This window comes from Allobosea sp. TWI1241 (assembly GCF_039673065.1).
GTDB lineage: Bacteria > Pseudomonadota > Alphaproteobacteria > Rhizobiales > Beijerinckiaceae > Allobosea.
Window position 1 is genome coordinate 502,133 of record NZ_JBDJKW010000001.1, and the last position, 55,691, is coordinate 557,823.

The window sequence follows — 55,691 nt, forward strand, 5'->3', positions numbered from 1 at the left end:
GCGAGAAATAATAGGCGATCGGTCGCGACATCTCGGCCTCCGGCGATAGGACGGCCGATCATGCGGCTCGCGGCGCACACCGCAAGCCTGAGCGACGCGCATCCCCGTCACGCGCAGGGCGGGACCGGGGGCCCGCCCCGAGCGCCCGGGCTCAGGCCGCCTTGTTCTTCACCAGTCCGATGATCGCGGTGAGGAGGGCGCCGCCGGCGCCGCCCGCGATCAGGTTGGTGACGATGCCGCCGATGCTGAGATTGCCGCTCTGCGCCGCGGCCGTGATCGCCGGCAGCACCAGCGGCACGATCTGCCCAAGCACCCCGCCGCCGACCAGCCCGGCGATGGTGTTGCCGAGCGTGCCGAGATCGAAGCTCGGCGAGGCCTTGCCGGCTGCATTGCCGCCGAGCGCCCCGGCGATGAGGTTGGCCAGTATCTGTTCCATGCGATCCCCCGTCCGATAGACGTCACTGGACGGCAGGCAGCATGCGCCTCCTGGCCGCCGGACACAATCGGGCCGCGGGAAGCGGCTCAGCCCAGCGCGATCGCCGAGATCAGCCGGCCGTAATCCGCCTCGCCGCGATGGGTGGTGCGGCGATAGCTGTAGAAGCGCCGCTCGTCGCCATAGGTGCACAAGCCCATGTCGACGAAGCGGCCGATACCCGCCTCCTGGGCGCGATGGGCGATGAAGGAAGGCAGGTCGAACATCCAGTGCGCCGGCCGTTCGGAGGCGGTGAAGAAGCGCGAGAAGGTCGGGTTCTCGGCCTTGAAGCGCTCGGCGAATTCCGGCCCGACCTCATAGGCGGCGGCGCTGATCGTCGGCCCGAGCACGGCGAGAATGCGCTCGCGGCGCGCGCCCAGCTTCTCCATCGCGATCACGGTCGCACCGATCACCCCGCCGAAGGCGCCCTTCCAGCCGGCATGGGCCGCGCCGACCACGCAGGCCTCGGCATCGGCGAACAGCAGCGGGCCGCAATCGGCCGTCGAGATGCCGAGCGCGACGCCGTGCGCCACGGTCACCATCGCGTCGGCCTGCGGCCGCTCGCCGAGCCAGGGCCCGGTCACCACGGCAACGTCCGGCGAATGGATCTGGTGCACGCTGACGAGGTTGCCCGCCTCGACGCCGAGCGCCTTCGCCATCCGCGCACGGTTCTCGCTCACCGCCGCCCGCTCATCGCGCGAACCCAGCCCGCCATTGAGCGAGGCGTAGATGCCGGTCGACACGCCGCCCTCGCGGGTGAAGAAGGCGTGGCGCAGGCCGGTTTCCCTGGCGAGGTCGGGAGAGCTGATCAGCATGGTCGGTCCATCCGCTCCTAAAAGGCTCGGCGCTGCTCTGGCAGGCGATGAAGGTCAAATCCGGGCAGGGCCGGCAGGCGCGGATCGGCGAGCGCCAGCACCTTGAACAGCTCGCCCATCGCGGTCGGCCCGGTCGCGACCAGGCGCTCGGCCCCCGCCGCGAGGGCGCGCCTCTGCTCCGGCGTGGCGCGTTGCGCCAGCGCCGCGACGCGCTGTTCGAGCCCGAGCGCCAGCAGCAGATCGCGCTGCGTCGCCGGCCCGGAGACCGCCGCACCGGCGGCGAGCGCGGCGCCCGCCATGCGCTCGAAATCGACATGCACGGTCAGATCGGCATCGCCGGGCTCGGCCAGCGGGTCGGCAAAGCCGTGCCGGCGCATCGCCTGCAGCGTGTCGCCGAAACCAGAGCGCGAGGAGCCGTAATCGAGGAAGAGCCCCGCCCCGCCCTGCGCCGCGAGATGGCGGCCGATCTGCGTCACGACCGCCAGCGCCGCGGCCGGCTGCTCCAGCACCGTGCCCTCGGGCGCGACGAGGCCGATATCGCGGTCCGGCTCGGCCGCCAGCCCGAAGACCAGCGCGCCCTCGGCGTCGAGCCCGACCAGCCGCTCGCGCCAACCTTCGCGTGTGCGCACAAACTGGTCGAGCGGCAGCGCATCGAGGAATTCGTTGGCGATGACGATCGCCGGCCCGTCGAGCACCGTCTCGAGCTCGTCATGCCACCGCGCCGCGACGCTCGAGGCGGCGAGGGTCGCACGCTGGCGCTCGCGCAGCACAGGGCTGGTCTCGACGAGATGCACCGAGAGCGCGGCGCGGAAGCCCGGCAGAACCTTCGCGGCCCGCAGCATGTCCTGCATCAGCGTGCCGCGGCCGGGGCCGAGCTCGACCAGGCGCAGCGCGGCCGGCTCCCCCATCATCCGCCACAGCGTCGCCGCCCAGAGGCCGAGCAGTTCGCCGAAGACCTGGCTGATCTCCGGCGCAGTGACGAAATCGCCGCCCGCGCCGAACGGATCCTGCTTCATGTAATAGCCATGGCGCGGATGGCCGAGGCACAGCGCCATGTAGCGCGAGACGGGGATCGGCCCCTCCTCGCGGATCAGCGCCGCCAGTTCGGCCGCCAGCGCGCTCACGACGCGGCCGGTTCCCGCCGCGTCCGCAGGGCCAGCACCAGGCCGGCGGCGAAGAGCGGCAGCGAAAGCAGCATGCCCATGGTCAGCCCGCCGCCGGTACCGCCCGCCGTCCCGAACAGGAAGCCGAGCTGCGGATCGGGCTCGCGGAAGAACTCGCAGACGATGCGGGCGATCGCATAGCCCATGCCGAACAGGCCGGCGACGAGGCCAGGCCGCTTCAGACCGCCGGCGCGGACGACGAGCCCGAGCAGGATGAAGAGCAGGATGCCTTCGCCGAAGGCCTCGTAGAGCTGGCTCGGATGGCGCGGCACCGGGCCGGCATTGGGAAACACCATCGCCCAGGGCACGTCGGGTGCCGCCCGCCCCCAGAGCTCGGCATTGACGAAATTGGCGATGCGCCCGAGGAACAGGCCGATCGGCACCACGGTGGCGGCGAGGTCGAACACGCTCATCGCGGGAATGCCGCGCCGGCGCGCGAACAGCCACAGCCCGAGCGTCGCGCCGACCAGCCCGCCATGGAACGACATGCCGCCCTGCCAGACCTGCACGATGTCCTGCGGCCGGGCGAGATAGCGTTCCAGATCGTAGAACAGCACGAAGCCGAGCCGCCCGCCCAGCACCACGCCGAGCGCCACGAAGAGCAGCATGTCGTCGAGCTGGTCGACGCCCGGGCGGGCGCGGCCGCCCCACAGCCGCTCGGCCGCGACGAGCTTGCGACAATACCACCAGCCGCCGAGCAGGCCGGCGACATAGGCCAGCCCGTACCATTTGATCGCGATCGGCCCGAAGGACAGCGCGACCGGGTCGATCACCGGGAAAGGCAGGGCGAAGACGGGCATGGTCCGATCCTGTTGCACGCATCCGGCGATGCGGCCGCACGCGGGCGGCGCCGGGCCGGCGCGCGGGGCGCGTTCCGGGAAGGCGCGAGACTTGGCCGCGCCCGCCCGGCGAGGTCAAGCGGAAAGCGGGCGCACTCCTGACATGACGAAGCCGCCGCGGCATCCTACATGCAGCCCATGACTCGCGAACGCCAGGACCTGCCCGACGAAGCGCTGCCCGAGCGGGAGGACGCCCCTTCCCCGCCCGAACCCGTCGTCACGATCGGCGAGACCGCCCCCGGCGCGCTCAGGGCCGGCATCGAGGTCATCGCCGAATTCGCCAAGCACCTGCCGAACCGGCCCGGCGTCTACCGCATGTTCGATCGCGCCGGAGAGGTGCTCTATGTCGGCAAGGCCAAGAGCCTGAAGAACCGCGTCTCGGCCTATGCGCGCGGCATGGCGCACACCAACGCCGTCGCCCGCATGATCGCCGAGACGGCGAATATGGAGTTCGTCACCACCGGCACCGAGACCGAGGCGCTGCTGCTGGAGTCGAACCTCATCAAGCAGCTGCGGCCGCGCTACAATGTGCTGCTGCGCGACGACAAGTCGTTCCCCTACATCTTCCTCTCGGGCGACCATCCGGCGCCGCAGATCGCCAAGCATCGCGGCGCACGGCAGCGCAAGGGCGACTATTTCGGCCCCTTCGCCTCGGTCTGGGCGGTGGAACGCACCATCGACGCGCTGCAGAAGGCCTTCCTGCTGCGCTCCTGCTCCGACAGCTATTACGAGAACCGCACCCGGCCCTGCCTGCTGTTCCAGATCAAGCGCTGCTCGGCGCCCTGCACCGGCGAGATCTCGCACGAGGACTATCAGGGGCTGGTGTCGCAGGCGCGCGACTTCCTGTCCGGCCGCTCCAGCACCGTGAAGGCGCTGCTGTCCGGCCGCATGCAGGAGGCGGCGGAGGCGCTCGAATTCGAGAAGGCGGCGCGCTACCGCGACCGGCTGGCGGCGCTGTCGGCGGTGCAGGCCGGGCAGGACATCAACACCCGCGACGTCGAGGAGGCCGACGTCTTCGCCATCGACGAACAGGCCGGGCAGTTCTGCGTCGAGATCTTCTTCTTCCGCAACCGGCAGAACTGGGGCAATCGCGCCCTCTTCCCGCGCGCCGACCGCAGCCTGACGCCGGAAGAGGTGCTGGCCTCCGTCGTGACCCAGTTCTACGACGACAAGCCGCCGGCCCGGCAGGTGCTGGTCTCGCACGAGCTCGCCGAGGCCGAGCTGATCCAGCAGGCGCTCACTGCCCGCGCTGGCCGCAAGGTCGAGCTGCTGGCGCCGAAGCGCGGCGAGCGGCGCGACCTCGTCGGCCTCGCCCTCAAGAACGCGCGCGAGGCGCTGTCGCGCAAGCTCGCCGACAATGCCGGCCAGCAGAGCCTGCTCGAGGCGCTCGGCCAGGCTTTCGGGCTGGCGAAGGCGCCGCGGCGTGTCGAGGTCTACGACAACTCCCACATCATGGGTACCAACGCCGTCGGCGGCATGATCGTCGCCGGCCGCGACGGCTTCATGAAGAGCCATTACCGCACCTTCAACATCTCGGCCGACACCGTCGCCGGCGACGATTTCGGCATGATGCGCGAGGTGCTGAAGCGCCGTTTCGCGCGGCTGGCGAAGGAAAGCGGCACAACCTCGACATCGCCGGACGAGGCGCAAGAGCCCTCTCCCGGAACGGGGGAGGGCTGGGAGGGGGCCCTTTCACCGAAGAGCCTGCCGGAGCCGGGCGACCGGACCGTCGCGGATGGCGCAGCCCCCTCTCCAGCTCTCCCCCGAACCGGGGGAGAGGGCTCCGTGGCGCCGACCACGGCCTCCCTGCCCGCCATGGACGACGACGGCACCTTCCCGGCGCGCCCCGACCTGGTCATCGTCGACGGCGGCAAGGGGCAGTTCGAGGCGGCGCGCACCATCATGGCCGAATGCGGCGCCACCGACATCGCGCTGGTCGCCATCGCCAAGGGCGCCGACCGCAACGCCATGCGCGAGACCTTCTTCATGGCCGGACGGGAGCCGTTCAAGCTGCCGCCCCGCGATCCGGCGCTCTACTTCATCCAGCGCCTGCGCGACGAGGCCCACCGCTTCGCCATCGGCACGCATCGCGCCAAGCGCAGGCGCGACATAAAGACCAATCCGCTCGACGAGATCGCCGGCATCGGCCCGGCCCGCAAGCGCGCGCTGCTGCTGCATTTCGGTACAGTGAAGGCGATCCAGCGCGCGAAACTCGAGGATCTGATGCGCACGCCGGGCGTCAACGCCGCCACGGCGAAGGCCGTGCACGATCACTTCAACGAGCGCTGAGCCGCCAGCCGACACGCAATCGCCGTCTTCCGTGTTGACGCTGTCATCGACGCGCTGCTTTGGTGCCCTTCGTGACGATTCTTCCCGATGCCATCCGCCGCCGCGGCCCGTGGTCGCTGCCCAATCTCCTGACCTATGGTCGGATCCTCGCGATTCCGGCCGTGGTGGCGCTGCTGTTCTGGCCCTGGGAGAACTGGGCCCGCTGGGCGGCGCTCTCGATCTACATCGCCGCCGCGATCACCGACTATCTCGACGGCTGGCTCGCCCGCGCCTGGAGCCAGCAATCGGCGATCGGCCGGATGCTCGATCCCATCGCCGACAAGCTGCTGGTCTGTGCGCTGCTGCTGATGCTCGTCCACACCGGCACGATCCGCGGCTGGGCGATCTGGGCGGCGATCGTGATCCTGTGCCGCGAGATCCTGGTCTCGGGCCTGCGCGAATTCCTCGCCGACCTGAAGGTCAGCGTCCCGGTGAGCAAGGTCGCAAAGTGGAAGACCACGGCGCAGCTCTTCGCGCTCGGCTTCCTCGTGGCCGGCCCGGCCGGCGACCAGGTCCTGCCCTACAACACCCAGATCGGCATCGGCATGCTCTGGGTCTCGGCCATCCTGACCATCTACACCGGCTGGGACTATCTCAACTCCGGCATCCGCCATCTGGTCGCCCTGGACGAGCATATGCCATGACCGCTGCCGCGCCGCTGAAGCTGGTCTATTTCGCCTGGGTTCGCGAGCGCGTCGGCCTCGCCGATGAGACCGTGCAGCCGCCGACCGGAATCGCCACGGTGGCCGAGCTGGTGCGCTGGCTGAAGGGCCGCGGCGAGGGCTACGAGCTCGCCTTCGCCAACGAGGCGATCGTGCGCTGCGCCATCGACCAGGTCCATGCCAAGCCGGCGAGCCCGATCGCCGGCGCCCGCGAGATCGCCTTCTTCCCGCCGATGACCGGCGGCTGAGCCGCCATGCAGCCGGTCATCCGCATCCAGCGCGAGGATTTCGACACAGCCGCCGAAATCGACGCGCTCACGGCGGGGCGCGGCGACATCGGCGCGGTGGTCAGCTTCTCCGGCTTCTGCCGCGACGAGGGCGGCCGCCTCTCGGCGCTGGAGCTGGAGCATTATCCCGGCATGGCCGAGGCCGAGATCGGCCGAGTCGCGCAGGACGCCATGGCGCGCTGGCCGCTGACCGGCCTCGTCGCGATCCATCGCCACGGGATGATCGCGCCGGGTGAGCGGATCGTGCTGGTGCTGGCGGCCTCGGCCCATCGCGCCGCCGCATTCGCCGCCGCCGAATTCGTGATGGACTATCTCAAGACGCGGGCCCCCTTCTGGAAGCGCGAGCACCTGGCCGACGGCACGACCGGCGCCTGGGTCGAGGCCCGCGCCGAGGACGACGCGGCCGCCGAACGCTGGACCTGACGCCATGATGCCGCGCCACCTCGCCCTGCCGCTCGCCGGCCCGGCGCTCGCCCTGATCACGCTCGCCGGCGCACAGGCGGCCGAGCCGGTCAGCAAGACCTTCCGCGACTGGTATGCCGGCTGCGACAATATCGGCGCCTGCACGGCCCTGTCGCTGCCGGCCGAGACGGCGGAGACCGCGGCGCTGCTGCGCCTGGAACGGCAAGCAAGGCCCGAGGCTCCCGCCAGGCTCGCCATCCGCATCCATGCCGAGAAGCTCGGCAAGGCTGCGACGGCGAGCATCATGCTCGACGGCGCCACCGTCCCGGCAACGGTCGCGCAATTGCCCGTCAGCCATCCCGATCCCGAGACGGCCGTGGTGACGATACCGGGCGCCGGCCTCGACGCCTTTCTCGCCGCCGCCCGCAAGGCGACGAAGCTCACCGCGACGCTGGGCGGGCGCCGCTTCGAGATCTCGCTGTCCGGCTCGGTCGCCGCCCTGCTCTGGATCGACGAGCAGCAGGGCCGCCTCGACACCGCGACCGCCCTGGTGCGCAAGGGCGACCGGCCGGCTTCGGCCGTGCCGGCGGCAAAGCGTCTCCCGGTGGTGACGGCGATCGCCACGGCGGGCCAGCCCGCCTTGCCCAAGCCCGAGACCGAGCGGCTGGTCGCCGGGCTGCGCAAGGCGGTGCAGCAGGCCGAGCCAGATCTCTGCGAGGCGCCGGAAGACGCCGCCAGCATCCCGGACCAGGTCTATCCGCTCGGCGATGGCCGGCAGCTCGTCGCGCTGTTCTGCGGGCTCGGGGCCTACAACGCCGTCACCGGCTTCTGGACCGTCCAGGGTAGCGACCCTGCGAAGGCGAGCAAGCTCGTGCTCCAGCGCCCCGGCGAGACGGCGGACAACATGCTGATCAACGCGGAATACGATCCCGCCACCGGCCGCCTCGCCTTCGAGGCCAAGGGGCGAGGCATCGGCGATTGCGGCAGCACCGGCACCTATGTCTGGGACGGCTCGCGCTTCATGCTGGGCGAGTTCTCGACCATGGATCCCTGCCGCGGTCTGCCGCAGGAGGACTGGCTCACCCTCGTCCGCCACGAGATCCGCCAGGCCAAATGAAAACGTCCCGGCCCGCCTGCGCTGACCGGGACGCCGGATCAAAGCCGGACTGCGTGGCGGCCGCTCAGGCCGCCTGCCGGTTCGGGCGCACCGCGTCCGAATAGTCTTCCATGATCACCTTGCCCATATTGCCGGTGACGAAGCTGTAGGGGCCGATCTCGGAGACCAGCGTCACCTCGGCGGCCGAGCCGGTGATGAAGCACTCTTGGAAGCCCGCGAGCTCCTCGGGACGGATGCGGCGCTCGACCACCTCGAAGCCGCGCTTGCGGCAGAGCGCGATCACCGACTGGCGGGTGAGCCCGTCGAGGAAGCGGTCGGCCAGCGGGGTGTGGATCACGCCGTCCTTGATGAAGAAGATGTTGGCACCGGTGCACTCGGCGACATTGCCTTCCCAGTCCAGCATCATCGCGTCGGCATAGCCGGCGCGCTCCGCCTTGTGCTTGGAGAGCGTGCAGATCATGTACAGGCCCGCCGCCTTGGCGTGGACCGGCGCGCAGGCCGGGTCGGGGCGGCGATACTCGGCCACGTCGAGGCGCACGCCCTTCAGCTTCTGCGCCATGTCGTACATGCTCGGCCACTCCCACACCGCGATCGCGGTATGGATCGTGTTGCTGAGGCCGGACACCGCCATCATCTCCGAGCCGCGCCAGGCGACCGGACGGAGATAGGCCTCCTTCAGGCCGCTCTCCTTGAGGCAGAGATACTTCGCCTCGTCGAGCTCCGCGACCGAATAGGGAATGGTGAAGTCCATGATCTCGGCGGACTTGTGGAAGCGCTGCGAGTGCTCGGTGCACTTGTAGATCACGCCGTCATAGGCGCGCTCGCCCTCGAACACGCAGGAGCCGTAATGCAGCCCGTGGGTGAGTACGTGCACCTTGGCATCCTTCCACGGCACAAGCTTGCCGTCGAACCAGATGACACCGTCGCGCTGGTCGAAAGGAATGACTGCCATGATACACATCCTCCTGATGCATTGTTGCGGCCGGGCATTCGGGGCCGGCGGCACGCAAGACGGACCGTAAAACTGCGTGAGGCCCGGCGCTGGCGACATAATCGGTCGCAGCACACGCTTGACCGGTAATCTTCCGTCTGAGATATGTCAACAACGCTGACATAAAAAGAGGGAGCGTCAAGCGCCTATGTCCGCCCCGATCCCCTCCCAGATTCGCTCCCTGCCCGACGCGCCGTCCGACGCGTTGCCCTACGACCTGATCGAGCTGTTCTTCTTCGCCTATCGCGACTTCGTCGGCGACCCGGACCGCATCCTCGCAGATTACGGCTTCGGCCGCGCCCATCACCGGGTGCTTCACTTCGTCCAGCGCCGGCCGGGCATGACTATCGCCGAACTGCTGGATATCCTCCAGATTACCAAGCAGAGCCTGAATCGCGTGCTGAAGGAGCTGGTCGAGACCGGTTTCGTCGAGCAGCGCACCGGCACCCGCGACAAGCGCCAGCGCAAGCTCCACGCCACCGCGACGGGGCGCGACCTCGCCATACGGCTGGCCGAGCTGCAGTCCAAGCGAATCGCGCGGGCGCTCGACGCAGCCGGGCCAGGCGCCGCCGCCATCGTCGCGCGCTACCTCACCGGCATGATCGACCCGGCCGCCCAGCGCGGCGTCATGGCGCACCTGGCTGGGTCCGGCTGACGCATCGTGCTAATCCCGGCGGCAGCAGCATGTGACCCGATCGCCAGGGAGGAGCAGCGATGACGGCAGCCGGCGGCCCCCGCAAGGCGATCCCCGACGAGGCGCCCCATATCCTGGTGGTCGACGACGACCGGCGCCTGCGCGACCTGCTCGCCCGCTTCCTCGGCGACAACGGCTATCGGGTCACCACCGCCGCCAATGCGGCCGAAGCCGATTCGCGCCTGGCGAGCCTGGTCTTCGACGCCATCGTGCTCGACATCATGATGCCGGGCGAGAACGGCTTCGACTTCGCGCGGCGCCTGCGCAAGGGCATGCAGGTGCCGATCCTGATGCTCACCGCCCGCTCCGATTCCGGCGACCGCATCACCGGGCTGGAGATCGGTGTCGACGACTATCTCGCCAAGCCCTTCGAACCGCGCGAGCTGATCCTGCGGCTCGGCAACATCCTGCGGCGCAATCCGCAGCCGGAGGCGCCAGTGGCCGCCGCCCGGCCGGACCATGTCCGCTTCGGCCCCTTCGTCTTCGGGCTGGCCCGCGGCGAACTGCGCCAGGGCGAGGACTTCATCCGCCTGACTGAGCGCGAGCGCGAGATCCTGACCGCGCTGGCCGAGCGCGCCGGCGAGCACGTGCCGCGCGAGCAGCTCGCCGCGCAGGGCTCGGCCGCCAACGACCGCACCATCGATGTGCAGATCAACCGCCTGCGCCGCAAGATCGAGCGCGACCCGGCCGACCCGCTCTATCTCCAGACCGTGCGCGGCGTCGGCTACCGCCTCGTCACGGACAGGGCCTGAGGCGCGTGGCCTCGGCCTCGCCCTGGCGCATGATCGCCCCGCTCGCCGCCCGCACCGGGCGCGGGCTGATGGCGCTGCTCGCCCCGCTCGGCCGGCTCGTCGCCCATGTCTTCGCCTATCTCTTCGCCCCGGTGAAGCGGCTGTTCGACCCGCCGGCGCGCGCACTCGCCCGCATCATGCCCAAGGGGCTCTATCCGCGCGCGATGGTCATCGTCATCGCCCCCGTGGTGCTGCTGCAATCGGTGATCGCTTATGTCTTCATGGAGCGACACTGGCAGACGGTGACCCAGCGCCTCTCCTCCTCGGTCTCCTCCGAGATCGCTGTGCTGATCGACGTCTATGAGAGCTATCCGCAGGACAAGGAGGGCAACGTCCTCGGCCGCATCGCCGAGGAGCGGCTCGGCATGGATGTCGAGATTTTGCCCGATGCCGATCTGCCTCCGCCGGGCCCCCGCCCCTTCTTCTCGCTGCTCGACAACGCGCTTTCGACCGAGCTCAGCCAGCAGGTCAAGCGCCCGTTCTGGCTCGACACGGTCGGCCGCTCCAGCCTGATCGAGATCCGGGTCAAACTCGGCAAGGACGTGATGCGGATCCTGACCCGCCGCAACCAAGCCTATGCCTCGAACAGCCACATCTTCCTGCTCTGGATGATCGGCACTTCGCTGATCCTGCTCACCATCGCCGTGCTGTTCATGCGCAACCAGATCCGGCCGATCCTGCGGCTCGCCGATGCGGCGGAGGCCTTCGGCAAGGGCCGCGAGGCCGATTTCCGCCCGCGCGGCGCCCGCGAGGTCCGGCGCGCCGGCAACGCCTTCATCGAGATGAAGCGGCGCGTCGAGCGCTCCATGGGCGAGCGCACCATGATGCTCAACGGCGTCAGCCACGATCTGCGCACCATCCTCACCCGCTTCAAGCTCTCGCTGGCGCTGCTCGAGCGCTCGCCCGATCTCGAGGCGATCGAGAAGGACGTCGACGAGATGAGCCGCATGCTGGAGGCCTATCTCGCCTTCGCGCGCGGCGACGCCGGCGAGGCGGCGGTGGAGACCGATATCCGTGCCCTGCTCGAGGAGCTCAAGGCCGATGCCGAGCGCCAGGGCCACCAGACCACCCTCTCGGTGGTCGGCGACCCGCTGGTGGTGATCCGGCCCGACGCGGTGCGCCGCCTGCTCACCAATCTCGTCTCCAACGCTGCCCGCTTCGGCGACCGCATCGCCATCGGCGCCACCCATGACGCGCGCTACCTGATCGTCATGGTCGACGATGACGGGCCCGGCATCGCGCCCGAGCTGCGCGAGGACGTGTTCAAGCCGTTCTTCCGCCTCGACGAATCCCGCAATGTCGACGGCGGCGGCACCGGGCTCGGCCTCGCCATCGCCCGCGACATCGCCCGCGCCCATGGCGGCGACGTCATCCTGTCGGATTCTCCGCTCGGCGGCCTGCGCGCCACCGTCAGGTTGCCGGTCTAGCGAGCCGTCTCACCGGCCGCGCGCAGGCTGATGAAATATCGGCGTTCAGGCCCGTCGCACCCACTGGCGGACGCTCGCGATCGGCGCGATTGTCGCACGTTGCGGCCCCGGCCCGTGGCCGCCGTGCAGAGGACACGTCCATGCCGGCCTTCCCCAAAATGCTCGCAGTCCTGGCCCTGCTGCTCGCGCCCGTCGGCGCCCGTGCCGAGGAGGTCGTCGATCTCGGCGGCTTCTTCGGCGGCGGCAAGGCGCTTCTCAACAAGCCTGCCGGCAAGGCGCGTGCCGGCGTGATCCTGCTCACCGGCGGCGACGGCAATATCGGCATCGGCGCCGACGGCACCGTGCAGCGCAGCGGCAACTGGATCGTCCGGACCCGCGGCGACTATGCCCGCAGCGGCATCGCCAGCCTCGTCCTGGACGGCGGGGCCGACCCCAACAAGGCGATCGCGATGATGCGCGAGATCGCGCCGCGGGTGATCGTCGTGGCGATGAGCCGGGGTGCCCTCAAGGTCGCCTCCACCCTGCCTTCGCGGCCGGACGGCATCGTCTTCGCCTCGGCCATGCTGGAGGAGGCGCGCCCGGCGCTCGGTGACGCGGCTGCGCTGCCGCCCATGCTGATCATCCAGCACCGCAAGGACAGCTGCCGGGTGTCGCTTCCGGAAGGGGCGGAGGCGTTCAAGGCCTGGGCCGGCCCGCGGGCGCGGCTGGTCTGGGTCGACGGGGGCAGTTCGACCGGCAATCCCTGCCAGGCCCGGGCCTATCACGGCTTCGTCGGGCGCGAGGGCGCGGTCGTCTCGGCGATCACCGGCTTCGCCGGCTCGCTGCGCTGAGGCTCGCCGGACCACGCAGCGGCGGCAGGCCGCTCAGAACAGCCTGGCGCCCTGCGGCACGTCCTGGTCGGGCGCGATCAGCACGACCTCGCCCTCGGCATCCGGCACGCCGAGGGTCAGCACCTCGGACATGAACTTGCCGATCTGCCGCGGCGGGAAGTTGACCACCGCCAGCACCTGCCGGCCCGGGAGATCCTCGGGCCGGTAATGGCGGGTGATCTGGGCCGAGGAGCGCTTGCGGCCGATCGTGCCGCCGAAGTCGATCACGAGCTTGATCGCCGGCTTGCGCGCTTCGGGATAGGGCTCCGCCTCGACGATCGTGCCGACGCGGATGTCCACCTTGAGGAAATCATCGAATACGATCGGGGCGGCGAGCTCGTCGGACGCCATGCTCAGAACTCCTCCCAGCCGCTATCGGCTTCGTTGACCACCGATTTGCGGGCGGGTGCGGCCGGCGGTTTGGCCGGCGGCGCGACGCGCGCCATGCGGTTCGCCATCGCCTTGAGCGCCGCGACCTCGGCGGTCGCCGCCGCCGAGACCGGCGCGGAGATCGCAGGCGCAGCGGCAGGCTTGGCCACGGGGTTGGCCACCGGGTTGGCCACGGAAGCGGCGACCGTCTTGGCCGCGGGCGCGGAGGCAGCATGCGCCGCCGCATCGGCACCGAGGCGGAAATGTCCGAGCAGCCTGGCGAGCCTGTCGGCCTCCTGCAGCAGCGACTGCGAGGCGGCGGTCGACTGCTCGGCCATGGCGGCGTTCTGCTGCGTCGCCTGGTCCATGTCGTTGACGGCGCCGTTGACCTCCTGCAGGCCGGCGGCCTGCTCCTGCGCCGCCGAGGAGATCTCGGCGACCAGCGAGGCGACGCGGGTGATCTCGCCCGACATCCGGGTCAGGGCGCTGCCGGTCTGGCCGACCAGCGACACGCCCTTCTCGACCTCCTCGAACGAGGCCGCGATCAGCCCCTTGATCTCCTTGGCAGCCGCGGCGGAACGCTGCGCCAGGGCCCGAACCTCGGAGGCGACCACGGCGAAGCCCTTGCCGGCCTCGCCGGCGCGCGCCGCCTCGACGCTGGCGTTGAGCGCCAGCAGGTTGGTCTGGAAAGCGATCTCGTCGATGACGCCGACGATCTGCGAGATTTCCTGCGCCGAGCGCTCGATCCCGCCCATCGCGGCGACCGCGTCGCGCACGATCTGGCCGGACTGCTCGGCCTCGCTCTTGACCTGGATCGTCGCGCTGTTGGCCTGGCGCGCGCCCTCGGCGGTCTGGCGCACGGTGGCGGTCAGCTGATCGAGGGCAGACGCCGTCTCCTCGACCGAGGAGGCCTGCTGCTCGGTGCGGTTGGCGAGGTCGTCGGCCGCCTGGCGGATCTCGCCCGCGCCGGTCTTCATGCTGTCGGCGTTGCTGGCGATCTGGCGCATGGTGCGCTCGAGATGCGCCATGGCGGCGTTGAAATCGCCCTTGAGCTTGGCGTATTCGGCGCTGAACGACGCCTCGATGCGGTAGGTCAGCTCGCCGGCCGTCAGCCGGTCGAGCCCCTCGCCCAGCGCCTCGACCACCACGGCCTGCTTGCGGGCCTCCTCGCTGCGCTGCGCCTCGTTGAGGGTGCGTTCGGCGTCGGCGACGCGGCGGTGCTCGCCCGCCTCGCTCTCGGCCTGTGCCTTCTCGGCCTCGATGCGGCGCTTCTCGACGGCGGCGTCGCGGAAGACCTCGAGCGAACGGGCCATCTCGCCGATCGAATCATGGCGCTCGCGATGCGCGATCTCGACCGCGAGATCGCCGGCGGCGAGCCCGGTCGCGGCCTCCGACAGGCTGGAGAGCATGCCTGCCGCGCGGCGGCTGAGCAGGAAGACCACAGCGAACAGCAGCAGCGACAGCGGGACCAACACCATCGCCACCTTCAGCGTCGTGGTGATGAAGGCGCGGTTGACGTCGTGGATGTGCATGCCGGCGCCGACGGCCCACTGCCACTCAGGTACGCCGACGACATAGGAGATCTTCAGCGACGGGTCGCTGTCGCCCGGCTTGACCCATTGATATTCGATATAGCCGGAGCCATCGGCCTTGGCGATGTCGATCATCTTGCGGACGAACAGCAGCCCGGTCGGATCGGCGAGGGTCGACATGTCGGTGCCGACGAGCTTCGGGCTGGCATGGGCGATGTTGATGCCGTCATAGCGGATGACGAACACGTAGTTGCCGTTGTCGAAGCGGGCATTGGTCACCGCGTCGATGGCGAGCTTGCGCGCCGACGCCTCATCGAGCTCGCCCTTCTTCACCCGTGCGACATAGGCGGCGATGGTCGAGGCGGCGGCGTCGACCGAGCTGGTCACCTCGGCCCGCTTCAACGCGACCATGTCCTTGCGCGCCTCGTAGAGGGTCACGCCGCCGCAGGAGGCCGCCAGCATGGCACCGAGCACGGCCACCAGGGCGAAGGACTGACCGATCGACAAGGATCGGAGGGCTTTGAGCACAGGCATCGCAAGGTCCAGTCGGTACAGGCATCGCACCCTCCCCGACCGGACACTAACGTCAGCTTAATATCGCCATGCTCTCGCCACGAATCAGCCGCGCTCAGATCGCGACGGCGTAGTCGTCGGGCGCCTCGGGCTGCATGCGCTCGCGCCGGCGCCGCTCGCGCCGGCCGCCGCAGAGCGCCCGTGCCAGCCCGCGCAGCGGAGCGGTCAGCCGGTGCACGTCCTCGACGCGCGCCATCACGCGGGCCGCCGTCTTCAGTTCGGCGTCGAGCTTGGCCATGGTGCGCGACAGCTCCGGCTCGTCGTCGACCAGCCAGGTTTCCATCACCCGGCTCATCAGCAGGACGGCACCGCGCGCCCGCACCGAGCCGAGCGAATCCTCGGTCGGGATGCCGGCGGAAGCCAGCATGTAGCGCCAGGAATTGGTGGCGCTGCGGCCGAAGGCGGCCAGCGCCAGCGGGTCGCGCCGCAATGCGACGAGCGCCGAACGCAGGCCGGCCTTGTAGGGCGCCAGCGCATCGAGGCGGCGCATCACCAGATCGAACATGCGCTCGCGATAGCTTTCGTCGCGCAGATCGTCCGAATTGCCGGCGAGAACGGCCTCGTCGGCCATGCGCGTCAGCCCGCCGAGGATAGCGAGCTTGGAGGGGAAGAGATTGCGCATCTCGGCGAGGCCGATCCCGGCCTCCTGCGCGATGTCGGGCAGCTCGATCGTGTCCCAGTCGCGGCTGGCCGCGAGCCGGAACAGCGCCTCGACGACGGCGCGGCGCGGGTCCGGGCGGGCGGCCCCGCCGGTGGCTTCGGACGAAACGGGCTTGCTGGCCATGGCTCTCTCCTTCGCGAAGGGCTGCTGTCGGAAAGCTGGGCCTCGTCGCGGCCGGGCGCAAGCCGGCGCGCTGTCGCGGCGCGCGTGGCCGGAGCCGGGAGGCCCGTTCCCGAGCCTCCCTCTCTAGGCTGCCGATGCGGCAGCGCGATGGCGGCTCAGCCGGCCAGTTCCTCGGCGCGCTTCTTGGCGGCGGCGACGGCGCGGCGCAGCAGCGGCGGCATGCCGTCCTGCTCGGCCATCAGCACCGCGAGCGCCGCGGCGGTGGTGCCGCCCGGCGAGGTCACGTTCTGGCGCAGGGTGGCGGGGGAGAGATCCGACTGGAACAGCAATTCGCCGGCACCTTCGACCGTGGCGCGCGCCAGCCGCTCGGCGAGGTCCGCCGGCAGGCCGACCGCGGCACCGGCCGCCGCCATGCACTCGACCAGATGGAAGACATAGGCCGGGCCCGAGCCGGAGACCGCGGTCACCGCGTCGATCAGCCCCTCGCTCTCCAGCCATTCGACCTTGCCGACGCCGGCGAGCAGCTGGTCGGCCATGGCGCGCTGCGCCGCGCTGACGCCCGGGCCGGCCGCGGCGGCGGTGATACCGCGCCCGACCGAGGCCGGCAGGTTCGGCATGGCGCGCACCATCGCGCCGGCATTCGGCAGGCGCTGGCCGAGATCGCCCAGCGTCTTGCCGGCGAGCACCGAGATCAGCAGCGTGCCGGGGCCGATCAGCGCCTGCACCGAAGGCGCCGCGGTGTCGAGCATCTGCGGCTTGGTCGCCAGCACCACGACCTCGGCCGGGGCGGGCTTCGCCGGGTTGACGTTCATGCCCTTCTCGGCGGCCAGGGCCGACATCGCCTCGCCGATATGCGGATCGATCAGGGTGATGCGATGGCCTTCGAGGCCGAGCTTGACCCAGCCCTCGAGCATGGCGCCGCCCATCTTCCCGGCACCGACGAGGACGAGCGACTGCGGAAGCTGGCTGGACATGGCGAATTCCTGTTTCGGCTGGGCGTGTCTGGACGCGGCGCGGCGCGTGCCGCCCAGAAAGCCCCGCGCCGCGCCGGGGTCAAGCCCGCGCGACGACGCGCCCGGCTCAGGCCTCGCCCATCGTCTCCAGCATCGCGCCTTCGAGGCCTTCGCGGGCGGTCTTGCCGGCCCAGACCACGAACTGGAAGGCCTGGTAATAGCGCTCGCAGGCCTCGACGGCCGCCTTGATCAGCGCCGCCGCCTGTTCCGCGGTCGGCTCCGCCCCACCCGAGAGCAGCAGCGCGTGGCGGTAGACCGCGACGTTCTCCGAGCTCCACAGGTCGAAATGGCCGAGCCAGAGCTGCTCGTTGATCAGGCCGATCAGCGTCATCACCTCGGGGCGGCGACGCTCGGGGATCTTGAGGTCGAAACCGCAGGCGACATGGATCGCCTCGACATCCGACAGCCAGGTGATCGCGACGTGATACTCGGTCCAGCCGCCGGTCACCGAGACCGAGAGCTCGTCGTCGCCGTCGCGGTCGAAGCTCCAGCTGTTGATGGCCGCGAGATGCTCGATCAGGTCGAGAGGGTTGGAAGGGCGTTCGAAGTCGGTGTCCAGATCAAGATCCATCATGCCCAGGGTCCAACCGCCGGAGGCCTGTGGCGCTCCGGCACGTTCGAGAACGGGAACACGGCGACTGGAAAAGCTCGGAGAACGCAACCCGACCTGGCTGCCGCTGACGGCCCGCCATCCGCCGGAAGCGCCGTTTTGGGCGGCAGTCCCGACGAATCACCTCTCTTCATCGACGATAGCGCCGGATTCACGACGAACCCAACACGCGACGCAGGCTCTGCGGATTCGACCCTGCGCTCAATCCCCGAACCGGACTGTCCACAAGGCTGACGGACCTTGCGGCAACAACCGCCCCGGACCTTACGGTCCTGCTCCGGTCAGCCCTGGCCGGCCTTGGCCTCGAGCGCGGCGAGGCGCGCGGCGAGCCGGTCGTTCTCCTCGCGGGCGAGCAGCGCCATCTCGCGCACCGCCTCGAACTCCTCGCGGGTGACCACGTCCATGTCGCGCAGGAGACGCTCGATCTGCGTCTTCACCACGGTCTCGACCTCGCGGCGCACGCCCTGGGCGGCGCCGGCGGCGTCGGTGGCGAGACGGGCGATGTCGTCGAGGATGCGGTTGCTGGTACTGACCATCGGAATGACTCCTGCGCTGCGGCACCCTGCGCTTGCGCGCGCTCCGCGCCGTCCAGATGCGCAGCAGATATGGCGAAGCCACCGCCCCAGCGCAATCGTGCCCCGTCCACGGCGCCGGCGGGCTGCGAACTGGACCGGGCGGGAATCAGGGCCTAGAACGGGCGGCGCAGGAGAGTTTCCGTCAAACAAGGCCCGCGTCGCAGCGGGCGGGAGGCGACATGTCGATTCCTTCTCGTGGCCTCGTGCGCGGCGCCGTCCTGGGCCCTGCGCTCGCCCTGGCGCTGGCCGGCTGCCAGGAAACCACCACCGCGGCGCGTCCGCGCGTCGATGCGCCCGGCATTCCGGTCTCGGTGCACAGCATTTCCGGCGCGCCGACGCAGGTGACCACCGCCTTCGCCAGCCTGCTCGGCGAGGCCGCGGCCGAGCGCAAGATGGAGATCGTGCCCGGCGACAAGCCCGCGCGTTTCCGGGTGCGCGGCTACCTCACCGCCCAGCCGACCGAAGACGGCCAGACCGCCCTCGCCTTCGTCTGGGACGTCTATGACGAGAAGCGCAAGCGCGCCCAGCGCGTGCAGGGCGAGAGCATCGGCCGGCGCAGCGGCGGCGGCGATCCCTGGTCCGGCATCGACCAGACCATCGTCGCCAAGGCGGCCTCCGATTCGATGGACGCGATCGCCGGCTTCCTGACCACAAGCCCGTCCGGCCCAGCCGAAGGCACGCGCACCGCCAAGGCCACGGACTGACGAAGCCGCTGACCGACGCAGTCACGCACTGAACGCTTCGCGGCCGCCGAAAGGCGGCCGCTGCTGTTACCGCAGCGCAACATTTGCATGACGGCCATCGCGACGATCGGTCGACTCGGCGTCATCGCGCTGTTATGAGCCCTTCGAAACTGGGGTGCCCCCCGCGCCCCCCGAGCTCTTCAGCGTTTCTGGTGCGTCCCGGCATGCCCTCTCCGTTCAAAGTCGTCGCCGGCAACTCCAACCGCCCCCTCGCCGAAGCGATCTGCGCGCATCTGGAGGTCCCGCTGGCCCGGGCGCAGGTGAAGCGCTTCGCCGACATGGAGGTCTTCGTCGAGATCCAGGAGAACGTCCGCGGCCAGGACGTCTTCGTGATCCAGTCGACCTCCTTCCCGACGAACGACCATCTTATGGAGCTCCTGATCATCGTCGATGCGCTGCGCCGCTCCTCGGCCAAGCGCATCACGGCGGTGATCCCCTATTTCGGCTATGCCCGCCAGGACCGTCGCGCCTCGGGCCGCACGCCGATCTCGGCCAAGCTCGTCGCCAACCTGATCACCCATGCCGGAGTCGACCGCGTCCTGACGCTCGACCTGCATGCCGGGCAGATCCAGGGCTTCTTCGACATCCCCACCGACAACCTGTTCGGCGCGCCGCTGATGGCGCGCGACATCAAGGACCGGCTGGACTGGAAGAACGCCATGGTCGTCTCGCCGGATGTCGGCGGCGTGGTGCGCGCCCGCGCGCTGGCCAAGCGCATCGACGCGCCGCTCGCCATCGTCGACAAGCGCCGCGACCGGCCGGGCGAATCCGAGGTGATGAACATCATCGGCTCGGTCGAGGGCCGCTCCTGCATCCTGCTCGACGACATCGTCGATTCCGGCGGCACGCTGGTGAATGCGGCCGACGCCCTGCTCGAGCAGGGCGCCCGCGAGGTGTATGCCTACATCACCCATGGCGTGCTCTCCGGCGGCGCCGTCGCCCGCATCGCCAACTCCAAGCTCAAGGAGCTGGTGATCTCCGACTCGATCATGCCGACCGAGGCCGTGAAGGTCGCGCGCAACATCCGCGTCATCTCGATCGCCCAGCTGATGGGCGAGGCGATCCATCGCACCGCCGCCGAGACGAGCGTGTCCAGCCTGTTCGACTGATGGCGGCCGGGCGCGCCCTGGTCCTGTTCTCCGGCGGACAGGATTCCACCACGGCGCTCGCCTGGGCGCTCGCACGCTTCGATGCGGTCGAGACCGTCGGCTTCGACTACGGCCAGCGCCACCGCGTCGAGCTGGCCTGCCGCGAGACCATCCGCCGGGCGCTGCCGCATGTCGTGCCCGAGCTGGCGACGCGCCTCGGCCGGGACCACATGCTCGACCTCGCCTCGCTGGGCGCGATCTCCGAGACCGCCCTGACCCGCGAGGCCGAGATCGGCTTCGCCGAGACCGGCCTGCCCACCACCTTCGTGCCGGGCCGCAACCTGATCTTCCTGACCTTCGCGGCCGCCCTCGCCTATCGCCGCGACTGCCGCCACATCGTGCTCGGCGTCTGCGAGACCGACTATTCCGGCTATCCCGACTGCCGGGACGACACGGTCAAGGCGATGCAGGTGGCGCTCGGGCTCGGCCTCGACCGCCGGCTGGTGCTGCACACCCCGCTGATGTGGCGCGACAAGGCCCAGACCTTCGCGCTCGCCCGCCGGCTCGGCGGCGAGCCCCTGCTCGACCTCGTGGTCGAGGAGAGCCATAGCTGCTATCTCGGCGATCGCGAGACGCGGCACGCCTGGGGCTATGGCTGCGGCCATTGCCCGGCATGCGATTTGCGAGCAAAAGGTTTCGCCGCCTACGAACTGGCCCCCGACGACAGCGGACCGCACCATGACGATTGACCGGCAACGGCGCCTCGAGGGCCTGATCGCGCTCGTGCTCTTCGCGCTCACCATTCCGGCCGCCAACTGGCTGATCGCCAATGCCGGCACGGTCTGCGTGCCGCAGGGCCCCTGCCTCGTGCCCGTGGCGCCCGGCCTCAAGGCACCGAGCGGCGTGCTGATGATCGGCCTCGCTCTGGTGCTGCGCGACATCGTCCAGCGCCGGCTCGGCACCTATGTCGGCCTCGGCGCCATTGCGGTCGGCACGATCATCTCCGGCTTCCTCGCCCCGCCGGCGATCGTGGTCGCCTCGATGACCGCCTTCCTGCTCTCCGAGCTCGCCGACTTCGCGGTCTACACACCGCTGCAGCGGCGCAACCTCGTGCTCGCCGTCGCCGCCTCCGGGGTGATGGGGCTGGTGGTCGACAGCATCGTCTTCCTCCAGCTCGCCTTCGGCAGCCTCGACTTCCTCGCCGGGCAGATCGTCGGCAAGGCCTGGATGGTGCTGCTCGCCTTGCCGTTGGTGCACTGGCTGCGTCGGCGCGACGAGCGCCTGGGGCTGATGCCGGCGTGAATAAAGGCCGTCAGCAGGGCCCGGAGCCGGCTTAACGACCGCTTCACGCCTTGCGGCGATGCTCGACGGATTCCGACCGGCGAGCCCTCCCATGATGCGACTACCGGACTCCGTAGCGCGCCTGCAATCGCTCCAGAATGCGATCCTCGTCGCAATCACCCGCGGCGAGCCCCTCGCCACGGTCATGGACCATCTCTGTCGGCAGGTGGAGGCGATCGCGCCGGGCGTGACCTGCTCGGTCCTCGCCCGCACGCCGGACGAACGGCTTCTCACCCTCGCCGCCCCCAGCCTGCCCTCCTCCTATGCCGCCTTCGTCGACGGGTTGCCGATCGGCCCGCGGGTCGGCTCCTGTGGCACCGCGATCTTCCGCGGCGAGCAGGTCGAGGTCACCGACATCGCCACCGACCCTCTCTGGGACGGCTACCGCGACGGCGTCCTGGCGCTCGGTATGCAGGCCTGCTGGTCGAGCCCGATCGTGGCGCGCGACGCCCGCGTCGTCGGCAGCTTCGCCTTCTACTATCGCGAGAAGCGCGGGCCGACCGGCTTCGAGCGCCGCATCGTCTCGGCCTGCGTGCATCTCTGCGCCATCGCGATCGAGCATGACGAGGTCAATGCCCGCAACCATCGCCTCGCCTATTTCGACACGCTGACCGGCCTGCCCAACCGCGCGCGCTTCAACGAGGCGATCACGGCCCTCGGCGCGCGCGGCCCGAGCCGCTACGGGCTGATGATGATCGACATCGATCGCCTGAAGGCGGTCAACGACACGCTCGGCCACGCCATCGGCGACCGGCTGATCGAGGCGGTGGCGTCACGCATCGCCGGCGTCGTCGGCAAGGACAATGTCTTCCGCATCGGCGGCGACGAATTCGCAGCCCTGCTGCCCCATTGCAGCCGCGCCGCCGATCTGCGCTCCGCCGCCAGCGCCATCCTGCGCAGCATGCAGGGCGCGGTCGACTGCGACGGCAGCCGGATCAACCCGAGCGTGACCATGGGCGGCACGCTCGCCGGGGAGGACGGCACCGATGTCGCCGTGCTGCGCCAGAACGTCGACTTCGCCCTCTATCACGCCAAGGAGCACAAGCGCGGCGGCTTCGTGCGCTTCCATCACGAGCTGCGCACCTCGATGACGCGCCGCCTCCAGACCATCCGCCGCGTCGACGAGGCGCTGAACGACGCCCGGATCGTCCCGCACTACCAGCCGGTGGTGCATCTCGCGAGCGGGCGCATCCGCGGGCTGGAGGCGCTGGCGCGCCTGCGCCTGGCCAATGGCGATATCGTCTCCGCCGGCGAATTCCACGAGGCGCTGCAGGATCCCGGAATCGGCTACCGCCTCTCGAGCCAGATGCTCTCGGCCGTCGCCGCCGACATGCTGCGCTGGCAGCGGGAAGGCATCGCCATCGCCTCGGTCGGCATCAACGTGACCGCCGCCGACTTCCTCAAGGGCGATCTCGTGCCGCGCATCGTGCGCACCTTCGGCCGGGCCCGGCTGCCGCTGGAGCAGCTGGTGGTCGAGATCACCGAGCAGGTGATCATGGGCGACCGGCTCGACGGCGTCGCGCGCACCATCGCCATGCTGCGCGAGCGCGGCATCACCGTGGCGCTCGACGATTTCGGCACCGGCTTCGCCTCGCTGACCCATCTGCTCGACTTCCCCGTCGACGTCATCAAGATCGACCGCTCCTTCATCGGCGGTCTCGACACGGGCGCGCGCAGCAACGCCATCGTCGGCGCGCTGGTCGGCATGGCCGAGAGCCTCGGGGTGCGCATCGTCGCCGAGGGCATCGAGACACGCGAGCAGGAAAGCCGCCTGCGCGCCATGGGCTGCGAGCTCGGCCAGGGCTTCCTCTATTCGCAGGCCGTGCCGACCGACATGGTCGGCATGCTGGTAGAGCGGCTCGGCACGACCGCCGCGCCGGGCGCCGCCAGCGCCGCCTGAGACAGGCTTCCTGCCGCCCCTCCGCCCTTTCGGGGTTGAGATCGTGCGCCTTTTCGCCTATGAGGCAGCCAGCGCTCCACTGACACCCTTGGAGGCAGGGGCGCTGATCGGAAAGGGCCGCCGCCAGGCGGCCTTGTCATTTAGCAAGGATGCACATCATGACCGCCGTGAAGCAGATTCAGGCTTCGACGCGCGCCCAGGTCGGCAAGGGGGCCGCCCGGGCTGTTCGCCGTCAGGGCCTCACCCCCGCCGTGATCTACGGTGCGGGCGAAGCGCCCGTCGCCATCGCGCTCGACGCCAACAAGACCCGCCAGATGATCTATGCCGGTCACTTCCTGACCACGCTGTTCGAGATCGACGTGGACGGCAACAAGACCCGTGTCATCCCGCGCGACTACCAGCTCGATCCCGTCAAGGACACGCCGCTGCACGTCGACTTCCTGCGCGTTTCGGCCGGCCAGACCGTCAAGGTCCAGGTCCCGGTCCACGTCGTCGGCCAGGACGCCTCGCCCGGCCTGAAGAACGGCGGCACCATGCAGATCGTCGAGCACACCGTCGAGATCGAAGTCTCGCCGGAGCGCATCCCGGACGCGCTCGAAGTCTCCGTCGAGGGTCTCGAGGTCGGTGACACGCTGCACGGCAATGCGCTCAAGCTGCCGGCCGGCGTCACCCTGACCGGCGACCGCGACTCGCTCGTGCTGGTCACGATCGTGCCGCCGACCGTCGACGCCGAGCCCGCCGAGGCCGAAGCCCCCGAGGCGTGAGCCCGGCGCTCGACCGAGCGGACGAACGACACTCGCGGACGGCCGGGCATGCCCGGCCGTTTTGCTATCGACGGCATGAGATGCGGGACAGGACGCGATGCTGATCTTCGCCGGCCTCGGCAATCCGGGCGCGCGCTATGCCCGCAACCGGCACAATATCGGCTTCATGGCGCTGGAGGCGATCGCCCGTGCGCACCGCGCCGCGCCCTGGCGCGCCCGCTTCCAGGGCCAGGCGGCGGAGGCCGTCATCGGCGGCGAGAAGGTGCTGCTGCTGATGCCGCAGACTTATATGAACGAATCCGGCCGGGCGATCGGCGAGGCTGCCCGCTTCTTCAAGGTCGCCCCGGCTGACGTGGTCGTCTTCCACGACGAGCTCGACCTCGCCCCGGCCAAGCTGCGGGTGAAGCTCGGCGGCGGCAATGCCGGCCATAACGGGCTGCGCTCGACCACGGCGGCCATCGGCAACGAATACCGCCGCGTGCGCATGGGCATCGGCCATCCCGGCGACAAGGCGCTGGTCCACGCCTATGTGCTGAACGATTTCGGCAAGGCGGAGGAGCCCTGGGTCGAGGATCTGTGCACGGCCTGCGCCGACAATGCCGCACTGCTCGCCGCCCATGACGACGCCAGCTTCCAGAACAAGGTCCACCTGTTCATGGAGGCGCACGGCCATGGCGCGGTGAAGCGGCTCGGCGAAAAGCCGGACTGAGCCCGCCGCGCAGGGCGGCCTCGCCGCTCCCGACCTTGTCTTTTGCGGCCGCGCCCCCAATAACGCGCCGCAGCAGCGAGCATCACAGTTTCCCGCGCCGGCATCGCCCGCCGCGGCCAGAGGACGAGCGATCATGGGCTTCAAATGCGGCATCGTCGGCCTGCCGAACGTCGGCAAGTCGACCCTCTTCAACGCGCTGACGCAGACGGCGGCGGCCCAGGCCGCGAACTATCCGTTCTGCACGATCGAGCCCAATGTCGGCGACGTCGCCGTGCCGGACGCCCGCCTGGAGCAGCTCGCCGCCATCGCCGGCTCCAAGGACATCATCCCGACGCGCCTGACCTTCGTCGACATCGCCGGCCTGGTGCGCGGCGCCTCGCGCGGCGAAGGGCTCGGCAACCAGTTCCTCGCCAATATCCGCGAATGCGACGCCATCGCCCATGTGGTGCGCTGCTTCGAGGACGGTGACATTACCCATGTCGAGGGCCGCATCTCGCCGGTCGACGACATCGAGACCATCGAGACCGAGCTGATGCTCGCCGATCTCGAAAGCCTGGAAAAGCGCGTCGTGCCGCTGGAGAAGAAGGCCAAGTCCGGCGACAAGGAGGCCAAGGAAGCGCTCGACCTGATGAACCGCTGCCTGGTCCTGCTGCGCGACGGCAAGCCCGCGCGCCTGGTCGAGACCTCGGCCGACGAGCGCAGCGCCTTCGAGCAGCTCGGCCTGCTCTCGTCCAAGCCGGTGCTCTATGTCTGCAATGTCGAGGAGGCCAGCGCCGACAAGGGCAACGCCTTCACCGAGAAGGTCCGCGAACGGGCGGCCCAGGAGGGCGCGGTCGCGGTCGTGGTCTCGGCCAAGATCGAGAGCGAGATCGCGGTGCTGCCGCCCGAGGACCAGAAGGACTATCTCGAAGCCGTCGGCCTGGCCGAACCCGGCCTCAATCGCGTCATCCGCGCCGGCTATGCGCTGCTCAACCTCGTGACCTACTTCACCGTAGGCCCGAAGGAGGCGCGCGCCTGGACGATCGAGAAGGGCACAAAGGGCCCGCAGGCCGCCGGCGTGATCCACACCGACTTCGAGAAGGGCTATATCCGCGCCGAGACCATCGCCTTCGACGACTATGTCGCGCACAAGGGCGAATCCGGGGCGCGCGAGGCCGGGAAGTTCCGCCTCGAGGGCAAGGAATATGTCGTCGCCGATGGCGACGTGCTGCATTTCCGCTTCGCCAACTGACCGGGATTTCGAGGCCGCCATGCGCTATTTCGAGGACTTCGTCGTCGGAGAGGTCGTCGAGGCTGGCGGCATCGACGTCTCGCAGGACGACCTGATCGCCTTCGCCTCGCGCTTCGACGCGCAATCCTTCCACACCGACCCGGTGGCGGCGAAGGCGAGCTTCGGCGGCACGCTGATCGGCTCGGGCTGGCATGCCTGCGGCCTGCTGATGCGGCTGATGGCGCAGACCTTCCTGCTCGATTCCGCCTCCATGGGCGCGCCGGGCGTCGAGGAGGTCAAATGGCTGCGTCCGCTGCTGCCGGGCGAGCATGTCCGGCTGCGGCGCACCACGGTCGAGGCCAAGGAATCGCGCTCGCGGCCGCAGATGGGCCTGGTGCTGTTCCGGCTCGAATTGCTGGGGCGTGACGACAAGCCGATCGTCGAGCAGACCAACTGGATCATGATCGGCCGTCGCGGCTCGGATTTCGCCGCCCCGCGCGGCGATTGGCTCGCCCACCCGCCGGTCTACCGTGCCCCTGCCGAGCCCTGCGACCCCGAGCCCGCGCCCGGCGAGACCCCGCCGGCGCGCTTCTTCGAGGAGATCGAGGTCGGCGAGAGCCATGAGCTCGGCAGCCTCGCCTTTCCCGAGCACGAGATCGTCGCCTTCGCCCGCGCCTTCGACCCGCAGCCCTTCCACATGGACGCCGAGGCGGCCCGCGCCAGCGCCTTCGGCGGGCTGTGCGCCTCGGGCTGGCATACGGCGGCCGGCTGGATGGCGACGATGGTGGTGCACCGGCGCCGGCAGGAGGCCGCCTATGCCGCGGCCTTCGGCGGGCAGGACGCGCCGCGCCTCGGCCCCTCCCCCGGCTTCCGCAATATGCGCTGGCTGAAGCCGGTCTTTGTCGGCGACCGGATCACCTACCGCTCGACCGTGATCGGCAAGCGCGTCAGTGCCTCGCGGCCGCAATGGGGCCTGTTCTTCCACCGCAACAGCGGCGTGAACCAGAACGGCGAGGAGGTCTTCGGCTTCGACGGCTGCGTCTTCGTCGAGCGCCGCAGCGGCTGATCAGGAGGCCCGGCGGTCGGCTTCGCCCGGCCCCAGCGCGCATTCGATGCGGTCGCGCCCGTTGCGCTTGGCGGCGTAGAGCGCGCTGTCGGCCCAGCCATAGATCTCGGTCGCAGACGCCGGCAGGATGCAGGCGCACAGGCCGATCGAGACGGTGACGCGGCCGAGCTGCCCGCTCGCATCCACGCGCCCCCAGGCGATGGCGCCGAGCCGCGCACGGATCGCCTCGGCCGCCGCGAATGCCGCCTCCGGATCGGCCCCCGGCAACAGCAGCGCGAATTCCTCACCGCCGATGCGCGCAGCCTGGCCATAGCCCTCGCGAACCTCGGCCGCGATCGCATCGGCGATCAGCCCGAGGCAGGCATCGCCGGCGAGATGGCCGAAGCGGTCGTTGATGCCCTTGAACTGGTCGACATCGACCAGGAGAAGCGCCAGCCGGCCGGTGCGGCCGGCCTCCGCCTGCAGGCGCTCCATGAAACTGCGGCGATTGGCGAGGCCGGTCAGCGCGTCGGTGCTGGCCAGCTTGGCCAGCTCGCCATTGGCGGCACGCAGCGCCTCCTGCATGGCGAGCAGCTCGATCTGCTGGCGCTTGGCCATGGTGATGTCGGCGTGGATGAAGCAGCCGATGCCGTCCGAGGCGTGGCGGGCGATCACCCGCCGCCAGCGCTGGCCCGGCAGTTCGAGCTCCAGCGGCGCGCCGTCATAGCGCAGCCCGTTGCGCACGCTCACCGGCGCGCTGCCGCCGGCGCTGGCACCGCGCCAGCAATCGGCGATGATCTCGTCGAGGCTGACGCCGACGATCGGGCGGTCGGCCGGGATGTCGTAGAGCTGGCGGAAGGCGTCGTTGGCCGCGACGATGCGATCCTGCGCGTCGAGCAGCGTCGCGCCGTCGGGAATATAGCTCAGCGCCTCGATCGCCGGGATCGCCGCCACGGGCACGGCCGGGGCAGCCGCATCGCCTGAGGCGAGCAGTTGCCAGAGCCTGACGCGGTTGCCGCCGGGCGAGCGCAGGGAGGAGGCGCGCAGGCGCCGGCCGCAATGCAGGAACTCGAAGGGCTGGGTCTGGCCGTCATGGCGCGCCACGCCCTCGGCGACATAGCGCTCCAGCTCGGCCAGTTCCTCGCCCTCCAGCCGCACGGCGTAGAAGCGGCGGAGATTGTCGGCATAGCTCTCGCCGGGATGGATCGCGCCGGCATGCTCGGGGAAGAAATGCAGGAAGGTCCGGTTCCAGCCGACGGCCCGGTGATCGCCATCGTACTCGCATGCCCCGATGCCGAGCAGGTCCAGCGACTCATACAGGTAGCGCGACACTTCCATGGACTGGCTTATGGCACCGGCCGGTTAACGACAGGTGAGACGCCGTTTCCGGCGTCCCGGGCATGGTTTCCGCTTTCTCTCAGCCCAGCTTGCCGTAGCCGGCGAACCTGGCGGTGACGCGCTCCATCTCCTCCGCGTCGAGGATGGCGGGCTCGAGCCCCGAGGCGAGCAGGTCGAGATACTGCCCCGCCAGGTTCTCGACCTCGGCGACGATGCCGTGCGCGCCGGCCAGCGTGGCGCCGAGCGCGATGACGCCGTGATTGGCGAGCAGAACCGCCTTGCGGCCCTCCAGCGCCTTCACCGCATTGGCCGCCAGCTCCGGCGAGCCGAAGGTGGCGTAGTCGGCGCAGCGCACATCGGCGCCGCCGCAGAGCGCGATCATGTAGTGGAAGGCCGGGATGCCCTTGCGGGCGCAGGACAGCGCGGTGGCGCGTGGTGAATGGGTGTGCACGATCGCCTCGGCGTCGGGCCGCGCCTTGTAGATCTCGGTGTGGAAAGGCCATTCCGACGAGGGCTTGCGCTCGCCGGAGAGCACCTTCCCGTCGAGCGCCAGATGGATCAGGTCCTGCGGGCGCGTTTTGGCATAGGGCAGGCCCGACGGGGTGATCAGCAGCCCGTCGCCGAAGCGCGCCGAGACATTGCCGGATTTCGACGGGCAGTACCCGGCCCTGTCGATCGCCTGCGCCACCTCGACGATGGCTTCTCTCAATGCGGTCTCGGTCATCTGTCCTGCCTCGGGGCATGCTCGGGGAAGAGACGGCGCAGGCCGTCGGAACTGGCGGGCGCGATGCCGCGCTCGGTGATCAGCCCGGTGACGAGCCGGGCCGGCGTGACGTCGAAGGCCGGGTTCGCCGCCGGGCTGCCCGGAGCGACGACCCGGACGAGCGAAGGCTCACCCTCGCCCGCCTGGCCGAGGAGATGCGTCACCTCCTGCGGCGAGCGCTCCTCGATCGGGATCTCGGCGAGCCCGTCGCTCAGGCGCCAGTCGATCGTCGGCGAGGGCAGCGCTACATAAAAGGGCACGCCGTTGTCCTGCGCCGCCAGCGCCTTGAGATAGGTACCGATCTTGTTGGCGACATCGCCGGTCGCCGTGGTGCGGTCGGTGCCAACGATCACCATGTCGACCTTGCCGTGCTGCATCAGGTGCCCGCCGGCATTGTCGACGATCACGGTGTGCGGCACGCCATGGGCGCCGAGCTCATAAGCGGTGAGCGCCGCGCCCTGGTTGCGCGGCCGCGTCTCGTCGACCCAGACATGCACTGACAGCCCGGCATCGTGCGCCCTGTAGATCGGCGCCAGCGCCGTACCCCAATCGACGGTGGCGAGCCAGCCGGCATTGCAATGGGTGAGGATGTTGACCGGCGCTCCGGGAGGCTTGCGTGCCGCCACGGCCGCGATCAGCCCGAGCCCGTGCTCGCCGATCGCCCGGCACAGGGCCACGTCCTCGTCGCAGTTCGCCGCCGCCTCGGCCGCCGCGGCGGCAGGGCGCTCGCGCGGCGGCAGGGGGGCCAGGACATCGCGCATCCGTGCCAGCGCCCAGTGCAGGTTGACCGCGGTCGGCCGCGTCGCGCCGAGGATGGAGAGCGCGTCCGCCAGCGCCGCGTCGCCGGGATCCGCGCGCATCGCCAGGGCGACGCCATGGGCCGCCGTCGCGCCGATCAGCGGCGCACCGCGCACCACCATGGTCGAGATCGCCTCGGCCGCCTCGGCGAGGCTGGCGAGACGGCGCGTCGCGAAGCGGAAGGGCAGCAGCGTCTGGTCGATGACCATGACGGCCGCCCCGCCCTCCTCGGGCCAGATCGTCCGGTAATGGCGCCCCGCGATCCGCATTCGCGCGTCAGTGCCCGTCGAAGGAAACCAGCGTGCGCACCGGCACGCCGAGCCGGCGGATGCGCTCGGCGCCGCCGAGTTCCGGCAGGTCGACGATGAAGCAGGCCGCCACCACCTCGGCGCCGAGCGAGGCGAGCAGTTTCACGGCGCCTTCGGCCGTGCCGCCCGTCGCCACCAGATCGTCGACCAGCAGCACGCGCTCGCCGCGGGCCACCGCGTCGCGATGCACCTCGATCTCGTCGGTTCCGTATTCGAGCGCATAGCTCATGCTGACCGTCTCGTGCGGCAGCTTGCCCTTCTTGCGCACCGGCACGAAGCCGGCCGAGAGCTGATGCGCCACGGCGCCGCCGAGGATGAAGCCGCGCGCCTCGATGCCGGCGATCTTGGCGATCTTCAGCCCGGCGAAGGGCTGGACCAGTTCGTCCACGGCGCGGCGGAAAGCCCTCGCGTCGCCGAGCAGCGTGGTGATGTCGCGGAACTGGATGCCCGGCTTCGGATAGTCGGGAATCGTCCGGATCGCATTCTTCAGATCGGCGAGCGCGCTGCGGTCCATCACAGGGTATCCATCGGCTGGGGCGTCTCTCTTAGAGCCAATCCCGGCGCGATGGAAACGCCGCAGACGCCGACCGGCCGCGATACCGGCCAGTGCGGCTCAGCTCCGCCCCGCCAGCACCCGGCCCGCGACCGCGTCGAGCTTCGCCAGCAGCGCCGGGTCGCGATGCTCCGGCGCGGTGACGATCGCGAAGTCGAGCGCCGTGTGGGAGCCCGCCGGACAGGGCTCGCGCTCCGCGGGGAAGTCGCGGGCCAGCCGCGCCACCAGCCGGCGCGCCTTGTCGGCATTGGCGTGCAGCACGGCGATGACCGCGGCGACGTCGACTGCCGCATGCTCCTCGTGCCAGCAGTCATAGTCCGTCACCATCGCGACCGTCGCATAGGTGATCTCGGCCTCGCGGGCGAGCTTGGCCTCCGGCATCGCGGTCATGCCGATCAGGTCGTAACCGAGGGCCTTGTAGGTCAGCGATTCCGCCCGCGTCGAGAACTGCGGGCCTTCCATGGTGACCAGCGTCCCGCCCTTGACGAAGGGCAGCGCCTCGGCGCTCGCCGCCTCCGCCAGCCGCTCCTGCAGGCGCGGGCCGACCGGATGGGCCAGCGAGACATGGGCGACGCAGCCCTTGCCGAAGAAGGAGCTCGCCCGGCCGGCGGTGCGGTCGACGAACTGGTCGACCAGCACCAGAAGCCCCGGATAGAGCTCGGCTTTGTAGGAGCCGCAGGCCGAGAGCGAGACGAGATCGGTCACCCCCGCGCGCTTCAGCACGTCGATATTGGCGCGATAATTGATCTCGGAGGGCGGGATCGCATGGCCACGGCCATGGCGCGGCAGGAAGACGATCTTGGTCTGCCCCATCCGCCCGATGCGCAGCACGTCGGAGGGCTCGCCCCAGGGGCTCTCGATCCGCTCCTCGCGCAGCTCGCTCAAGCCGGGCAGGTCGTAGATGCCCGACCCGCCGATGATGCCTAGAACCGCCTCAGCCATCGTCCACCCTTCCCGCAACACGTCACCGACCAGGATCGGAAGTTTGTGACGGGCGTGCAATCGCCCGGCCCCGCTCGATCCGTCACCGCCCAAAAAAGAAGGGCCCCGTCACCGGGGCCCTCGTCGAAATGCGCGCGTCACGGCTGGCTCAGTGAGCCGCGCCCTGGCCCGGCATGCGCGACCACACCTTCTTCTTGGTGTAGTAGAGCAGCCCCGCGAAGATCATCAGGAAGAGCATGACCTGCAGGCCGAGGCGCTTGCGGGCCTCGAGATGCGGCTCGGCCGCCCAGACCATGAAGGCCGTGACGTCCTTGGCGTACTGCGCCGCCGTCTCCGGAACCTGAGCGGTGCCGTCCGGCCCCTTCGGATACTCGACCTGCCCGTCATTGAGCGGGTTCGGCATCGCGAGCAGATGGCCCGGCATATAGGTGTTGTAGTTCTGGCCCGGCAGCAACGTGGTGCCGGCCGGCGGCTCGGTGTAGCCGGTCAGCAGCGCCTTGACGTAGTCCGGCCCCTGCTCCTGGTACTGGGTGAAGATGTCGAAGACGAACCAGGGGAAGCCGCGCTCATAGGTGCGGGCCTTGGCCAGCATCGACAGGTCCGGCGGATAGGCGCCGCCATTGGCGGCGCGGGCTGCCATCTCGTTCGGGAACGGCGACGGGAACGCGTCGGCCGGGCGGCCGGGCCGCTCGAACATCTCGCCCTGCTCGTTCGGGCCGTCCTTGATCTGGTAGGTCGCGGCCAGCGCCTGCACCTGCGAGGCGGTGAACTCCGGCCCGCCCGGCTGCGACAGGTTGCGGAAGCGCACCATGCTCATCGCATGGCAGCTCGCGCAGACTTCCTTGGCGACCTTGAAGCCGCGCTGCAGCTGCGCGCGGTCGAACTTGCCGAACGGGCCGGAGAAGGACCAGGTCTCGCGCGGCGGGTTGATGCGATCGCCGGCGGCCGAGGCCGGGCCGGTGAAGGCGGCGATCGAGAGGCCCGCGGCCATGGCCGCGACGGAAAGGCGGAGCGACATCTTGCTCATGGTCTCGTCAGCCCTTGGACTGCGGTTCGGCGGCGGTGGCGGCGGCGATGCGCGCCCCCGAGCCGCTCAGAACGCTATCGGCGATGGAGGTGGGCAGCGGCGCGGGCCGCTCGAAGATTCCGATCACCGCAAGCGCCACGAAGTAACCGAAATACAGCACCGTGAAGATCTGCGAGGCGATGACGTAGCCGCCCTCGGCCGGCATGGCGCCGAGATAGCCCAGGCCGATGCAGACGATGACGAAGGCCCAGAAGAACTGGCGGGCGATCGGGCGGTAGGTCATCGACTTGACCTTGGAGGTGTCGAGCCAGGGCAGGAAGGCCAGCACGACGATCGCGGAGCCCATGGCGATGACGCCGCCGAGCTTGTCCGGGATGGCGCGCAGGATCGCATAGAAGGGCAGGAAGTACCATTCCGGCACGATATGCGCAGGCGTCGCCGCCGGGTTCGCCGGGATGTAGTTGTCGGCGTGGCCGAGATAGTTCGGCTGGTAGAAGACGAAATAGGCGAACAGGATCATGAAGCAGACCATGCCGAACACGTCCTTGACCGTCGCATAGGGCGTGAACGGGACGGTGTCCTTGGCGTAGTCCTTCACCTCGACGCCGGTCGGGTTGTTCTGGCCGACATGATGCAGCGCCCAGATGTGCAGCACGACCACGCCGAAGATCATGAACGGCAGCAGGTAGTGCAGGGCGAAGAAGCGGTTCAGCGTCGGATTGTCGACCGAGTAACCGCCCCAGAGGAAGGTCACGATCGTCTCGCCGACCACCGGAATGGCCGAGAACAGGTTGGTGATGACGGTAGCGCCCCAGAAGGACATCTGGCCCCAGGGCAGCACGTAGCCCATGAACGCCGTCGCCATCATCAGCAGGAAGATGACCACGCCGAGGATCCACAGCACCTCGCGCGGCGCCTTGTACGAGCCGTAGTACAGGCCGCGGAACATGTGGATGTAGACCGCGATGAAGAACATCGAGGCGCCGTTGGCGTGCAGGTAGCGCAGCAGCCAGCCATAGTTCACGTCGCGCATGATGTGCTCGACGGAGTTGAACGCCATCGCGGCGTTCGGCGTGTAGTGCATCGTCAGCACGATGCCGGTGATGATCTGCGCCACCAGCATGAACACGAGGATGCCGCCGAAGGTCCACAGATAGTTGAGATTGCGCGGCACCGGATAGGACACCGCCGAGTCATGCGTCAGCCGCACGATCGGCAGGCGCGCATCGAGCCAGCGCTCGATCCCCGTCTTCGGTTGATAGGTGCTGTGACCGCTCATACTGCTCGCCTCAAGCTCTCATGATTCCGCGCGATGCCGACTTCCGCTACCGGAGCTCAGCCGATCTTGATCTTGGTGTCAGCGGTGAACGCGTAGGGCGGCACCGGCAGGTTCAGGGGAGCCGGGCCCTTGCGGATGCGGCCGGACGAATCGTAGTGCGAACCGTGGCAGGGGCAGAACCAGCCGTCGAAATCGCCCTTCGGGTCGCCGGGCGCATTGCCGAGCGGCACGCAGCCGAGATGGGTGCAGTTGCCATAGACCACCAGGAACTGCTCGTGGCCGGCCTTGACGCGGTCGGCGTCGGCCTGCGGGTCCGGCAGGGTCGCGACGTTGACGGCGCGCGCCTCGTCGATCTCCTTCTTGGTGCGGTGACGCACGAAGATCAGCTTGCCGCGCCAGAACAGCTTGATCGCCTGGCCTTCCGCGATCGGGGCCAGATCGAGGTCGATCGGTGCGCCGGCGGCGACGGTCTGCGCGTCGGGGGCGAGCTGGCTGACCAGCGGCACCAGGACGGCGCCCGCACCGACGACGCCGGCGGCGGCGGTGGTCAGCATCAGAAAGTCGCGGCGGGTGGGTTCGGTGCCAGTGCTATCGGTCGCGTGCGCCACGATCCTGTTCCCTGCTCGGCCGCCGGCGCTCACGGCCGGCTGAATAACGACATGCGTCCGCATAGGACGCGCGCCACCCTCCCCTGCGGGACAGGCGTCGCCTGCGCGCTCTTTGACATGCAGTTTTGTCGAAGTCTACTGTTGCTCGCGCCGCATGCACCTGCATTAGCGCCGCAGGTGCCGGAGACCGCGCCAGCCCCGACGCAGCCGGGCTTCAGGCCGGCGTCGCCTCGGCATCCGAGAGCGCCAGGAACCCGCCCGACTGCCGCGCCCAGAGCCGCGCATAGAGCCCGCCGCGGGCCACCAACTCGGCATGCGTGCCCATGTCGACGATCCGGCCCTTGTCGAGCACGATCAGCCGGTCGAGCTCGGCGATGGTGGAGAGCCGGTGCGCGATGGCGATGACCGTCTTGCCCTCCATCAGCAAGGCGAGCTGCGCCTGGATCTCCGCCTCCACCTCCGAATCGAGCGCCGAGGTCGCCTCGTCGAGAATCAGGATGGGCGCGTCCTTCAGCAGCACGCGGGCGATGGCGATGCGCTGGCGCTGCCCGCCGGAGAGCTTCACGCCGCGTTCGCCGACCCGCGACTCGAAGCCGGTGCGCCCGTCCTGGTCGGTGAGGCCGAGGACAAAGTCGTGCGCCGCGGCCTGCCGCGCCGCCGCCGCCACCTCCTCCGCGCTCGCCCCGGCCCGGCCATAGGCGATATTGTCGCCGATCGAGCGGTGCAGCAGCGAGTTGTCCTGCGTGACCATGCCGATTTGCGCCCGCAGCGATTCCTGCGAGACCTGGGCGATGTCCTGCCCGTCGATCACGATGCGGCCGCCATCGAGCGGGTAGAGCCGCAGCAGCAGGTTGACCAGCGTCGACTTGCCGGCGCCCGAGGGGCCGACGAGGCCGATCTTCTCGCCGGGCCGGATCGTCAGATCGAGCCCCTCGAACAGGCCGCTCGGCCGGCCGTAGTTGAAGCGCACCTGCTCGAAGCGCACCCCGCCCTGGCGGACCTCGAGCGCCCTGGCGCCCGGCGGATCTGCGAGATCGTGCGGGCGCGCGATGGTCTCCATGCTCTCCTGCACCGAGCCGATGTTCTCGAACACGCCGCGCACCAGATGGATCAGCCAGGTCGACATCGTCACCAGCCGCAGCACCAGGCCGATCGCGGCCGCGACTCCGCCCGGTGTCATCGCGCCCTGGCTCCAGAGCTGCAGGCTCAGCGCCGCGATCGCGACGATCAGCAAGCTGTTCATCGTCTGCAGGATGACGCTGACGCCGGTGATCAGCCGCGACAGGTCAAGGAAGGCTGCGTTCCAACGCGTCAGCGCCTCGCGCACGGCCGAGCGCTCGGCGTCGGCGCGGGCGAAGAGCTTCACCGTCAGGATGTTGGTGTAGGCATCGACCACACGGCCGGTGGTCGCCGAGCGACCATGCGAATTGGCCTCGGAGCGGCGCTTGGCCCGCGGCACGAAATAGACCAGCAGCGCCACATAGCCGGCGAGCCAGACCAGCACCGGCAGAGCCAGCCACGGGCTGGTCGAGCCGAAGAAACCGATCGCCACCGAGGCGAAGACCAGCGCGTACCAGAGATCGTCGATGACCTCGATGGTGGCGCCGCGGATCGCCTGCCCGGTCTGGATCACCCGCGAGGACAGACGGCCGGCGAAATCGTTCTGGAAATAGGAGAGCGCGTGTCCGAGCGTGTAGACATGGTTGCGCCAGCGGATCTGGTTGGTGATCTGCGGCACCACGACCTGGTCGACGATGGCGTGGTTGACGAAATAGACCAGCGGCCGCACCACCACGATCAGGAAGGCTGCGCCCGCGAGCAGCCAGCCATGCGAGGCGAAGACCTCCTGCGGCGAATGCGAGCTCAGCAGGTCGACGAACCACCCGACCATCAGGTAGAGCGCCGCCTCGATGCCGCTGAAGGCGAGGCCGGACAGCATGATCAGCACCAGCCAGGACTTCACGCCCTTGATGTGGTGCCACATGAAGGCGAACACGCCGCGCGGCGGCGTCTCGCGCTCGTCGAAGGGCGCGAAGACGTCGATCCGGCTTTCGAGGAAGCGGAAGAGCGGTGCGAACATCGAGACAGGCGCCCTCCCGGGGCAGCGGCGCGCAGAACGGCAGGCACGCTATATGGGCCCCCTGACACGGCAAGGCCAGAGCATGGCATCCGCCCGATTTGACCGCGGCCAGTCCCCCGGCGCATGACGCGGCCATGCTGCGCCTCGCCCTCTTCCAGCCGGACATCCCGCAGAACACCGGCACGATGATCCGCATGGCCGCCTGTCTCGGGCTGGGCGTCGACATCGTCGAGCCGGCGGCGTTCGACGTGTCCGATCGCAATTTCCGCCGCTCCGGCATGGACTATCTCGCCCGCGCCGCCGTCGCCCGTCACGCTTCCTTCGCCGCCTTCGAGCGCTGGCGCACGGCCGGCGGGCAGAGGCTCATCCTGGCCGAGACCGATGGCGCGACCGCCCATGTCGACTTCGCCTTCCGGCCGGGCGACATCGTCATGGTCGGGCGCGAATCGGCCGGCGTCACGCCGGAGGTCTACGCCGCGGCCGATGCCAGCGTGCGGGTGCCGATGCGCCCGGAGGTGCGATCCCTCAATGTCGCGCTCGCCGCGGCGATGGTAATGGGCGAGGCGCTGCGGCAGCTCGGCGGCTTCGCGCCGCCCGCCATGACGGAAGGAAGCGAGTGATGGACGACAGCCGCGACAGGCCTGCGAGCGGGGAGGCCATGGCCCTGGCCGAAGCGATGAAGCCGCGCGCCAGCGCCTGGTTCGCGACGCTGCGCGATCGGATCTGCGCTGTCTTCGAGCAGATCGAGGATGAGGCGACGGGCCCCTTCCCGCCCGAGACCGATCGCCCGGGCCGCTTCGTGCGCACTCCCTGGCAGCGCACCAACCATGACGGCGCGCCGGGCGGCGGCGGCGTCATGGCGATGATGACCGGCCGCGTCTTCGAGAAGGTCGGCGTCCACGTCTCGACGGTGCATGGCAGCTTCGCGCCGGAGTTCGCCGCGCAGATTCCCGGCGCGGCCGAGGATCCGCGCTTCCACGCCACCGGCATCTCGCTGATCGCCCATCCCTGGAACCCGCACGCGCCGACCGTGCACATGAACACGCGCTTCGTCGTGACGACCAAGCCCTGGTTCGGCGGCGGCGCCGACCTGACCCCCGTGCTGGAGCACCGGCGCACGCAGGAGGACCCCGACGCGCAGGCCTTCCACGCCGCGATGCGCGCACCCTGCGAGGCCCATGCCGGCGTCGCAGACTATGCGCGCTTCAAGACCTGGTGCGACGAGTACTTCTTCCTGAAGCATCGCGGCGAGCCGCGCGGCATCGGCGGCATCTTCTACGATTATGTCTGGTCGGGCGATCCGGAGGCCGATCTCGCCTTCACCCGGGCGGTCGGCGAGGCCTTCCTCGCGAGCTATCCGGCGATCCTGCGCGCCAACATGGCGACGCCCTGGACCGAGGCCGACCGGCACGAGCAGCAGGTGCGGCGCGGCCGCTATGTCGAGTTCAACCTGCTCTACGACCGCGGCACCATCTTCGGCCTCCGGACCGGCGGCAACGTCGCCTCGATCCTGTCCTCGATGCCGCCGACCGTCAGGTGGCCGTGAGCGCCACAGCCTCGGCGAGCAGCGCCAGCTGAGCCTCACGCCCGGCCGGGCAATCTGCGGCGATCCAGGCTGCGCGCGCCGCCGCCAGCGCCCGGCCGACCTCGGGGCCGGGCGGCACGCCCAGCGCCAGCACGTCCTTGCCCCTGGGCAGGAAGGGCGGCGTCCGCGCCAGCGCCGCGATCAGATTTTCAACCGGCCCGGCCTCACGCCCGCCGGCGCCGATCAGCACCAGCGCAGCCGCCGTCCCGTCGCGTCCGAAGCGGGTGGCGGCCATGCGGATCGCGGCGATTTCCGGCAGGGCCGCCCGTCCCGACAGCGCCTCCAGCGCGCCAGCGATGGCGGCGATGCGCTCGGCCTCCTCGTTGGAGAGGCGCAGATGCGCGCGCAGGGCCTCGGCGTCCTCCAGCGTCGCGACGGCCAGGGCGGCGAGGCGGAAGGCGGGATGGACGCCCTCGCCCGGCTCCTCGGCGATGGCGGCGAAACGCGTCAGACGCGGTACACGGCCGATGACCGGCATCAGCAGCCCGGCACCGGCCATGGCCTGGAGCGTCGCCACCGCGCCCGGCGCGACGAGGAGCTTCAGCGTCTCGGCCCGCACCCGCTCGCGCGACAGGCCAGACAGCCCGGCGCGGCCGGCAATGCAGGCGGCGAGCCCTTCAGGATCGGGCGCGCCGGCGCCATAGCGCGCATGGAAGCGGAAGAAGCGCAGGATGCGTAGATAATCCTCGGCGATGCGCTGCGAGGCCTCGCCGATGAAACGCAGGCGCCGCGCCGCCAGATCGGCGAGTCCATCGGCATAATCGTGCAGCCCGCCATCGGCATCGAGGCCGAGCGCGTTGATGGTGAAGTCCCGCCGCAGCGCGTCTTCGCGGAAATCGCGACCGAAGGCGACGACGGCATGCCGCCCGTCGGTCTCGAGATCGCGCCGCAGCGTCGTAACCTCGACCGGCACGCCCTCGGCCACCACCGTCACCGTGCCATGGGCGAGCCCGGTCGGCACCGGCTTCAGCCCCGCCGCCCTGGCGCGCCGCATCACCTCCTCCGGCAGAGCCGTGGTGGCGATGTCGATGTCGGCGACCGGCTCGCCGAGCAGCGCGTTGCGGACGGCCCCGCCGACGAGCCGCGCCGCCTCGCCGTCGCGGCAGAGCATGGCGAGGACGGCGGCGACCTCGGGACGGGCCAGCAGCGCGGCGAGGCGCGCGGCCTGCGCCTCAGTCATCGAACTGGCCCTGGATCAGCCGGCCGTTCTCGACATGGGGCGGCACGAAGGCGCCCTTGTGCCGCGGCGCGACCAGGCCGCTGTAGATGAAGAAGGCGATGCCGAGCACGAGGCCGAGCGTGGAGAGCCAGAACAGGTGCCCGCTCCACGCCTCGACGCGGAAGGGATTGCGGCGGCGGACGATGAGATAGCCGGCGAAGACGCAGAAGGGCAGGACGAAGAGGAGGATTTCCTCGATCAGCGTGCGGACCATCGACCTGCCAGTTCTGCGAAGGATCAGCCGGCGAGACGCTCGTAGAGGTTGCGGATCATGCCGGCCGTTGCCCCCCAGATATAGCGGTCGCCATGCGGCATCGCATAGTAGCTGCGATAGCGGCCTTTCCACTCACGCCCGTGGCGCTGATGGTTCGCCGGGTCGAGCAGGAAGGCGAGCGGCGTTTCGAAGGCCTCGTCGACCTCATGCGGGTTGAGCGTGAGGTCGAGCGGCGGCTCGACCAGCCCGACCACCGGCGTGACGCGATAGCCGGTCCCGGTCAGATACGCGTCGAGATAGCCGACGGTGCGCACCCGCTCCGGCGCGAGGCCGATCTCCTCCTGGGCCTCGCGCAGCGCCGCGACCAGCGGCGAGCCATCGACCGCGTCGATGCGGCCGCCGGGAAAGGCGATCTGTGCCGAATGCGCCCGCAGCGCCGCCGACCGCTGGGTCAGCAGCATGGTCGGCCCCTCCTTGCGCAGCACGATCGGCACCAGCACCGCCGCCTCGATCGCGCTCGCCTCGTCGGGGATCTCCACCGGTCCTTCCTGCAGGTCGTGGTCGCCGCGCGGCCGCGCGATCAGGTCGCCCGGTGCCGGCGGCGCCTCGCGCAGATGGCCGGCGAGGATGCGCGGAATGTCGGCGGCCGACCAGTCGCGGCCCGGCAGCAGGAGGCCGCGCGCCATCAGGCCTCTCCGCCTTCACCGCCCAACTCGGCTGCCGGTGCGACGATATGGAACAGGCCGCCGGCCGCAACGCCGAACTGCGCCTCGCCGTCGATGCCGCGCTCTTCGCCGAGCGCCAGCAGATCGTAAGTCAGCGCCCGCGTCACCCTGGCCCACAGCCCGCGCCGGACGTGAACGTAGGGCGTGACGCCGTCGCCACGCGACCGCTCGAAGCGCAGCGCATGCTCCGGCCCGACCGTCACCAGATCGTCGACCTGGGTGCGGAACAGGATGCGGCGACCGTCGCCCTCGCCCTCGACCGCCATCTCGACCGCCTGGAACGGCGCATCCTCGACCGTGATCCCGACCTTCTCGACCGGCGTCACCAGGAAATAGCCGTCGCCCTCCCGCTTCAATACCGAAGAGAAGAGCTTGACCAGCGCCGGCCGGCCGATCGGCGTGCCGAGATAGAACCAGGTGCCGTCGCGGGTGATGCGCATGTCGAGATCGCCGCAGAAGGGCGGGTTCCAGCGTTCGACCGGCGGCAGGCCGCGCCGCTTCGCCCCGGCCAGCGAGCCGAGCAGCCTGTCCATCGCGGAAGCGCCGTCCGTCATCGTGAGAATGCCCTTTCCCCGGCGCGGCACGCCGGTTGCTTCGTGATCTCGCCTTGAACTCTACATAATCGTGAAGCGGAGTGTTGTGCAGCGCTTGCCCCTGCCTCTTGAGCGCGCGCATACCGGACGCCACAGTCGGACACCCGACATCATCGCCTCGCGCAGGCGACCCCGAAGGAGATCGCCATGGCGGCGCAAGCCCGTGCCCAGAAGGATGCCGACGCCCCGATCGACCTCGACAGCGGCGTCGTCGAGGCGGCGGAAGCGGCGCTCGCGGCCATCGGCGCGGCCCGCACCGAGATCGGCCGGGTGATCTTCGGCCAGCAGGAGGTGGTCGACCTCTCGCTGATCACGCTGCTCGCCGGCGGCCACGGCCTGCTGGTCGGCGTGCCGGGCCTGGCCAAGACAAAGCTCGTCGAGGCGATGGGCACGGTGCTCGGCCTCTCGGCCCGGCGCGTGCAGTTCACGCCCGATCTGATGCCCTCCGACATTCTCGGCTCCGAGGTGCTCGACGAAAGCGCCGACGGCAAGCGCCATTTCCGCTTCATCCGCGGCCCGGTCTTCGCGCAGTTGCTGATGGCGGACGAGATCAACCGCGCCAGTCCGCGCACCCAGTCGGCGCTGCTGCAGGCGATGCAGGAGCACCACGTCACCGTCGCCGGCGAGCGCCACGACCTGCCTGCGCCCTTCCACGTCCTCGCCACCCAGAACCCGATCGAGCAGGAGGGCACCTATCCGCTGCCCGAGGCCCAGCTCGACCGCTTCCTGCTCCAGATCGATGTCGGCTATCCCGACCGCGAGGCCGAGCGGCGCATCCTGCTCGAGACCACCGGCTCCGGCGACCACCAGCCCGCGGCGGCGATGAGCGCCGAGACGCTGATGTCGACGCAGCGGCTGGTGCGGCGGCTGCCGGTCGGCGAGGCGGTGGTCGATGCGATCCTCGACCTCGTGCGCTCGGCGCGCCCCGGCGACGGCGACGCCGCGATCACCGGCAAGCTCGCCTGGGGCCCCGGACCGCGCGCCAGCCAGGCACTGACGCTGGCGGCGAGAGCCCGCGCGCTGGTGCAGGGCAGGCTCGCCCCCTCGGTCGACGACGTCGCGGCCCTCGCCGAGCCGGTGCTGAAGCATCGTATCGCGCTGACCTTCGCGGCCCGCGCCGATGGCGAGACCATCGAGGGCGTGATCGGCAGGCTGGTGGAACGGCTCGGATGAGGCGGCGCGCGGGATGAGGACACACTGATGCTGCGAACGCGCGTCCTCGGCCCCGCCGAACGCCTGCCCTCGCGGCCGGTCGTCGAATCCTCGCTCGATCTCGCGGCACGCCTGCCCCGGCTGGTGCTGGAGGCGCGGCGCGTCTCGGCCAGCGTGCACGGCATCCATGGCCGCCGGCGCTCCGGACCCGGCGAGACCTTCTGGCAGTACCGGCCGCTGGTCACGGGCGAATCCGCCGCGCGGATCGACTGGCGCCGCTCCGCCCGCGACGGCCATCTCTTCGTGCGCGAGCGCGAATGGGAGGCCTCGCACGCGATCTGGCTCTGGATCGACCGCTCCGCCTCGATGGGCTTTTCCTCCTCGCTGGCCCAGGCGAGCAAGATCGACCGCGCGCTGGTCGCAGGGCTCTCGCTCGCCGAGACGCTGGTCGAGGGCGGCGAGCGCGTCGGGCATCTCGGCCTGACGCGGCCGGTCGCCTCCCGGCGGATCATCGAGCTCCTGGCCCAGGCGATCGCCGCGGACCGTGCCGGCGGCGAGGCCGACCTGCCGCCCGCCGCGCCGCTGCCGCGCCTCGCCGAGGCGATCCTGATAACCGACGGGTTGACGCCTGCCGATGGGCTCGCCCGGCGCATCGCCGCCATGGCGAGCGCCGGCGCGCGCGGCCATGTCCTGCTCATCGCCGATCCGATCGAGGAAACCTTCCCCTTCTCCGGCCAGGCCGAGCTGTTCGATCTCGAGGACGGGGTGTCGCTGCGCGTCGGCGACGCCGCCGCCTGGGGCGAGGATTACCGCAACCGCCTCGCCGCCCATCGCGAGACCATCCGCGCCGCCTGCCGCCAGCTCGGCTGGACGCTGACACTGCACCGGACCGACCGGCCGGCCAGCGAAGGCGTTCTGCGCGTCGCCAGCCTGATCACCGCGGCACGGGGGCACGGATGATGGTCGCGTTGTCCCATAGCAGCAGCGTCATGCCGGAACGTCGCGGAGCGAGGAACCCGGCTCCGACGACCGGGCACGATGCGCCCGGCCCGGCCATGCCGCGCTCGCCCGGTCATGCGGTCCGGGCTCGCCGCTGCGGCCTGCGCCGGAACGACGCCGGAGCGGGGACCGCATCATGCTGAGCGCCCTGCCCTTCGCCTTTTCCGCGCCGCTCGCCCTGGCCGCGCTGGCCTTGCTGCCGGCGCTCTGGCTGATCCTGCGCGTCACGCCGCCCCGGCCGCGGCGGATCGACTTCCCGCCGCTGAAGATCATGCTCGACCTGATCCCGAAGCGGGAAACGCCGTCGAAGACGCCCTGGTGGCTGCTGGCTCTGCGCATGGCGATCGCCGCCCTGGCGATCCTCGCCGTCGCCGGCCCCGTCCTCAACGCCCCGCGCGAGGGCGCGGCGCTGCGCGGCCCGCTGCTGCTGCTCGTCGACAACGGCTTCGGAGCCGCCACCGACTGGCCCCAGCGCATCGCCATCGCCGAGAGCCGCATCGCCGCCGCCGCGCGCGAGGGCCGGCCGGTCGCGCTGGTCGGCCTGGTCGAGCCGCCGGCCGAGATCGCGCTCGCCCAGCCGCGCGCCGCGCTCGAGCGGCTGGGCGCCTTCGCCCTGCAGCCGCATGCGCCGGACCGCGCCGCGCATCTCGCCCGGCTCGAGGCCTTCTGGCGGGCGCAGCCCCAGGCCGAGACGGTCTGGATCGCCGACGGGCTGGGCTTCGGCGGCGACGCCGATCTGCTCGCCCGCCTGCGGCAGGAGGCCGATGCCGGCCGCCTCGCCATCCACACCGCTCTCGCCGACCAGCTGATGCTCGCCGCGCCGGAGAACCTCGCCGGCGCGCTCAGCGTGCGCGTCTTGCGGCCGGCCGGCACAGGTGTGACGGACGGCCAGGTCCGCGCGCTCGACCTCAAGGGCCTGCCGCTGGGCGAGGCCGCCTTCGCCTTCGCCCCCGGCGAGACCGAGACCAGCGCGCGCCTCACCCTGCCGATCGAGGTGCGCAACGCCGTCTCGCGCCTCGACGTCACCGGCGAGCGCAGTGCGGGCGCCGTCGCCCTGCTCGACGACCGCGCCAAGCGCCGCCGCGTCGGCATCGTCTCCGGCGCCACGGCCGACACCGCCCAGCCGCTGCTCTCGCCAACCTACTATCTGTCGCGGGCCCTGGCGCCCTTCGCCGAGATTCGCGAGCCGCGCCCGGGCTCGACCGACCCGGTCGGCGAATTGCTGGCGCAGAACCTGTCGGTGCTGGTGCTGGCCGATATCGGCGCGCTCGACCGCGAGACGGCCGAGACCATCGAGGCCTTCATCGAGCGCGGCGGCGTGCTGCTGCGCTTCGCCGGTCCGCGCCTCGCCGCGGCGGCCGACGAGCTGACCCCGGTCCGGCTGCGCCGCGGCGGCCGCACGCTCGGCGGCGGCCTCTCCTGGGAGCAGCCGCGCAAGCTTGCCACCTTCAGCCGCGAGAGCCCGTTCCACGGCGCGGAGATCGGCGAGGACATCCGCGTCAACCGCCAGATCCTGGCCGAGCCGGAGCCCGATCTCGCCCGCAAGACCTGGGCGGCGCTGGAGGACGGCACCCCCGTCGTCACCGGCGAGCGGCGCGGCAACGGCGTGCTTGCCATGGTCCACGTCACCGCCGACACCACCTGGTCGAACCTGCCGCTCTCCGGCCTCTTCGTCGAGATGCTGCGCCGGGTGGTCGCGCTCTCGGGCACCGAGGCGGCCGAGGCGCAGGACGGCGACGCCCGCGCCGAGACGCTCTCGCCCGCCCGCGTGCTCGACGGCCACGGCGTGTTCCGCGCCCCGCCGCCGACCGCCCAGCCGGTGCGACGCGACCATACCGGCCGCGCCACCCTCGCCCACCCGCCCGGGCTCTACGGCCCGACCGACGGATCGCTCGCCGTGAACGCCCTCGCCCCCGACGACAGGCCCGTCGCCATCGACCTCGCGGCGCTCGGCGCCCCGCTGCTGCCGGTCGACCAGCCGGTGGCAAAGGACCTGCGCCCGCTGCTGCTGGTGCTCGCCCTCGTGCTGCTGGTGATCGATACGCTGGCCACGCTCTGGCTCGGCGGCCGCCTCGGCCGGCTGCGCCCGCGCCGGGCCGCGTCGGCGGCGATCCTGCTGGTGGCGCTCGGCCTCATCGCCCTGACGGGCGCTATCCCACAGGCCTTTGCGCAACCGGTTCCGGCCGCGCCCGAGGACACCCGCCCGCCGATCCCGCGCGAGCTGGTCGCGGCCGGCTCCGCGACGCGGCTGGCCTATGTCGTCACCGGCGACGCGTCCGTCGACGAGATGTCGCGGGCCGGGCTCGACGGGCTCAACCTCGTGCTCGGCGCGCGCACCGCGCTGGTGCCGGGCGCGCCGATGGGCGTCGACGCCGCGCGCGACGAACTGGCCTTCTACCCGATCCTCTACTGGCCCGTGGTCGCCGGCCGCCCCCTGCCCTCGGCCGAGACGCTGCGCAAGCTCGACGCCTATATGAAGGGCGGCGGGTTGGTGATCTTCGACACGCGCGACGCGATGAGCATCCGCCCAAGCGGCGCGACCACGCCCGAGGGCGAGCAGCTGCGCCGCATGCTGCGCACGCTCGACGTGCCGGAGCTGGAGCCGGTGCCGCGCGACCATGTGCTGACCAAGACCTTCTACATCCTCGACAGCTTCGTCGGCCGCTACGACAGCGGCACGACCTGGGTCGAGATGCTGCCGCCGGCGGGCGAGGACGGCCGCCGCCCGGCCCGCGCCGGCGACAGCGTCTCGCCGATCGTGATCACCTCGAACGACCTCGCCTCGGCCTGGGCCGTCGGCCGCCGCGGCGAACCGCTGGTGGCGATGTCCGGCAGCGATCCGCGCCAGCGCGAAATGGCGCTGCGCGCCGGGGTCAACCTCGTGATGTACGCCCTCACCGGTAACTACAAGGCGGACCAGGTCCATGTTCCGGCCCTGCTCGAAAGGCTCGGCCAATGAGGAGGCTCCATCGCCATCATTGCGGAGCGACGCCAAGCGGCGCGACCCGACCGCGAGCCCATGACGGCACGGTAGAACCATGCGGCCGGCGCAGCATCCTCGCCATGCGACTGCGTGGTCATGGTTTCCAGGCTCGGCCCTGCGGGCCGTCCCGGCATGACAGCGGGAACGCCGTTCACAGGATGACGATCTGATGTGGAGCCTGACCTTCGCCCCGCTCGTCCCGGTCGCGCTGCTGGCGGGGCTAGCCCTGCTCGCGGCGGTGGCCGCCGGCGTCGCGCTGGTGCTCGCCGGCCGGGCCGCGATCCTGCGTGCGCTAGCGCTCGCGGTGCTGACGCTTGCCCTGGCCGATCCCTCGCTGGTCTTCGAGGAGCGCGAGCCGGTCAAGGACGTGGTCGCCGTTGTGGTCGACCGCTCGGGCTCGAACCGCCTCGCCGACCGCGCCACGCAGACGGAAGCCGCGCGCGAGCAGGTCGAGAACCAGCTGCGCGGTATCGGCGCGGTCGATACCCGCGTGATCGAGGTCACCGACCAGCAGGGCGCCGGCGACGGAACCCGCCTGTTCGAGGCGCTCTCCGCCGGCCTCGCCGACGTCCCCTCCGAGCGGGTGGCGGGCGCCATCGTGATCAGCGACGGCCTCGCCCATGACGCACCGGCCAATGCCGAGGCGCTCGGCCTGCGCGCGCCGCTTCAGGTGCTGACCACCGGCCGCGAGGCCGAGATCGACCGCCGCATCGTGCTGGTGGATTCGCCGCGCTTCGGCATCGTCGGCAAGGAGCAGACCATCCGCCTGCGCGTCGAGGAGAAGGGCGGGCCGGGCCGCGCCGCGCTGACGGTGCGCCGCGACGGCGAGGTCATCGCGCGGCGCGACGTCGTCGCCGGCCAGACCGTGCAGTTGCCGGTGCGGATCGACCGCGGCGGCCCGAACGTCATCGAGATCGAGGCCGCCCCGCTGGAGAACGAGCTGACCCTCGCCAACAACCGCGCGGTCATCACGATCGAGGGGGTCAGGGACAAGCTGCGCGTGCTCCTGGTCTCGGGCGAGCCGCATCCGGGCGAGCGCACCTGGCGCAACCTGCTGAAGTCGGACGCCAATGTCGATCTCGTCCACTTCACCATCCTGCGCCCGCCGGAGAAGCAGGACGGCACGCCGATCAACGAGCTCTCGCTGATCGCCTTCCCGACGCGCGAGCTGTTCCAGGTCAAGATCAAGGATTTCGACCTGATCGTCTTCGACCGCTACGCCAACCAGTCGATCCTGCCGCTGGTCTATTTCGACAACATCGTCCGCTATGTCCGCGAAGGCGGCGCGCTGCTCGTCGCCGCCGGCCCGGAATATGCCGGCGCCCAGTCGCTGGCGCGCACCTCGCTCGGCCAGATCATGCCGGCCCAGCCGGACGGCAACGTCGTCGACGAGGCCTATCGCGCCCGCGTCAGCGAACTGGGCCGGCGCCACCCGGTGACGCGCGACCTGCCGGGCGCCGAGGTCGAGCCGCCACGCTGGGGCGAGTGGCTGCGCCTCGTCGGCGCGCGCGCTCGCGCCGGCCAGCAGGTGATGACCGGCCCCGACGACCGGCCGCTGCTGATGCTGGCCCGCGAGCAGAAGGGCCGCGTCGCGCTCTTCCTTTCCGACCATGCCTGGCTCTGGGCCCGCGGATTCCGCGATGGCGGGCCCTATCTCGACCTGCTGCGCCGCCTCGGCCACTGGCTGATGAAGGAGCCCGATCTGGAGGAGGAGGCGCTGCGCGCCGCCGCGCGCGGCCGGATGCTGGAGATCGAGCGCCAGACGCTGGGCGACGCCCCCGCGCCGGCGACCGTCACCGCCCCCGACGGCACGACGCGCTCGGTGCCCTTCGAGGCCGGCCGGCCGGGCCTGTTCACGGCGCGCGTCGAGACCGGCGCATTCGGCCTCCACCGCATCAACGCCGACAACCTCGTCGCCTTCGCCAGCATCGGGCCGGAGAATCCGCGCGAATACATCGAGGTGGTCAGCGACCCGACGCGGCTGGCGGCCCTGGCCGAGGAAACCGGCGGCTCGTCGCGCCGCATCGGCCGCGACGGCAGCTCGACCGTCGACATCCCGCGCATCGTGCCGATCCGCTCTGGCAGCCGCTTCGCCGGCACCGACTGGATCGGCATCCGCATCAGCGATTCCGGCATCGTGCGCGGCGTCTCGATCTCTCCGGTCTTCGTCGGACTGATCGGGCTCGCCATCCTGTTCGGTGCGCTGGTCGCCGGCTGGCTCGGCGAAAGCGGCCGCCGCGTCCGGCGCGGCGGCTGAGCGGAACGCGCTTAGCGGAGCGCCGCGACGGCGCCCCGGCGCTCCGCCATCACGCCCTCGCGCAGCTCCAGCGCGAGGAAGCGGGCCGGATCGGCCGGGCCGGGAAGCACCAGCTGGCCGGGCGGAATGCGCTTGAAACCGAAGCGGGCGTAATAGGGTTCATCGCCGACCAGCAGGATCAGTTCGTGCCCGCCGGCGCGCGCCGCCTCGATCGCCGTGTTCATCAGCGCTGCCCCGATGCCGCGCCCCTCGAAGGCCGGATCGACCGTCAGCGGCCCGAGCACGAGCGCCGGGCCGCCGCCCGCCGCCACCGGCGTCACCCGCACGGAGCCGACCAGGAAGGTCCCGACATGGCTGGCGAAGGAGAGCGCGGGTGCGGGCGGCTGGCCCTCGCGCAGCCGGAAGGCGGTGCGCGCATAGCGCCCCGGCCCGAAGGCGCGCTCGTGCAGGCGCTCGATCGCGGCGGCGTCACCCGGATGCTCGGGGCGGATGGTCAGAGGAAGCGAGGTCATGGTCGAGGCGCGGCATGACCGAAATCCGCGCCCTTGGCAATCGCCCCGCGGTCAGACCGGCCGCGCCCAGAGATCGTGATGGCCGACGAAGCCGGTCGCGCCCTGCCGCGCCGCGGCCCAGGCGGCGATGGTCGCCTCGTCGACCTGCCCGGTCTCGCGCACCGCGGCCGCGATGCCAGCGACCAGCGCCGCGCGGAATTCCGGGCGGCTATCGTCGATCCGCCACAGGCTCTCGCCGGCCGTCACCGCGAAGCCGGTCTTGCGGAAGGCCTGCGCCAGAAGCTCGACGGCATCGGGTCCCGCCGCCGGGCCAAAACCCTTGTCGCCGCGCTGGTGGTGGTTGAAGGCGGCGAGCATGCGCTTGTCGGCCGGGTGCGGCGTCTCCCAGCTCTCGCGGCCGTCGAAGGTCAGCACCGTGTAGAGCGGCAGGCGCAGGCTCGCCAGGGCCGCGGCGAAGCGGGCGATCCAGCGCTCTGAGGTCAGGTCGAACAGGGCAGCGGCGGTGACGAGGTCGGGGCGCCAGCCCAGCACCCATTCGAGATCCTTGTCGAGATCGGCCTGGCGGACATCGACCGTCAGCGTCTTGCCCTCCTTGCGCAGCACCAGCTCCTCGCCGAGGCGTTGGCTGTCGTCGGCCCATTGCGCCAGCGTCGCGAGCGCCGCCTCGAGCAGCGCCTTGTCGCGGTCGACCAGCGTCCAGTGCTGCCGGTCGGGCAGCGCCGCATAGCTGCCGCGCAGATTGGAGCCGGCGCCGCTGCCGAGATCGACGATGCTGAGCGAGCTGCGGCCGGCGAAGGCCGCCCCCACCGCCGCCAGCACGGCGGGATTGCGGGCGGCATGGTCGGCCGGTTCGCGCAAAGCGAGCCATTCGGCGGAAAATCCGGTCATCGGCGTAATGTCTCGCAGGTTTCGGCCACGATGGCAGCGGTCTGTCGCCAGCGTGGCAAGGAGCGTGCCGCCGCCCAGGCGGCCTCGGCCCGGGCACGGCGCCCGGCGGGATCGGTCAGCAGCGCCGCCAGCCCGTCGCGCAGCGCGGCGACATCGCCCGGCGGCACCTTGAGCGCGACGCTGGACGGCGCGGTCTCGGCGGCGGCGCCGCCCGTGGTGCACAGGATCGGCAGGCCGCGCGCGACCGCCTCGGTCAGCACCATGCCATAGCCTTCGAACAGCGAGGGCATCACGAACAGGTCCGCGCTCGCATAGGCCGCCTCGAGCGTACTCGCATCGACGGCACCGGCCATAGTGACGCGGTCGCCCAGCCCCACCGCCGCGATCTGTGCGTACAACGCCTGCGTCAGCGCCGGGTCGCGATCGTCGGCGCCGATGATGGTCAGCCGCCAGTCCAGGGCGGCGAGCCCGGCCAGCGCCTCGATCAGCATGCCATATCCCTTGCGGGGCACGACTGCGCCGACGGCCAGCAGATGCAGCTGCGCGCCCGGCGCCGAGCCCGAGGCGCGCTCTGCCGGATCGACACCGGGTTCTGCCACCATGATGCGCTGTGCCGGCACGGCGAATTCCGCGACCAGCAGCCGGCGCGTCGTCTCGCTGGTCGCGACCACGGCGGCGGCATGGCGCAGCGCCGCCCGCTCGCTCGCGATCAGCCGGCGCTCAGCGGCGGGAGAGAGACCAGTCTCCAGCCCGAGCGGGTGATGCACCAGTGCGACGCAGCGCGGGCCGATCGCCTGCGCCAAGGCTTCGGGAAAGGCGCCATAGGCCAGCCCGTCGACCAGCAGGACCGCATCCCGCGCCTGGGCCAGGAGCAGGTCGCCCGCCGCCGCGAGCTCCGCGGCCGAGGGATCGGGGAAGGCGCCCGGCAGGGCGAGATGGCCGGCCGCGACACCGCTCTCGCGCCATTCTGCCAGCAGCCGGCGGTCATAGGCATAGCCGCCCGTCGGCAGCGACAGGTCTCCGGGGATCGCAAAGACGATCCCGCTCACGCGAGCGCGCCCTCATAGCTGGCGCGGGCGAGGTCGGTTTCGTGCAGCGTCACGCGGATGCGGGCGAGCCCCTTGCCGTCCTCGCCAAGCGTGCCGTCGCGTGCCGCCGCCGCCATCGCCTCGAAGATGTGGTGGCAGAGGAACTCGGTGGTGGTCAGCTGGCCGGCGAAGGCCGGAACCTCGTCGAGATTGCGGTAGCGCAGCGGCTTCAGCACCGCCGCCAGCGTCTCCAGCGCCGCGCCGATATCGACAACGACGTTCTGCGCGGTCAGCCGCTCGCGGAAGAAGGCGACGTCGACCACGAAGGTCGCGCCGTGCATCGCCTGCGCCGGGCCGAAGAAGGGATCGGGCAGCGAATGCGCGATCATGATGCGGTCGCGGACCTCGACGGAGAACATGGCAGGCGCCTCTTTCGCTGGAATGGGATCGGATTGCGCAGGGCTATCGGCCAGGCGACGGCAGGAAACGCCGCAGATAGCCATCTTGATCCTGAACAACCCCTTGCCGCGCGTCGATTTCCGTCGCGGGGGCGCGCAATCGCCGGTCTGCGGCTCAGCCCGCCGCCTCGCGGGCGGCATCATAGCGGATCGCCGCCGTCAGCCCGCCACCGCCCGCCAGCAGTTGCGGCACGCGCTCCGCGGCATCCGTGAAGGCGATCTCCTGGGTGATCAGCGCATCGAGGCGCGCATCGTCGAGCAGCGACAGGGCGAGCGCCGTGCGTCGCGCATAATCGACGCGCGGCCGGCGTGACGGCGAAACCTGCCCGACCTGCGACGAGAGCAACTGCAGCCGCCGCGAATGGAAGGCCCCGCCCAGCGGCGCCGCGACCTCGCCCTCGCCATACCAGGAGAGCTCGACGATGCGCGCCTCAACCCCAGCGGCGGCGATGGCGGTGGCAAGGCCGGGCGCGGAAGCACTGGCATGAAAGACGAGGTCGGCATCGCCCGGGCAGTCCTGCGGCAGCGCGAAGCCGCAACCGAGCGCATGTGCGAGCGGGGCCCGGGACGCGTCGATGTCGACCAGCGTCACCTCCGTTGCCGGCATCCGCGCGGCGAGCCAGGCGGTCAGCAGGCCGAGCACGCCGCCGCCGACCACCACGATCCGGTCGCCCGGGCCGGAGCCGGCATCCCAATGCGCGTTCAGCGCGGTCTCGAGATTGGCCGCCAGCACGGCACGCCGCGCCGGCACACCGTCCGGCACGCACGCGACCCGCGCGGCCGGCACCACGAAGCTGTCCTGATGCGGGTGCAGGCAGAACACGGTGCGGCCGACGAGGTCCGCCGGACCGTCCTCGACAACGCCCACGGCGCAATAGCCATACTTCACCGGGAAGGGGAAATCGCCCTGCTGGAACGGGGCGCGCATCCGCTCCCGCTCGGCCGGCGGCACGCGCCCCTCGAAAACGAGCCGCTCGGTGCCGCGGCTGAGCCCGGACCACAGCGTCCGCACCAGGCAGTCGCCGGCGGCGAGCGGCGGCAGCGGCTGCGTGTTCAGCGCACATTCACCCGGGCCGACATACCAGAGTGCCGTCGCGGCAGACGTCTTGGGGATTGCCTCATGTCTGCCCGCCAGCTTTATCACCGTTCGTCCTCCCCACAGTTCCGGCCAAGCCACGGTAGCCTGCGATGACCGAGACAGCCATCGAGCCACGCCCGGCTGGGACCACGTTCCCGGGCACGATGCAAGCGGGAGCCGGATTGACACCGGCAGGCCTGCAACCGGTCGCCGAGCTGCGACGGCGGCGGCTCCTGGTGGCGGGCCTCAACCTCGCGACGCTGGGCGCGCTGCTCTACGGGCTGACGCATCTGCTCGCCGCGGGCGGCTGGACCGTCGCCGACATGCTGATCCTCGTGGCCTTCGTGCTCGGCGCGCCCTGGAGCGTGCTCGGCTTCTGGAACGCGGCGATCGGCCTCTGGTTGCTTCACGGCACGCGCGACGGGCTGGAACGCGCCGCCCCCTTCGCCGGCGCAAGCGAGATCCCGGTGCCGCTCGGCATCCGCACTGCCGTGCTGATGACGCTGCGCAACGAGGATCCCGCCCGCGCGATCCGGCGGCTCGAGATCGTCCAGCAGAGCCTCGACGCCACCGGCGAGGGCCACTGGTTCGACTTCTTCCTGCTCTCCGACACCAGCGACCCGGCCGTCGCGGCACGCGAGGCCGAGCTCGCCCGCGCCTTCGCCGCGCGCATCGGGCCGGAGCGCGTCACCTATCGGCTGCGGGCCGACAACACCGGTTTCAAGGCCGGCAACCTGCACGATTTCTGCGCCCGCTGGGGCGATCGCTACGAGCTGATGCTGCCGCTCGACGCCGACAGCCTGATGTCGGGCGAGGCGATCCTGCGGCTGGCGCGGGCCATGCAGGCCTGGCCGAAGCTCGGCATCCTGCAGAGCCTGATCGTCGGCATGCCGAGCCGTTCCGCCTTCGCACGGATCTTCCAGTTCGGCATGCGCCAGGGCATGCGGCCCTACACCGTCGGCTCGGCCTGGTGGAACGGCGATTGCGGTCCGTTCTGGGGCCACAACGCCATGGTCCGCATCGCCCCCTTCCGCGATCACTGCATCCTGCCGGTCCTGCCCGGCCGCCCGCCGCTCGGCGGCCATGTCATGAGCCACGACCAGGTCGAGGCGACGCTGATGCGCCGCGCCGGCTACGAGGTCCGCGTGCTGCCGGTCGAGACGGGCAGCTGGGAGGAGAACCCGCCGACCATGCTCGACTTCGCCCGGCGCGATCTGCGCTGGTGCCTCGGCAACCTGCAATATCTCAAGCTGATGGACCTGCCCGGCCTGCAGCCGACCAGCCGCTTCCAGCTCGCCTGGGCCGTGCTGATGTTCGTCGGCCTGCCGGCCTGGACGCTGATGATCGCGCTGCTGCCGGTGAAGGCCTGGCAGGATGCCGGCCTGCCGGGCTACCCGGCCGGGCTGGCGGCCGGGCTCTATCTCGCCGTGCTGGCGATGTATCTCTCGCCCAAGCTCGCCGGCATCGCCGACATCCTGCTGACGCGTGGCGGCACCGCCCGCTATGGCGGCAGCGCGCGCTTCCTCGCCTCGGCGCTGATCGAGATGGTCTTCGCCTTCCTCCAGGGCGCGGTATCGAGCTTCCGCACCACGCTGTTCATGCTCGGCCTCGCCGCCGGCAAGGTCCGCATCGGCTGGAACGGGCAGGAGCGCGACGCGCATGCGCTCTCCTTCGCCACCGCCTTCGCCGGCCTCTGGCCGCATCTCCTCTTCGGCCTCGCCATGCTCGGCGCGCTCGCGCTGCTCTCGCCGACGCTGCTGCTCTGGTCGCTGCCGCTGACTGCGGGCTATGTGCTCGCCATCCCCTTCGCGATGGCGACCGCCTCGCCCGCGCTTGGCGCCTGGCTGGCGCGCCGCGGCCTCTGCGCCATTCCCGAGGACATCGCCGCCCCGACCGAGATCGCCGCGCTGCGCAGCGACGGGCGCGCATGAAGCCGATCGGCTACCCCCTCGGCACGGCCAGGGCGCTCTCCCGCTCGCTGCGAATCTATCATGGCGACGCCGCGCGCCGGCAGGCCATGGACGCGCTGCATGCCCGCCTCCTTGGGCCGGGCGGCCTTGCCTTCGACATCGGCGCCCATGTCGGCGACCGCACCTCCTCCTTCCGCCGCCTCGGCGCCCGCGTCGTCGCGCTGGAGCCACAGCCCGGCCCGGCGCGGGTGCTGCGCCTGATCCATGGCCGCGACCCGCTGGTCACCTTGATCGAGGCCGCCTGCGGCGACCGGCCGGGCAGTGCCGTGCTGCGCATCAACAGCGCCAACCCGACGGTGTCGACCATCTCCGGAGCCTTCGTCAGCGCCGCCAGTGGGGCGGAAGGCTGGGACGGACAGCACTGGGACCACGAGATCGCCGTGCCCTGCACCACGCTCGATGCGCTGATGGAGCGCCATGGCGTGCCCGATTTCATCAAGATTGATGTCGAGGGCTTCGAGGCGCAGGTGCTCGCCGGGCTGACCCGCGCCCCGCCGGCGCTCTCCTTCGAGTTCACCACCATCCAGCGCGACGTGGCGGAGGCCTGCCTCGCCCTGCTCGACGCGCTCGGCCCCTATCGCTTCAACGTCGCGCTCGGCGAGAGCCAGCGCCTGGTTTTCCCCGCCACCGTCACCTCCGAGGAGATGGGCGACTGGCTGCGCCGCCTGCCGCACGAGGCCAATTCCGGCGACGTCTATGCCGTCCTCGGCGACTGAGGGCGCCTTTCGCCGCTGCGCGCGCTTGGCTATGAAGGCCGGGCGCCCGCCATCACGCTCCCCGGTCAAGCAAAGCAGGATCGCCATGCTCAGCCTCGCCCGATCGCTCGCCCTGTCGCTCGCCGTGCTGCTGCTGGCCGCCGGCGCCCATGCCGCGGGCGGTGTCGCCGTCGAGGTCAGGAACGAGTCCGAGCCGGTGCTCTGCGCCGAGAAGGACAACGTCACGATCAAGATGGCCTCGCCCGAGGTCCGGCGCTTCCGCATCGAGGCGGCGCATCCGGCCTATATCGCCGGGCTGCAGCGCGACAACTGGGACGCCGACTGGGCCGATTGCGACATGACCGGCGATCCGGTGTTCAAGGCGCCGGTGCCGCCGCAGCGCATCACCTTCTACGAGAGCATCGAGTACTGGCTCGTCGGCTACACCTTCGAGAGCTTCTGGCGCCCGGCCGAGACGACCTTCCGCGTCGGCGACCGCGTCGAGAAGGGGCTTCACCTCGTCCAG

General features: G+C 70.8%; 57 protein-coding genes (2 of these 57 running past the window's edge). 27 read left to right on the forward strand and 30 right to left on the reverse strand.

The genetic code is table 11. The features are described 5' to 3' along the window. The 5 genes from ABE438_RS02420 to lgt form a co-directional block, all read right to left on the reverse strand. A protein-coding gene (locus tag ABE438_RS02420) for a 2-hydroxychromene-2-carboxylate isomerase (protein ID WP_346500834.1) crosses the window boundary here: on the reverse strand, positions 1-31 show its 5' end (the start). 599 nt of this gene lie to the left of the window's left edge; 31 of the gene's 630 nt are visible here — the first part of the coding sequence; the start codon lies at positions 29-31; its stop codon lies beyond the left edge, outside the window. A gap of 120 nt (positions 32-151) precedes the next feature. After that, positions 152-436, reverse strand: coding sequence for a hypothetical protein (locus ABE438_RS02425; protein ID WP_346500836.1), 285 nt, complete (start codon positions 434-436; stop codon positions 152-154). Between the two features lie 86 nt (positions 437-522). Continuing rightward, the gene (gene pgeF / locus ABE438_RS02430) at positions 523-1,287 is read right to left on the reverse strand and encodes a peptidoglycan editing factor PgeF (protein ID WP_346500838.1); all 765 of its coding nucleotides are present in this window, start codon (positions 1,285-1,287) and stop codon (positions 523-525) included. Positions 1,288-1,304: 17 nt separating this feature from the next. Continuing rightward, complete coding sequence (locus tag ABE438_RS02435) at positions 1,305-2,411, reverse strand: class I SAM-dependent methyltransferase (RefSeq protein ID WP_346500839.1); 1,107 nt, start codon at positions 2,409-2,411, stop codon at positions 1,305-1,307. Next, entirely contained in the window at positions 2,408-3,250 is an 843-nt protein-coding gene (gene lgt, locus ABE438_RS02440; RefSeq protein ID WP_346500841.1) for a prolipoprotein diacylglyceryl transferase, read from the reverse strand. Before lgt ends, ABE438_RS02435 begins: the two co-directional genes overlap by 4 nt. 168 nt (positions 3,251-3,418) lie before the next feature. On the opposite strand from lgt, the gene uvrC reads away from it, so the two are divergent. From uvrC to ABE438_RS02465, 5 genes are all read left to right on the forward strand, one after another. Beyond that, on the forward strand, positions 3,419-5,578 hold the full coding sequence (uvrC, locus tag ABE438_RS02445) for an excinuclease ABC subunit UvrC (protein WP_346500843.1): 2,160 nt from the start codon (positions 3,419-3,421) through the stop codon (positions 5,576-5,578). Positions 5,579-5,649: 71 nt separating this feature from the next. Continuing rightward, positions 5,650-6,261 carry a CDP-diacylglycerol--glycerol-3-phosphate 3-phosphatidyltransferase gene (gene pgsA / locus ABE438_RS02450; RefSeq protein ID WP_346500845.1) on the forward strand — a complete coding sequence of 204 codons (612 nt, stop codon included), beginning with the start codon at positions 5,650-5,652 and terminating at the stop codon, positions 6,259-6,261. A 14-nt stretch (positions 6,262-6,275) separates the two neighbouring features. Further along, positions 6,276-6,527 (forward strand): molybdopterin converting factor subunit 1, encoded by a 252-nt coding sequence (gene moaD / locus ABE438_RS02455; RefSeq protein ID WP_346501035.1) that lies wholly within the window; start codon positions 6,276-6,278, stop codon positions 6,525-6,527. Between the two features lie 6 nt (positions 6,528-6,533). Then, on the forward strand, positions 6,534-6,989 hold the full coding sequence (locus ABE438_RS02460) for a molybdenum cofactor biosynthesis protein MoaE (RefSeq protein WP_346500846.1): 456 nt from the start codon (positions 6,534-6,536) through the stop codon (positions 6,987-6,989). Positions 6,990-6,993: 4 nt separating this feature from the next. Next, complete coding sequence (locus ABE438_RS02465) at positions 6,994-8,085, forward strand: DUF1176 domain-containing protein (RefSeq protein ID WP_346500847.1); 1,092 nt, start codon at positions 6,994-6,996, stop codon at positions 8,083-8,085. A gap of 64 nt (positions 8,086-8,149) precedes the next feature. Here the strand turns inward: ABE438_RS02465 and ABE438_RS02470 are convergent, their stop codons facing one another. After that, positions 8,150-9,037, reverse strand: a complete 888-nt coding sequence (locus ABE438_RS02470; RefSeq protein WP_346500849.1) for a branched-chain amino acid aminotransferase — start codon at positions 9,035-9,037, stop codon at positions 8,150-8,152. Positions 9,038-9,224: 187 nt separating this feature from the next. On the opposite strand from ABE438_RS02470, the gene ABE438_RS02475 reads away from it, so the two are divergent. The 4 genes from ABE438_RS02475 to ABE438_RS02490 all read left to right on the forward strand — a co-directional run bounded on the left by ABE438_RS02475 (position 9,225) and on the right by ABE438_RS02490 (position 12,818). After that, the gene (locus ABE438_RS02475) at positions 9,225-9,731 is read left to right on the forward strand and encodes a MarR family winged helix-turn-helix transcriptional regulator (protein WP_346500851.1); all 507 of its coding nucleotides are present in this window, start codon (positions 9,225-9,227) and stop codon (positions 9,729-9,731) included. Positions 9,732-9,790: 59 nt separating this feature from the next. Next, positions 9,791-10,522, forward strand: coding sequence for a response regulator (locus ABE438_RS02480; protein WP_346500853.1), 732 nt, complete (start codon positions 9,791-9,793; stop codon positions 10,520-10,522). A 68-nt stretch (positions 10,523-10,590) separates the two neighbouring features. Beyond that, entirely contained in the window at positions 10,591-11,988 is a 1,398-nt protein-coding gene (locus ABE438_RS02485) for an ATP-binding protein (protein WP_465248543.1), read from the forward strand. A gap of 140 nt (positions 11,989-12,128) precedes the next feature. Continuing rightward, positions 12,129-12,818, forward strand: coding sequence for an alpha/beta hydrolase (locus ABE438_RS02490; protein ID WP_346500857.1), 690 nt, complete (start codon positions 12,129-12,131; stop codon positions 12,816-12,818). 33 nt (positions 12,819-12,851) lie between these two features. On the opposite strand, the gene ABE438_RS02495 is transcribed toward ABE438_RS02490, so the two are convergent. The 6 genes from ABE438_RS02495 to ABE438_RS02520 form a co-directional block, all read right to left on the reverse strand. Beyond that, positions 12,852-13,208, reverse strand: a complete 357-nt coding sequence (locus ABE438_RS02495) for a tRNA-binding protein (protein WP_346500859.1) — start codon at positions 13,206-13,208, stop codon at positions 12,852-12,854. A gap of 2 nt (positions 13,209-13,210) precedes the next feature. Next, on the reverse strand, positions 13,211-15,265 hold the full coding sequence (locus ABE438_RS02500; protein WP_346500861.1) for a methyl-accepting chemotaxis protein: 2,055 nt from the start codon (positions 15,263-15,265) through the stop codon (positions 13,211-13,213). A 121-nt stretch (positions 15,266-15,386) separates the two neighbouring features. Further along, entirely contained in the window at positions 15,387-16,115 is a 729-nt protein-coding gene (locus ABE438_RS02505; RefSeq protein ID WP_346500863.1) for a TetR/AcrR family transcriptional regulator, read from the reverse strand. Positions 16,116-16,270: 155 nt separating this feature from the next. Further along, positions 16,271-17,089, reverse strand: a complete 819-nt coding sequence (proC, locus tag ABE438_RS02510; protein ID WP_346500865.1) for a pyrroline-5-carboxylate reductase — start codon at positions 17,087-17,089, stop codon at positions 16,271-16,273. A 106-nt stretch (positions 17,090-17,195) separates the two neighbouring features. Continuing rightward, positions 17,196-17,702: a type III secretion system chaperone family protein gene (locus ABE438_RS02515; RefSeq protein WP_346500867.1), complete on the reverse strand. Its 507-nt coding sequence runs from the start codon at positions 17,700-17,702 to the stop codon at positions 17,196-17,198. A 317-nt stretch (positions 17,703-18,019) separates the two neighbouring features. Further along, a complete protein-coding gene (locus ABE438_RS02520; RefSeq protein ID WP_346500869.1) occupies positions 18,020-18,274 on the reverse strand; it encodes an accessory factor UbiK family protein in 255 nt (84 codons plus the stop codon). 218 nt (positions 18,275-18,492) lie between these two features. Between ABE438_RS02520 and ABE438_RS02525 the strand changes: the two genes are divergently transcribed. From ABE438_RS02525 to ABE438_RS02565, 9 genes are all read left to right on the forward strand, one after another. Next, the gene (locus ABE438_RS02525) at positions 18,493-19,017 is read left to right on the forward strand and encodes a hypothetical protein (RefSeq protein ID WP_346500870.1); all 525 of its coding nucleotides are present in this window, start codon (positions 18,493-18,495) and stop codon (positions 19,015-19,017) included. A gap of 203 nt (positions 19,018-19,220) precedes the next feature. Beyond that, positions 19,221-20,165, forward strand: a complete 945-nt coding sequence (locus ABE438_RS02530) for a ribose-phosphate pyrophosphokinase (protein ID WP_346500872.1) — start codon at positions 19,221-19,223, stop codon at positions 20,163-20,165. Then, entirely contained in the window at positions 20,165-20,893 is a 729-nt protein-coding gene (gene queC, locus ABE438_RS02535; protein ID WP_346500874.1) for a 7-cyano-7-deazaguanine synthase QueC, read from the forward strand. Before ABE438_RS02530 ends, queC begins: the two co-directional genes overlap by 1 nt. Continuing rightward, positions 20,883-21,446 (forward strand): VUT family protein, encoded by a 564-nt coding sequence (locus ABE438_RS02540; RefSeq protein ID WP_346500876.1) that lies wholly within the window; start codon positions 20,883-20,885, stop codon positions 21,444-21,446. The genes queC and ABE438_RS02540 overlap by 11 nt, the downstream gene beginning before the upstream one ends. 91 nt (positions 21,447-21,537) lie before the next feature. Continuing rightward, positions 21,538-23,385: a putative bifunctional diguanylate cyclase/phosphodiesterase gene (locus tag ABE438_RS02545; protein ID WP_346500877.1), complete on the forward strand. Its 1,848-nt coding sequence runs from the start codon at positions 21,538-21,540 to the stop codon at positions 23,383-23,385. Between the two features lie 158 nt (positions 23,386-23,543). Further along, on the forward strand, positions 23,544-24,149 hold the full coding sequence (locus tag ABE438_RS02550; RefSeq protein WP_346500879.1) for a 50S ribosomal protein L25/general stress protein Ctc: 606 nt from the start codon (positions 23,544-23,546) through the stop codon (positions 24,147-24,149). 97 nt (positions 24,150-24,246) lie between these two features. Then, positions 24,247-24,858, forward strand: coding sequence for an aminoacyl-tRNA hydrolase (gene pth / locus ABE438_RS02555; RefSeq protein WP_346500880.1), 612 nt, complete (start codon positions 24,247-24,249; stop codon positions 24,856-24,858). A gap of 133 nt (positions 24,859-24,991) precedes the next feature. Then, a complete protein-coding gene (ychF, locus tag ABE438_RS02560; protein ID WP_346500882.1) occupies positions 24,992-26,089 on the forward strand; it encodes a redox-regulated ATPase YchF in 1,098 nt (365 codons plus the stop codon). Between the two features lie 19 nt (positions 26,090-26,108). Beyond that, positions 26,109-27,134, forward strand: coding sequence for a MaoC/PaaZ C-terminal domain-containing protein (locus tag ABE438_RS02565; RefSeq protein ID WP_346500884.1), 1,026 nt, complete (start codon positions 26,109-26,111; stop codon positions 27,132-27,134). Here the strand turns inward: ABE438_RS02565 and ABE438_RS02570 are convergent, their stop codons facing one another. From ABE438_RS02570 to ABE438_RS02610, 9 genes are all read right to left on the reverse strand, one after another. Further along, a complete protein-coding gene (locus ABE438_RS02570) occupies positions 27,135-28,451 on the reverse strand; it encodes a GGDEF domain-containing protein (protein WP_346500886.1) in 1,317 nt (438 codons plus the stop codon). It abuts the gene before it with no gap. Between the two features lie 79 nt (positions 28,452-28,530). Further along, entirely contained in the window at positions 28,531-29,175 is a 645-nt protein-coding gene (locus ABE438_RS02575; RefSeq protein WP_346500888.1) for a class II aldolase/adducin family protein, read from the reverse strand. After that, complete coding sequence (mtnA, locus tag ABE438_RS02580; RefSeq protein ID WP_346500890.1) at positions 29,172-30,281, reverse strand: S-methyl-5-thioribose-1-phosphate isomerase; 1,110 nt, start codon at positions 30,279-30,281, stop codon at positions 29,172-29,174. The genes ABE438_RS02575 and mtnA overlap by 4 nt, the downstream gene beginning before the upstream one ends. 7 nt (positions 30,282-30,288) lie before the next feature. Further along, positions 30,289-30,834 carry an adenine phosphoribosyltransferase gene (locus ABE438_RS02585; RefSeq protein ID WP_346500891.1) on the reverse strand — a complete coding sequence of 182 codons (546 nt, stop codon included), beginning with the start codon at positions 30,832-30,834 and terminating at the stop codon, positions 30,289-30,291. Between the two features lie 99 nt (positions 30,835-30,933). Further along, complete coding sequence (locus tag ABE438_RS02590; protein WP_346500893.1) at positions 30,934-31,815, reverse strand: S-methyl-5'-thioadenosine phosphorylase; 882 nt, start codon at positions 31,813-31,815, stop codon at positions 30,934-30,936. 148 nt (positions 31,816-31,963) lie between these two features. Then, the gene (locus ABE438_RS02595) at positions 31,964-32,842 is read right to left on the reverse strand and encodes a cytochrome c1 (RefSeq protein WP_346500895.1); all 879 of its coding nucleotides are present in this window, start codon (positions 32,840-32,842) and stop codon (positions 31,964-31,966) included. A 7-nt stretch (positions 32,843-32,849) separates the two neighbouring features. Further along, the gene (locus tag ABE438_RS02600) at positions 32,850-34,121 is read right to left on the reverse strand and encodes a cytochrome b (protein ID WP_346500897.1); all 1,272 of its coding nucleotides are present in this window, start codon (positions 34,119-34,121) and stop codon (positions 32,850-32,852) included. Positions 34,122-34,177: 56 nt separating this feature from the next. Continuing rightward, the gene (gene petA / locus ABE438_RS02605) at positions 34,178-34,792 is read right to left on the reverse strand and encodes a ubiquinol-cytochrome c reductase iron-sulfur subunit (RefSeq protein WP_346500899.1); all 615 of its coding nucleotides are present in this window, start codon (positions 34,790-34,792) and stop codon (positions 34,178-34,180) included. A gap of 151 nt (positions 34,793-34,943) precedes the next feature. Further along, positions 34,944-36,809, reverse strand: coding sequence for an ABC transporter ATP-binding protein (locus ABE438_RS02610; protein WP_346500900.1), 1,866 nt, complete (start codon positions 36,807-36,809; stop codon positions 34,944-34,946). Between the two features lie 134 nt (positions 36,810-36,943). Here ABE438_RS02610 and ABE438_RS02615 point away from each other — a divergent pair, with 134 nt between their 5' ends. Together ABE438_RS02615 and hemF are read left to right on the forward strand one after the other, a co-directional pair. Beyond that, on the forward strand, positions 36,944-37,429 hold the full coding sequence (locus tag ABE438_RS02615) for a tRNA (cytidine(34)-2'-O)-methyltransferase (RefSeq protein ID WP_346500902.1): 486 nt from the start codon (positions 36,944-36,946) through the stop codon (positions 37,427-37,429). A 38-nt stretch (positions 37,430-37,467) separates the two neighbouring features. Next, entirely contained in the window at positions 37,468-38,355 is an 888-nt protein-coding gene (hemF, locus tag ABE438_RS02620) for an oxygen-dependent coproporphyrinogen oxidase (protein WP_465248544.1), read from the forward strand. On the opposite strand, the gene ABE438_RS02625 is transcribed toward hemF, so the two are convergent. The 4 genes from ABE438_RS02625 to ABE438_RS02640 are packed head-to-tail and all read right to left on the reverse strand — an operon-like array spanning position 38,342 to position 41,136. Next, on the reverse strand, positions 38,342-39,574 hold the full coding sequence (locus ABE438_RS02625; RefSeq protein ID WP_346500906.1) for a CCA tRNA nucleotidyltransferase: 1,233 nt from the start codon (positions 39,572-39,574) through the stop codon (positions 38,342-38,344). The two genes, hemF and ABE438_RS02625, sit on opposite strands and share 14 nt — an antisense overlap. Further along, positions 39,567-39,827: a DUF6111 family protein gene (locus ABE438_RS02630; RefSeq protein ID WP_346500907.1), complete on the reverse strand. Its 261-nt coding sequence runs from the start codon at positions 39,825-39,827 to the stop codon at positions 39,567-39,569. The genes ABE438_RS02625 and ABE438_RS02630 overlap by 8 nt, the downstream gene beginning before the upstream one ends. 23 nt (positions 39,828-39,850) lie before the next feature. After that, a complete protein-coding gene (locus ABE438_RS02635; protein WP_346500909.1) occupies positions 39,851-40,513 on the reverse strand; it encodes a CoA pyrophosphatase in 663 nt (220 codons plus the stop codon). Beyond that, on the reverse strand, positions 40,513-41,136 hold the full coding sequence (locus ABE438_RS02640; RefSeq protein ID WP_465248535.1) for a DUF1285 domain-containing protein: 624 nt from the start codon (positions 41,134-41,136) through the stop codon (positions 40,513-40,515). Before ABE438_RS02640 ends, ABE438_RS02635 begins: the two co-directional genes overlap by 1 nt. Positions 41,137-41,292: 156 nt before the next feature. On the opposite strand from ABE438_RS02640, the gene ABE438_RS02645 reads away from it, so the two are divergent. The 4 genes from ABE438_RS02645 (at position 41,293) to ABE438_RS02660 (ending at position 48,536) form a co-directional block, all read left to right on the forward strand. Beyond that, positions 41,293-42,318, forward strand: a complete 1,026-nt coding sequence (locus tag ABE438_RS02645; protein ID WP_346500913.1) for an AAA family ATPase — start codon at positions 41,293-41,295, stop codon at positions 42,316-42,318. A gap of 27 nt (positions 42,319-42,345) precedes the next feature. Continuing rightward, positions 42,346-43,257, forward strand: coding sequence for a DUF58 domain-containing protein (locus ABE438_RS02650; protein WP_346500915.1), 912 nt, complete (start codon positions 42,346-42,348; stop codon positions 43,255-43,257). Between the two features lie 175 nt (positions 43,258-43,432). Then, positions 43,433-46,255 carry a DUF4159 domain-containing protein gene (locus tag ABE438_RS02655; RefSeq protein WP_346500917.1) on the forward strand — a complete coding sequence of 941 codons (2,823 nt, stop codon included), beginning with the start codon at positions 43,433-43,435 and terminating at the stop codon, positions 46,253-46,255. Positions 46,256-46,448: 193 nt separating this feature from the next. Then, positions 46,449-48,536, forward strand: a complete 2,088-nt coding sequence (locus ABE438_RS02660) for a hypothetical protein (RefSeq protein WP_346500918.1) — start codon at positions 46,449-46,451, stop codon at positions 48,534-48,536. A gap of 11 nt (positions 48,537-48,547) precedes the next feature. Here ABE438_RS02660 and ABE438_RS02665 read toward each other — a convergent pair whose 3' ends face one another. From ABE438_RS02665 to ABE438_RS02685, 5 genes are all read right to left on the reverse strand, one after another. After that, positions 48,548-49,048, reverse strand: a complete 501-nt coding sequence (locus ABE438_RS02665; RefSeq protein ID WP_346500920.1) for a GNAT family N-acetyltransferase — start codon at positions 49,046-49,048, stop codon at positions 48,548-48,550. Positions 49,049-49,099: 51 nt separating this feature from the next. Then, complete coding sequence (locus ABE438_RS02670; RefSeq protein ID WP_346500921.1) at positions 49,100-49,936, reverse strand: SAM-dependent methyltransferase; 837 nt, start codon at positions 49,934-49,936, stop codon at positions 49,100-49,102. Further along, positions 49,933-50,985: a glycosyltransferase family 4 protein gene (locus ABE438_RS02675; protein WP_346500922.1), complete on the reverse strand. Its 1,053-nt coding sequence runs from the start codon at positions 50,983-50,985 to the stop codon at positions 49,933-49,935. The genes ABE438_RS02670 and ABE438_RS02675 overlap by 4 nt, the downstream gene beginning before the upstream one ends. Further along, a complete protein-coding gene (locus ABE438_RS02680) occupies positions 50,982-51,383 on the reverse strand; it encodes a 6-pyruvoyl trahydropterin synthase family protein (protein ID WP_346500924.1) in 402 nt (133 codons plus the stop codon). Before ABE438_RS02680 ends, ABE438_RS02675 begins: the two co-directional genes overlap by 4 nt. Positions 51,384-51,537: 154 nt before the next feature. Then, positions 51,538-52,566, reverse strand: coding sequence for a zinc-dependent alcohol dehydrogenase (locus tag ABE438_RS02685; protein WP_346500926.1), 1,029 nt, complete (start codon positions 52,564-52,566; stop codon positions 51,538-51,540). 116 nt (positions 52,567-52,682) lie between these two features. Between ABE438_RS02685 and mdoH the strand changes: the two genes are divergently transcribed. From mdoH to ABE438_RS02700, 3 genes are all read left to right on the forward strand, one after another. Continuing rightward, complete coding sequence (gene mdoH, locus ABE438_RS02690; RefSeq protein WP_346500928.1) at positions 52,683-54,431, forward strand: glucans biosynthesis glucosyltransferase MdoH; 1,749 nt, start codon at positions 52,683-52,685, stop codon at positions 54,429-54,431. After that, positions 54,428-55,186 carry an FkbM family methyltransferase gene (locus ABE438_RS02695; RefSeq protein ID WP_346500930.1) on the forward strand — a complete coding sequence of 253 codons (759 nt, stop codon included), beginning with the start codon at positions 54,428-54,430 and terminating at the stop codon, positions 55,184-55,186. Before mdoH ends, ABE438_RS02695 begins: the two co-directional genes overlap by 4 nt. A gap of 85 nt (positions 55,187-55,271) precedes the next feature. Next, positions 55,272-55,691 carry the start of a hypothetical protein gene (locus ABE438_RS02700; RefSeq protein WP_346500931.1) on the forward strand. Its footprint extends 561 nt past the window's final position, so only the first 420 of its 981 coding nucleotides appear in the window; its start codon is at positions 55,272-55,274; its stop codon lies off the right edge, out of view.

Coding starts and splice junctions, on each gene's coding strand:
- ABE438_RS02470 (WP_346500849.1), bottom strand. CDS start 9,037: ATGGCAGTCATTCCTTTCGACCAGCGCGACGGTGTCATCTGGTTCGAC.
- ABE438_RS02475 (WP_346500851.1), top strand. CDS start 9,225: ATGTCCGCCCCGATCCCCTCCCAGATTCGCTCCCTGCCCGACGCGCCG.
- ABE438_RS02615 (WP_346500902.1), top strand. CDS start 36,944: ATGCTGCGCCTCGCCCTCTTCCAGCCGGACATCCCGCAGAACACCGGC.
- lgt (WP_346500841.1), bottom strand. CDS start 3,250: ATGCCCGTCTTCGCCCTGCCTTTCCCGGTGATCGACCCGGTCGCGCTG.
- ABE438_RS02530 (WP_346500872.1), top strand. CDS start 19,221: ATGCCCTCTCCGTTCAAAGTCGTCGCCGGCAACTCCAACCGCCCCCTC.
- ABE438_RS02590 (WP_346500893.1), bottom strand. CDS start 31,815: ATGGCTGAGGCGGTTCTAGGCATCATCGGCGGGTCGGGCATCTACGAC.
- petA (WP_346500899.1), bottom strand. CDS start 34,792: ATGCGGACGCATGTCGTTATTCAGCCGGCCGTGAGCGCCGGCGGCCGA.
- pth (WP_346500880.1), top strand. CDS start 24,247: ATGCTGATCTTCGCCGGCCTCGGCAATCCGGGCGCGCGCTATGCCCGC.
- ABE438_RS02650 (WP_346500915.1), top strand. CDS start 42,346: ATGCTGCGAACGCGCGTCCTCGGCCCCGCCGAACGCCTGCCCTCGCGG.
- ABE438_RS02505 (WP_346500863.1), bottom strand. CDS start 16,115: ATGGCCAGCAAGCCCGTTTCGTCCGAAGCCACCGGCGGGGCCGCCCGC.
- ABE438_RS02635 (WP_346500909.1), bottom strand. CDS start 40,513: ATGGCGCGCGGCCTCCTGCTGCCGGGCCGCGACTGGTCGGCCGCCGAC.
- ABE438_RS02465 (WP_346500847.1), top strand. CDS start 6,994: ATGATGCCGCGCCACCTCGCCCTGCCGCTCGCCGGCCCGGCGCTCGCC.
- ABE438_RS02495 (WP_346500859.1), bottom strand. CDS start 13,208: ATGGCGTCCGACGAGCTCGCCGCCCCGATCGTATTCGATGATTTCCTC.
- ABE438_RS02425 (WP_346500836.1), bottom strand. CDS start 436: ATGGAACAGATACTGGCCAACCTCATCGCCGGGGCGCTCGGCGGCAAT.
- proC (WP_346500865.1), bottom strand. CDS start 17,089: ATGTCCAGCCAGCTTCCGCAGTCGCTCGTCCTCGTCGGTGCCGGGAAG.
- ABE438_RS02460 (WP_346500846.1), top strand. CDS start 6,534: ATGCAGCCGGTCATCCGCATCCAGCGCGAGGATTTCGACACAGCCGCC.
- ABE438_RS02540 (WP_346500876.1), top strand. CDS start 20,883: ATGACGATTGACCGGCAACGGCGCCTCGAGGGCCTGATCGCGCTCGTG.
- ABE438_RS02680 (WP_346500924.1), bottom strand. CDS start 51,383: ATGTTCTCCGTCGAGGTCCGCGACCGCATCATGATCGCGCATTCGCTG.
- ABE438_RS02545 (WP_346500877.1), top strand. CDS start 21,538: ATGATGCGACTACCGGACTCCGTAGCGCGCCTGCAATCGCTCCAGAAT.
- ABE438_RS02480 (WP_346500853.1), top strand. CDS start 9,791: ATGACGGCAGCCGGCGGCCCCCGCAAGGCGATCCCCGACGAGGCGCCC.
- queC (WP_346500874.1), top strand. CDS start 20,165: ATGGCGGCCGGGCGCGCCCTGGTCCTGTTCTCCGGCGGACAGGATTCC.
- ABE438_RS02670 (WP_346500921.1), bottom strand. CDS start 49,936: ATGACCGGATTTTCCGCCGAATGGCTCGCTTTGCGCGAACCGGCCGAC.
- ABE438_RS02610 (WP_346500900.1), bottom strand. CDS start 36,809: ATGTTCGCACCGCTCTTCCGCTTCCTCGAAAGCCGGATCGACGTCTTC.
- pgeF (WP_346500838.1), bottom strand. CDS start 1,287: ATGCTGATCAGCTCTCCCGACCTCGCCAGGGAAACCGGCCTGCGCCAC.
- ABE438_RS02600 (WP_346500897.1), bottom strand. CDS start 34,121: ATGAGCGGTCACAGCACCTATCAACCGAAGACGGGGATCGAGCGCTGG.
- ABE438_RS02515 (WP_346500867.1), bottom strand. CDS start 17,702: ATGATGGATCTTGATCTGGACACCGACTTCGAACGCCCTTCCAACCCT.
- ABE438_RS02490 (WP_346500857.1), top strand. CDS start 12,129: ATGCCGGCCTTCCCCAAAATGCTCGCAGTCCTGGCCCTGCTGCTCGCG.
- ABE438_RS02645 (WP_346500913.1), top strand. CDS start 41,293: ATGGCGGCGCAAGCCCGTGCCCAGAAGGATGCCGACGCCCCGATCGAC.
- ABE438_RS02695 (WP_346500930.1), top strand. CDS start 54,428: ATGAAGCCGATCGGCTACCCCCTCGGCACGGCCAGGGCGCTCTCCCGC.
- ABE438_RS02655 (WP_346500917.1), top strand. CDS start 43,433: ATGCTGAGCGCCCTGCCCTTCGCCTTTTCCGCGCCGCTCGCCCTGGCC.
- hemF (WP_465248544.1), top strand. CDS start 37,468: ATGGCCCTGGCCGAAGCGATGAAGCCGCGCGCCAGCGCCTGGTTCGCG.
- ABE438_RS02665 (WP_346500920.1), bottom strand. CDS start 49,048: ATGACCTCGCTTCCTCTGACCATCCGCCCCGAGCATCCGGGTGACGCC.
- ABE438_RS02485 (WP_465248543.1), top strand. CDS start 10,591: ATGGCGCTGCTCGCCCCGCTCGGCCGGCTCGTCGCCCATGTCTTCGCC.
- ychF (WP_346500882.1), top strand. CDS start 24,992: ATGGGCTTCAAATGCGGCATCGTCGGCCTGCCGAACGTCGGCAAGTCG.
- ABE438_RS02570 (WP_346500886.1), bottom strand. CDS start 28,451: ATGGAAGTGTCGCGCTACCTGTATGAGTCGCTGGACCTGCTCGGCATC.
- ABE438_RS02520 (WP_346500869.1), bottom strand. CDS start 18,274: ATGGTCAGTACCAGCAACCGCATCCTCGACGACATCGCCCGTCTCGCC.
- ABE438_RS02575 (WP_346500888.1), bottom strand. CDS start 29,175: ATGACCGAGACCGCATTGAGAGAAGCCATCGTCGAGGTGGCGCAGGCG.
- ABE438_RS02525 (WP_346500870.1), top strand. CDS start 18,493: ATGTCGATTCCTTCTCGTGGCCTCGTGCGCGGCGCCGTCCTGGGCCCT.
- ABE438_RS02625 (WP_346500906.1), bottom strand. CDS start 39,574: ATGACTGAGGCGCAGGCCGCGCGCCTCGCCGCGCTGCTGGCCCGTCCC.
- uvrC (WP_346500843.1), top strand. CDS start 3,419: ATGCAGCCCATGACTCGCGAACGCCAGGACCTGCCCGACGAAGCGCTG.
- ABE438_RS02565 (WP_346500884.1), top strand. CDS start 26,109: ATGCGCTATTTCGAGGACTTCGTCGTCGGAGAGGTCGTCGAGGCTGGC.
- ABE438_RS02595 (WP_346500895.1), bottom strand. CDS start 32,842: ATGAGCAAGATGTCGCTCCGCCTTTCCGTCGCGGCCATGGCCGCGGGC.
- ABE438_RS02585 (WP_346500891.1), bottom strand. CDS start 30,834: ATGGACCGCAGCGCGCTCGCCGATCTGAAGAATGCGATCCGGACGATT.
- ABE438_RS02630 (WP_346500907.1), bottom strand. CDS start 39,827: ATGGTCCGCACGCTGATCGAGGAAATCCTCCTCTTCGTCCTGCCCTTC.
- mtnA (WP_346500890.1), bottom strand. CDS start 30,281: ATGCGGATCGCGGGGCGCCATTACCGGACGATCTGGCCCGAGGAGGGC.
- ABE438_RS02550 (WP_346500879.1), top strand. CDS start 23,544: ATGACCGCCGTGAAGCAGATTCAGGCTTCGACGCGCGCCCAGGTCGGC.
- ABE438_RS02660 (WP_346500918.1), top strand. CDS start 46,449: ATGTGGAGCCTGACCTTCGCCCCGCTCGTCCCGGTCGCGCTGCTGGCG.